This window comes from Asticcacaulis sp. MM231 (assembly GCF_964186625.1).
In the GTDB taxonomy this organism is placed as follows: Bacteria; Pseudomonadota; Alphaproteobacteria; order Caulobacterales; family Caulobacteraceae; genus Asticcacaulis.
The window spans coordinates 2742250-2799920 of record NZ_OZ075108.1 but is presented as its reverse complement, the minus strand read 5'-3'; the positions used below and the strand labels follow the sequence as shown (position 1 = coordinate 2799920).

41 protein-coding genes, 1 tRNA gene and 2 pseudogenes (2 of these 44 only partly in view) are annotated in these 57671 nt (G+C 60.1%); 27 read left to right on the top strand and 17 right to left on the bottom strand.

Annotated features, from left to right (window positions below; all coding sequences use genetic code 11):
* The 7 genes from ABQ278_RS13665 to ABQ278_RS13635 all read left to right on the top strand — a co-directional run.
* On the top strand, nucleotides 1-1126 hold the 3' portion of the coding sequence (locus tag ABQ278_RS13665) for a Do family serine endopeptidase (RefSeq protein WP_349320081.1). 305 nt of this gene lie to the left of the window's left edge; 1126 of the gene's 1431 nt are visible here — the last part of the coding sequence; its start codon lies beyond the left edge, outside the window; its stop codon occupies nucleotides 1124-1126.
* Nucleotides 1127-1198: 72 nt separating this feature from the next.
* Nucleotides 1199-3160 (top strand): peptidase M61, encoded by a 1962-nt coding sequence (locus ABQ278_RS13660; RefSeq protein ID WP_349320080.1) that lies wholly within the window; start codon nucleotides 1199-1201, stop codon nucleotides 3158-3160.
* Nucleotides 3161-3229: 69 nt separating this feature from the next.
* Nucleotides 3230-3457, top strand: a complete 228-nt coding sequence (locus tag ABQ278_RS13655) for a hypothetical protein (protein WP_349320079.1) — start codon at nucleotides 3230-3232, stop codon at nucleotides 3455-3457.
* Nucleotides 3458-3568: 111 nt separating this feature from the next.
* Nucleotides 3569-4855 (top strand): replication-associated recombination protein A, encoded by a 1287-nt coding sequence (locus ABQ278_RS13650; RefSeq protein ID WP_349322172.1) that lies wholly within the window; start codon nucleotides 3569-3571, stop codon nucleotides 4853-4855.
* 20 nt (nucleotides 4856-4875) lie between these two features.
* The gene (locus ABQ278_RS13645) at nucleotides 4876-5379 is read left to right on the top strand and encodes a DUF805 domain-containing protein (protein ID WP_349320078.1); all 504 of its coding nucleotides are present in this window, start codon (nucleotides 4876-4878) and stop codon (nucleotides 5377-5379) included.
* Between the two features lie 9 nt (nucleotides 5380-5388).
* The gene (locus ABQ278_RS13640; RefSeq protein WP_349320077.1) at nucleotides 5389-6207 is read left to right on the top strand and encodes an RluA family pseudouridine synthase; all 819 of its coding nucleotides are present in this window, start codon (nucleotides 5389-5391) and stop codon (nucleotides 6205-6207) included.
* Between the two features lie 194 nt (nucleotides 6208-6401).
* Nucleotides 6402-8174 (top strand): pilus assembly protein TadG-related protein, encoded by a 1773-nt coding sequence (locus ABQ278_RS13635; protein ID WP_349320076.1) that lies wholly within the window; start codon nucleotides 6402-6404, stop codon nucleotides 8172-8174.
* Between the two features lie 73 nt (nucleotides 8175-8247).
* Here ABQ278_RS13635 and ABQ278_RS13630 read toward each other — a convergent pair whose 3' ends face one another.
* Nucleotides 8248-9717 carry a pilus assembly protein TadG-related protein gene (locus tag ABQ278_RS13630; protein WP_349320075.1) on the bottom strand — a complete coding sequence of 490 codons (1470 nt, stop codon included), beginning with the start codon at nucleotides 9715-9717 and terminating at the stop codon, nucleotides 8248-8250.
* Between the two features lie 252 nt (nucleotides 9718-9969).
* Here ABQ278_RS13630 and ABQ278_RS13625 point away from each other — a divergent pair, with 252 nt between their 5' ends.
* On the top strand, nucleotides 9970-10380 hold the full coding sequence (locus ABQ278_RS13625; protein WP_349320074.1) for a DUF805 domain-containing protein: 411 nt from the start codon (nucleotides 9970-9972) through the stop codon (nucleotides 10378-10380).
* A 396-nt stretch (nucleotides 10381-10776) separates the two neighbouring features.
* Here ABQ278_RS13625 and lipB read toward each other — a convergent pair whose 3' ends face one another.
* On the bottom strand, nucleotides 10777-11592 hold the full coding sequence (lipB, locus tag ABQ278_RS13620; protein WP_349320073.1) for a lipoyl(octanoyl) transferase LipB: 816 nt from the start codon (nucleotides 11590-11592) through the stop codon (nucleotides 10777-10779).
* Nucleotides 11593-11636: 44 nt separating this feature from the next.
* On the opposite strand from lipB, the gene ABQ278_RS13615 reads away from it, so the two are divergent.
* The 4 genes from ABQ278_RS13615 to ABQ278_RS13600 all read left to right on the top strand — a co-directional run bounded on the left by ABQ278_RS13615 (nucleotide 11637) and on the right by ABQ278_RS13600 (nucleotide 16336).
* Nucleotides 11637-11936, top strand: coding sequence for a FliM/FliN family flagellar motor switch protein (locus tag ABQ278_RS13615; RefSeq protein ID WP_349322171.1), 300 nt, complete (start codon nucleotides 11637-11639; stop codon nucleotides 11934-11936).
* A 97-nt stretch (nucleotides 11937-12033) separates the two neighbouring features.
* Nucleotides 12034-12117, top strand: a tRNA-Leu gene (locus ABQ278_RS13610).
* A gap of 107 nt (nucleotides 12118-12224) precedes the next feature.
* Nucleotides 12225-13730, top strand: a complete 1506-nt coding sequence (gene mgtE / locus ABQ278_RS13605) for a magnesium transporter (RefSeq protein ID WP_349320072.1) — start codon at nucleotides 12225-12227, stop codon at nucleotides 13728-13730.
* A gap of 140 nt (nucleotides 13731-13870) precedes the next feature.
* Entirely contained in the window at nucleotides 13871-16336 is a 2466-nt protein-coding gene (locus tag ABQ278_RS13600) for a glycoside hydrolase family protein (RefSeq protein ID WP_349320071.1), read from the top strand.
* Nucleotide 16337: 1 nt separating this feature from the next.
* Here the strand turns inward: ABQ278_RS13600 and ABQ278_RS13595 are convergent, their stop codons facing one another.
* A complete protein-coding gene (locus ABQ278_RS13595; RefSeq protein ID WP_349320070.1) occupies nucleotides 16338-18167 on the bottom strand; it encodes a patatin-like phospholipase family protein in 1830 nt (609 codons plus the stop codon).
* Nucleotides 18168-18282: 115 nt separating this feature from the next.
* On the opposite strand from ABQ278_RS13595, the gene ABQ278_RS13590 reads away from it, so the two are divergent.
* Nucleotides 18283-18672 carry a DUF1489 family protein gene (locus ABQ278_RS13590; RefSeq protein WP_018083847.1) on the top strand — a complete coding sequence of 130 codons (390 nt, stop codon included), beginning with the start codon at nucleotides 18283-18285 and terminating at the stop codon, nucleotides 18670-18672.
* Here ABQ278_RS13590 and panC read toward each other — a convergent pair whose 3' ends face one another.
* Nucleotides 18673-19515: a pantoate--beta-alanine ligase gene (gene panC, locus ABQ278_RS13585; protein ID WP_349320069.1), complete on the bottom strand. Its 843-nt coding sequence runs from the start codon at nucleotides 19513-19515 to the stop codon at nucleotides 18673-18675.
* A gap of 68 nt (nucleotides 19516-19583) precedes the next feature.
* Here panC and ABQ278_RS13580 point away from each other — a divergent pair, with 68 nt between their 5' ends.
* From ABQ278_RS13580 to ABQ278_RS13565, 4 genes are all read left to right on the top strand, one after another.
* Nucleotides 19584-20207, top strand: coding sequence for an SPOR domain-containing protein (locus ABQ278_RS13580; RefSeq protein WP_349320068.1), 624 nt, complete (start codon nucleotides 19584-19586; stop codon nucleotides 20205-20207).
* 63 nt (nucleotides 20208-20270) lie between these two features.
* Nucleotides 20271-21536, top strand: a complete 1266-nt coding sequence (locus ABQ278_RS13575) for a hypothetical protein (RefSeq protein ID WP_349320067.1) — start codon at nucleotides 20271-20273, stop codon at nucleotides 21534-21536.
* A gap of 9 nt (nucleotides 21537-21545) precedes the next feature.
* Complete coding sequence (locus ABQ278_RS13570) at nucleotides 21546-23189, top strand: phosphatidylglycerol lysyltransferase domain-containing protein (RefSeq protein ID WP_349320066.1); 1644 nt, start codon at nucleotides 21546-21548, stop codon at nucleotides 23187-23189.
* A gap of 289 nt (nucleotides 23190-23478) precedes the next feature.
* Nucleotides 23479-25494, top strand: a complete 2016-nt coding sequence (locus tag ABQ278_RS13565; RefSeq protein ID WP_349320065.1) for a M3 family metallopeptidase — start codon at nucleotides 23479-23481, stop codon at nucleotides 25492-25494.
* Here ABQ278_RS13565 and ABQ278_RS13560 read toward each other — a convergent pair.
* A complete protein-coding gene (locus tag ABQ278_RS13560) occupies nucleotides 25484-25894 on the bottom strand; it encodes a response regulator (RefSeq protein WP_349320064.1) in 411 nt (136 codons plus the stop codon). The two genes, ABQ278_RS13565 and ABQ278_RS13560, sit on opposite strands and share 11 nt — an antisense overlap.
* A gap of 202 nt (nucleotides 25895-26096) precedes the next feature.
* On the opposite strand from ABQ278_RS13560, the gene ABQ278_RS13555 reads away from it, so the two are divergent.
* Nucleotides 26097-26831, top strand: coding sequence for a Crp/Fnr family transcriptional regulator (locus ABQ278_RS13555; RefSeq protein ID WP_349320063.1), 735 nt, complete (start codon nucleotides 26097-26099; stop codon nucleotides 26829-26831).
* A 148-nt stretch (nucleotides 26832-26979) separates the two neighbouring features.
* On the opposite strand, the gene ABQ278_RS13550 is transcribed toward ABQ278_RS13555, so the two are convergent.
* From ABQ278_RS13550 to ABQ278_RS13540, 3 genes and pseudogenes are all read right to left on the bottom strand, one after another.
* Nucleotides 26980-28281 carry an IS701 family transposase gene (locus ABQ278_RS13550; protein ID WP_349319980.1) on the bottom strand — a complete coding sequence of 434 codons (1302 nt, stop codon included), beginning with the start codon at nucleotides 28279-28281 and terminating at the stop codon, nucleotides 26980-26982.
* A gap of 58 nt (nucleotides 28282-28339) precedes the next feature.
* Nucleotides 28340-29446, bottom strand: coding sequence for an IS630 family transposase (locus ABQ278_RS13545; RefSeq protein ID WP_349320062.1), 1107 nt, complete (start codon nucleotides 29444-29446; stop codon nucleotides 28340-28342).
* Between the two features lie 77 nt (nucleotides 29447-29523).
* A pseudogene (locus ABQ278_RS13540) lies at nucleotides 29524-29670 on the bottom strand (MFS transporter); the annotation flags it as partial.
* A gap of 136 nt (nucleotides 29671-29806) precedes the next feature.
* On the opposite strand from ABQ278_RS13540, the gene ABQ278_RS13535 reads away from it, so the two are divergent.
* Both ABQ278_RS13535 and ABQ278_RS13530 read left to right on the top strand, forming a co-directional pair.
* Nucleotides 29807-30226, top strand: a complete 420-nt coding sequence (locus ABQ278_RS13535) for a response regulator (protein WP_349320061.1) — start codon at nucleotides 29807-29809, stop codon at nucleotides 30224-30226.
* A gap of 58 nt (nucleotides 30227-30284) precedes the next feature.
* Nucleotides 30285-30893 carry a hypothetical protein gene (locus ABQ278_RS13530; RefSeq protein ID WP_349320060.1) on the top strand — a complete coding sequence of 203 codons (609 nt, stop codon included), beginning with the start codon at nucleotides 30285-30287 and terminating at the stop codon, nucleotides 30891-30893.
* Here the strand turns inward: ABQ278_RS13530 and sfsA are convergent.
* Complete coding sequence (gene sfsA, locus ABQ278_RS13525) at nucleotides 30890-31552, bottom strand: DNA/RNA nuclease SfsA (protein ID WP_349320059.1); 663 nt, start codon at nucleotides 31550-31552, stop codon at nucleotides 30890-30892. The genes ABQ278_RS13530 and sfsA overlap by 4 nt on opposite strands.
* A gap of 67 nt (nucleotides 31553-31619) precedes the next feature.
* Between sfsA and ABQ278_RS13520 the strand changes: the two genes are divergently transcribed.
* Nucleotides 31620-32411: a molybdopterin-binding protein gene (locus ABQ278_RS13520; RefSeq protein ID WP_349320058.1), complete on the top strand. Its 792-nt coding sequence runs from the start codon at nucleotides 31620-31622 to the stop codon at nucleotides 32409-32411.
* A gap of 14 nt (nucleotides 32412-32425) precedes the next feature.
* Nucleotides 32426-33889 carry a M20/M25/M40 family metallo-hydrolase gene (locus ABQ278_RS13515; protein ID WP_349320057.1) on the top strand — a complete coding sequence of 488 codons (1464 nt, stop codon included), beginning with the start codon at nucleotides 32426-32428 and terminating at the stop codon, nucleotides 33887-33889.
* A 485-nt stretch (nucleotides 33890-34374) separates the two neighbouring features.
* On the opposite strand, the gene ABQ278_RS13510 is transcribed toward ABQ278_RS13515, so the two are convergent.
* A complete protein-coding gene (locus ABQ278_RS13510; RefSeq protein ID WP_349320056.1) occupies nucleotides 34375-36405 on the bottom strand; it encodes a tetratricopeptide repeat protein in 2031 nt (676 codons plus the stop codon).
* 331 nt (nucleotides 36406-36736) lie between these two features.
* Between ABQ278_RS13510 and ABQ278_RS13505 the strand changes: the two genes are divergently transcribed.
* The 3 genes from ABQ278_RS13505 (at nucleotide 36737) to ABQ278_RS13495 (ending at nucleotide 47466) form a co-directional block, all read left to right on the top strand.
* Nucleotides 36737-39670 carry a TonB-dependent receptor domain-containing protein gene (locus ABQ278_RS13505; RefSeq protein WP_349320055.1) on the top strand — a complete coding sequence of 978 codons (2934 nt, stop codon included), beginning with the start codon at nucleotides 36737-36739 and terminating at the stop codon, nucleotides 39668-39670.
* 159 nt (nucleotides 39671-39829) lie between these two features.
* Nucleotides 39830-40768: a UDP-glucuronic acid decarboxylase family protein gene (locus ABQ278_RS13500; RefSeq protein WP_349320054.1), complete on the top strand. Its 939-nt coding sequence runs from the start codon at nucleotides 39830-39832 to the stop codon at nucleotides 40766-40768.
* Nucleotides 40769-40959: 191 nt separating this feature from the next.
* Nucleotides 40960-47466, top strand: coding sequence for an ice nucleation protein (locus tag ABQ278_RS13495; RefSeq protein ID WP_349320053.1), 6507 nt, complete (start codon nucleotides 40960-40962; stop codon nucleotides 47464-47466).
* Nucleotides 47467-47629: 163 nt separating this feature from the next.
* Here ABQ278_RS13495 and ABQ278_RS13490 read toward each other — a convergent pair whose 3' ends face one another.
* The 5 genes and pseudogenes from ABQ278_RS13490 to ABQ278_RS13470 all read right to left on the bottom strand — a co-directional run bounded on the left by ABQ278_RS13490 (nucleotide 47630) and on the right by ABQ278_RS13470 (nucleotide 54622).
* The gene (locus ABQ278_RS13490) at nucleotides 47630-49279 is read right to left on the bottom strand and encodes a thiamine pyrophosphate-binding protein (protein ID WP_349320052.1); all 1650 of its coding nucleotides are present in this window, start codon (nucleotides 49277-49279) and stop codon (nucleotides 47630-47632) included.
* Complete coding sequence (locus ABQ278_RS13485) at nucleotides 49276-50493, bottom strand: CaiB/BaiF CoA-transferase family protein (protein WP_349320051.1); 1218 nt, start codon at nucleotides 50491-50493, stop codon at nucleotides 49276-49278. Before ABQ278_RS13485 ends, ABQ278_RS13490 begins: the two co-directional genes overlap by 4 nt.
* A gap of 124 nt (nucleotides 50494-50617) precedes the next feature.
* Entirely contained in the window at nucleotides 50618-51787 is a 1170-nt protein-coding gene (locus ABQ278_RS13480; protein ID WP_349320050.1) for an acyl-CoA dehydrogenase, read from the bottom strand.
* Nucleotides 51780-53316 (bottom strand): annotated as a pseudogene (locus tag ABQ278_RS13475) (aldehyde dehydrogenase family protein). Before ABQ278_RS13475 ends, ABQ278_RS13480 begins: the two are co-directional and overlap by 8 nt.
* A gap of 10 nt (nucleotides 53317-53326) precedes the next feature.
* On the bottom strand, nucleotides 53327-54622 hold the full coding sequence (locus ABQ278_RS13470) for an FAD-binding oxidoreductase (protein WP_349320049.1): 1296 nt from the start codon (nucleotides 54620-54622) through the stop codon (nucleotides 53327-53329).
* A 101-nt stretch (nucleotides 54623-54723) separates the two neighbouring features.
* Here ABQ278_RS13470 and ABQ278_RS13465 point away from each other — a divergent pair, with 101 nt between their 5' ends.
* Both ABQ278_RS13465 and ABQ278_RS13460 read left to right on the top strand, forming a co-directional pair.
* On the top strand, nucleotides 54724-55623 hold the full coding sequence (locus tag ABQ278_RS13465; protein WP_349320048.1) for a LysR family transcriptional regulator: 900 nt from the start codon (nucleotides 54724-54726) through the stop codon (nucleotides 55621-55623).
* Nucleotides 55624-55626: 3 nt separating this feature from the next.
* The gene (locus ABQ278_RS13460) at nucleotides 55627-56547 is read left to right on the top strand and encodes an ornithine cyclodeaminase family protein (protein WP_349320047.1); all 921 of its coding nucleotides are present in this window, start codon (nucleotides 55627-55629) and stop codon (nucleotides 56545-56547) included.
* A 35-nt stretch (nucleotides 56548-56582) separates the two neighbouring features.
* Here ABQ278_RS13460 and tdh read toward each other — a convergent pair whose 3' ends face one another.
* Nucleotides 56583-57617, bottom strand: a complete 1035-nt coding sequence (gene tdh / locus ABQ278_RS13455; protein WP_349322170.1) for an L-threonine 3-dehydrogenase — start codon at nucleotides 57615-57617, stop codon at nucleotides 56583-56585.
* A gap of 47 nt (nucleotides 57618-57664) precedes the next feature.
* A protein-coding gene (locus tag ABQ278_RS13450) for a glycine C-acetyltransferase (RefSeq protein ID WP_349320046.1) crosses the window boundary here: on the bottom strand, nucleotides 57665-57671 show its end. Its footprint extends 1181 nt past the window's final position; the window shows 7 of its 1188 coding nt (coding positions 1182-1188); its start codon lies off the right edge, out of view; the stop codon is at nucleotides 57665-57667.

Genomic DNA, 57671 nt, shown 5'->3' with positions numbered 1-57671 from the left:
CATCGTGCGCAAGGACGGCATCGTCGTCACCAACAACCACGTCATCGAGGGCGCAACCACCTTCATGGTCGTCACCAATGACCGCCGCGAATACCCCGCCAAACTCCTGCTTGCCGATCCGCGCACCGATCTGGCCGTGCTCCAGATCGACCAGAAGGGCGCCAGCTTCCCGACGCTCGAAATGGACGATGACCGCAATCTGGAGGTTGGCGATCTGGTGCTGGCCATCGGCAATCCGTTCGGCGTTGGCCAGACCGTCACCAACGGCATTATTTCCGCCCTCGACCGCACCGAGGTCGGCCCCGGCGGTGGTTCCTATATCCAGACCGACGCCGCCATCAATCCCGGTAATTCCGGCGGCGCGCTGGTCGATATGAATGGTCGCCTGATCGGGGTCAATTCGATGATCCTGTCAGGCTCGGGCTCGTCGTCCGGCGTCGGTTTCGCCATCCCCTCGGCCCTGGTCAAGCGGGTGGTCGAGAGCGCCGCCGGCGGCGCCACGCACCTGCAACGGCCCTGGCTCGGCGCCAAGGGTGACACGGTCACCAGCGACATCGCCAAGTCGCTCGGCATGGATCGCCCGGCCGGCGTTCTGGTATCGGATATCTATGCCGGCAGCCCGGCCGATCAGGCTGGCCTCAAGACGGGTGATGTCATCCTGACCATCGATGGGCAGCCAATAAATGATGCCGCCTCCCTGCGCTATCGTATCGACCTGATGTCGGTGGGCCAGACCGCCGTAGTCGACGGCATGCGCAACGGCAAGCCGGTGACGTTACGGATCAAGGCACAGGCGCCCTCAAACTCGCCGCCGCGCGATGAACGCACCATCGACGGCAAAAACCCCTTCGCCGGCGCCCATGTCGTCAACCTGTCGCCGGCTGTGGCCGAGGAGATCGGCGTCGATCCGTTCGATGCGCCGAAGGGCGTTATGGTGCTGTCGATCGACTCGGCGCGCACCTTTGCCGCCTCGGTCGGCCTGCGTCCCGGCGATATCGTCAAGTCGGTCAATGGCAAGGTGATCAGCACGACCGCCGATCTGGAAGCGGTGACCAAGGCTGGCGCGCGGCGCTGGCAGATCACCATCATGCGCCGCGGTCAGATCATCACTGCGACCTTTAGCTGATATCCGTGGCAACCACTTTACAGGCTGCGCGACCTGACCAATAGTACCGCCTTATATTTGAGGAGGCGCTGCATGTTGAAGGTATCCGTTCTGGCTTTGGTGATGGCCCTGATGGCGAGCGGCGCCAACGCACAAGCGCTGCCGGTTCCAGCGGCGGAGACGCCCGCCTTACCGGCGCCGCAGGATATCGACTATCCCGGCGTTATCCGTTTGCACGTCGATGCCACCGATCTGGATCGCCATATCATCGCCATGCGTGAGATTATTCCCGTCAGCAAGGCGGGGCGGCTGACTCTTCTGGTGCCGAAATGGCTGCCGGGCCACCATTCGCCGGGTGATAGCGACCTGACCAAGATCGCCGGACTGCATATCAGGGCGGGCGGCCCAAACGGACAACAGGAGCTGAAATGGCGGCGTGATGATGTCGATATGTACGCCTTCCACGTCGAGGTGCCGGAGGGTGTCAGCGAGGTAACGGCCGATTTCCAGTACCTGTCGCCGGTGCAGGAGAGGGACGGCGTCATCGTCCACACGCGCAACATGCTGACCCTGCAATGGGAGAACGAAAGCCTCTATCCTGCCGGCTACTACACGCGCCGCATCCCGATCCAGGTCAGCCTCACCCTTCCGAAGGACTGGCATTTCGCCACGGCGCTGGAGACGGACAGGCGCGAGGGCGATGTGGTCACCTTCAAGCCAATCTCCTACGACAACTTCGTAGATTCGCCCCTGATCGCCGGACGCTATTTCAAGCGCTACGACATGGCGCCCGGCGACAAGACGCCGGTATGGATGAACCTGGTGGCCGATGATCCCAAGGAACTCACCGTCTCGGATGATGTGCTGAAGATCCACCGCAAGGTTGTTCAGGAGGCCTATAAGCTTTTCGGGGGGCAGCACTATGATCATTACGACTGGCTGGTCGCGGTCTCCGATGAGATGGGCGGTATCGGGCTGGAGCATCACCGCTCGTCCGAGATCGGTATCGAACCGGGCTATTTCGCCAATGTCGCCGGCAAGGGCTTCGGTCGCAACATCATCGCGCATGAATATATCCATTCTTGGGATGGCAAGTATCGCAGGCCGGCGGGGCAATTCACCCCGACCTTCAACGAGCCGATGCGCAACGAGCTTTTGTGGGTCTATGAGGGCGGTACGACCTATTGGACCGACGTGCTGGAAAACCGCGCCGGCCTTTATAATTTTGAGCAGCGCCTGCAAATGCTGGCGGTGACGGCAGCGAGTTACGACATACTGCCGGCACGCCAGTGGCGCGATCTGCAGGACACGACCTACGATCCGATCATCTCAAACCGGGGGCCGAAATCATGGCCGACCTGGCAGCGCTCGGAGGACTATTATGCCGAAGGGGGATTGATCTGGCTCGATGCCGACACCCTGATCCGCGAAAAGACCGGCGGCAGGCGGTCGCTGGATGATTTCGCACGCGGTTTCTGGGGGGCGCATAACGGTTCCTACCTGCCGGCGCCCTATAGCTTCGAGGACGTGGTCAAGGCGCTGAACGATGTCTATCCGTATGACTGGGCAAGCTTCCTCAACACCCGTCTGAACCGCACAGGGACAGGCGCGCCACTGGATGGTCTGGCGCGGGCGGGTTACAAACTGGTCTATAACGACACGCCGTCTGACTTTATCAAGAGCAACGAGTCCAAGCGTGGCGGCGCAGCGCTGGGTTACAGCCTGGGCCTCAGCGTCGGCCGTGACGGCACCCTGCGCGATGTCCTGTGGGATGGGCCTGGCTTCAAGGCGGGGCTCACGGCGGGCATGAAGGTGATCGCGGTCAATGGCCGGGCCTTCGATGGCGGACGTCTGAAAGACGCCATCGTGGCGGCCCATGCGCCCGGCAACCGCGACAAGATCGAAATGATGGTGCAGGACGGCGAGTATTTTCGCAGCGTCAGCTTCGACTATCATGACGGCCTGCGCTATCCGCATCTGGAACGGATCGACGGCACGAAAGATCTGCTGAAGCCGATCTATGGGGCTGAGGACAAGCCCGTAAACAGAAAATAATTGGCGCAAGGTGTTAACGCGCGTTAACCTGTTGGTGCGGAGAATCATGTCTTCGCACCGGAGGTCAGGTTGCGTTTTTCAGCCCATGCAGGACAGGTCGAGAGCCGCGCCAGCGCCTATTGGCGTCAGCGCGTTCAGCCGGTCGAGCCTCTTGTGCGGCGGGCGGCGCGTGGTTCTGATGCCTGGCCGGATGCGCGGCAGGAGCCTGTGCATGGCCCGGCCGTCTATGTGACCCTGTCACCGGCCGCGCAGGCGCAGTTAGATCATCTGCGCCAAAGCCTCGCCGCGCGTCGATAAAATCGCAGTTTTGCCCTTTCAACTGCGGGCGCTCCGTTCTATATTTGTTTCATGTCCAAAGCCCCCCTGACTGACCTTTTCGGCACACCGGAGCCGACGCTGAAGAACACTATGCCGAAGATCGATGACGACCAGAAGCCGCTGGCCGACCGGCTGCGGCCGCAGGTGCTCGCCGATATCGTCGGGCAGGATCATCTGCTGGGGGAGGGCGGCGCCATCGCCCGCCTGATCGAGCGCGGCTTTCTGCCGAGCCTGATTCTGTGGGGACCGCCGGGCGTCGGCAAGACGACCATTGCGCGCCTGCTGGCAGAAGCCGCCGGTTACGAGTTCCAGCAGATTTCGGCGGTTTTTTCGGGCGTCGCCGATCTCAAGAAGGCGTTCGAGCAGGCGCAGTTCCGCCATGGCCAGGGCGCCCGCACCGTCCTGTTCGTAGATGAAATCCACCGCTTTAACCGCGCCCAGCAGGACAGTTTCCTGCCCTATGTCGAGGCGGGCGTCGTCACCCTGATCGGCGCCACGACCGAAAACCCGTCGTTTGAACTTAACGGCGCGTTGTTGTCACGCTGTCAGGTGTTCGTGCTGAAACGGCTCGATGATGCTGCGCTTGATGGCCTGATCGCCCGTGCCGAAGGTTTCCTGGTGCGCAAGCTGCCGCTAACGCCGGAAGCCTATGATACGCTGAAACTGCTCAGTGATGGCGATGGCCGCTATATCCTGAGCCTGATCGAGTTGCTTGATCATATGGGCTTTGACGCACCGATCGGTTCCGATGGCCTGCTGGCGCACCTGCAAAAGCGCCGGCCTAACCACGACAAGGACAAGGAGGGTCATTACAACCTCATTTCGGCCCTGCACAAGTCGGTGCGCGGCTCTGACCCCGATGCGGCGCTCTACTGGCTGGCGCGGATGCTCAATGGCGGCGACGATCCCCTGTTCATCGCCCGCCGCATGATCCGCATGGCGTCGGAAGATATCGGCAATGCCGACCCGATGTCGCTTTTGATGTGCCATGCCGCGCGTGACACCTATGAGGTTCTGGGCTCGCCGGAGGGTGAACTGGCGCTGGCGCAGGCGGTGGTGCACATGGCCTCGGCGCCGAAATCCAACAGCGTCTACACGGCCTTCAAGGCGGCTCAGAAGGCGGCGAAGGAAACCGGCCATCTCGATCCGCCGGCGGTGATCCTCAATGCGCCGACCAAGCTGATGAAGGGTATCGGCTATGGCGCGGGCTATATCTATGACCCCGACGATCCGGACGGTTTCTCCGGTCAGAACTATTTCCCGGACGGCATGAAACGCCCGAAGTTTTACGATCCCAAGGGCGATGGCCACGAGGGAAAGACCAAGCAACGGCTTGAATATCTCAGCGAACTAAGGCTTCTTAAGCAGAAGCGGTAATTTCATACGAGGGGGTAAGTATGGGGTCGTTTTTAATCTGGCATATCCTGATCATTGTCTTGGTTATGTTTGTGCCAGGGCTGGTGTCGTGCATCGTTGTTTTTAGGTTGCCGCTTCCGGAAGGGGCTAACCGTTTTGGCGCGCCGTCGCATCCGGCAGCATCCGGGCAGGCATTGGTACGCGGTTTCAAGCGCGCTTTTGTTTTTAATGGCAGGGCATCGCGTTCAGAATTCTGGTGGTTTTTGTTCTGGACGATGGCTTCGTATGTCATCATGAACGTGGCTTTCTGGAAAGCGATCGCGGCAGAAGGCGAGATTTCACGCGCGTTACTTATTCTGCCATTTGTTCCTTTGATTTTTTATTTACCCCTCCTGTCTGTTGCCATACGTCGCCTTCAGGACGCCAATCGCAGCGGATTATGGGTGTTGCTGGCCTTTGGCGGTTTTTCAGTTTTGGCGTTGCTCGTGCTTCTGGCGGAGCAGGCACGCGATGGCGTCATTGACGACGGTGATGCCTTTGGTTAGGCATCGCCCATGGTCAAGCAGTCCCCCCAACATCGTAAAGCCCTGGAAACCGGCCGGCGTCGTCCGCGTCAGGAAGCCGTAAGCACCAACCCGCGCAAATTGCCCAAGGCGATCACGCCCGAGGAGACGGCGTGGGTCAAGTCGATGATCGTCTATGAAGACGCCGATATCTTCGGTTTCAACAAGCCGTCGGGACTGTCGTCGCAAGGCGGGCGCGGCGGCGGTCATAATCTCGATGACATGATGTGGGCCTTCGCACGGCCCAACGGCAAGCGGCCCAACCTGATCCACCGCCTCGACCGCGATACGTCGGGCATCCTGCTGGTGGCCAAGACAGCGCCAGCCACCTCCTATCTCGGCAAGGCGATGATCCGCCGGGCTTTCGCCAAGACCTATCTGTGCGTCGTCTCCCATCCGCAAAACCTGCCAGACAAGGGCGTGATGGAGTTTCCCCTGCGCCGTGAGGAGCTTGGCCGCGAAGCCTATTCGCGTGTCTGCGAGGCCGATCATCCCGAGGCGCAGGCGGCCAAAACCGCTTTTGAAGTGCTGAGCCGCACCGACGAGGTGGCGTTGGTGCGCTGCATGCCGCATACCGGACGGATGCATCAGATCCGCGTTCATCTGGCGCATATGGGATCGCCGATCGCCGGCGATATCCGTTATGGCGGCGCCCTGAGCCTGGGTGGTATTGGCGTCAAGCGCCTCATGCTGCATGCCCTGCGCCTGACTTTTCCGCATCCGAACGGCAGCGGTGAGTTTACCCTGTCAGCGCCCCTGCATCAGGATGTGGTTGAGTTGTGCCAGGCGCTGGACCTAAGGGTGCTGTAATAGCAGTGAAACGTATTTTCATGCTTTATTTATCTTAATGACTATTAATTATAAATAGAAATTAATATTACCAATTTTCTCATTTCTGTTTACTGTTAAAATTACTGCCTTTTTAATCAGCGACTGATAATTTTCGGGTTTGTATTGTATAACCCCGGCGAAAAAATCGCTAATTAAGCCTCAAGGGCACCTGAATGACCGGTTTACGTGGTTTTCTGAAACGCTTTCTAACACAGACACGCGGCAATGTGACGGTTACCGTGGCCTTGGCCATTATTCCAATCGTCGCCGTGACCGGCGCGGGCGTGGAATTCGCCAATGTCCTTACGGCCAAGGCGCGGCTTCAGGATGCGGCCGATAGTGCCGCCATTGCTGCGGCGCTCAATTCCAATGGCAATCTAACGTCCCAGACGACGGCCGCCAAGAACGCCTTCTGCGATAACCTCTCCGATTCCGGCAGCGTCTCCAACACCTATTGTGGCAAGTCTGTGCGCGACGGGTTTGATACCGCGGCCGGCGAGTTGACCGTCACGACGGACAATAATATCCAGACCATGCACTATGCGGCCACCGCTACGGTGAAGACGCTGGTCGTTGGTAATATGTCCGAACTTCTGATGGGCCAGAAAACTGATATGGGCTCGGTCACCATCAGCGCCAAGGCGGATGCCGGTGTGACCATGAACGCCGCCGAGATCGTGTTCGTGCTCGATAACACCGGTTCGATGGGGCAAAAAACATCGGGCGCCACGGTCACCAAGATGGAAGCACTCAAGAGCAGCCTGGATGCGACGCTGGCCTCATTGCTCGATTCCAGCGGCAACAATATCGGCAAGACCAAGGTGGCGCTTGTGCCCTTTGATACCCAGGTAGCGCTTGATAACGTCGCCGGCATGGGCAGCTATACCGGCAATTTCGCAACCTCTTCCGATCCCTACACCTGCACGGGCCTGAGCTCTGAAAAATGTACGGTGCTGGTGGCCAATTACAGCGATATGTGCGGTTCCAGCAGCGCCTGCCTGGATAACAAGATCAACTATACCGGCACCTATACGAGCAATGGCAAGAGCTATTTTTCGGTTATGTCGACCTCGTATTACAAGACCAACAGCACCTACCGCAGCTATGGGCGCACCTATTATTACTACTACATCATGTACAAGATATCGACGTACAGGGTGAGCGGCACCAGCCTGACCTATTACAGCGGCTCCAGCAATGGCGATTATTACGGTAACGCGGCTTACTATTCGCCGCCATCGGGCTATAATTATCAGCAGTATACCGGCACGATCGCCTACACCTCGCAGGCTGCCGGCGGCTATAACAGCGGTTCGACTGTGGTGATCAAGGACAACACCACCATCACCGCCAACAGCGATCTGCTGGGCGTGACCAGTGGCGCCTGGACGGGCTGCGTGATCGATCGCGCGCAGTCCTACGATGTGACCTCGGATGCGCCGGTGGCGACGAACACCGATACCCTCTATCCGGCGTCGAAATGCGCCACCAATTCCCTGCTCCCGATCATGGATCTGACGACGGACGTCGCCGCGGTGCGTACCTACGCCACCAAGATGACGCCGGCCGGCAACACCAATGTCACCATAGGTATCCAGTGGGGTATGGAGGTTCTGTCGCCAACGGCCCCGTTTGCCGGCGGCGCTGCGTTTACGGACAAGACGATCAACAAGTATATGATCATCCTGACCGATGGTATGAATACGCAAAACCGCTGGACCACCAACAATACTGAGATCACGGCGCGGATGTCTCTGGCGTGCGAAAATGCCAAGAAACTGGGCATTACCGTCTTCACCGTGCGACTGGAATCAGGGGATTCGACCGCCCTCCAGAACTGCGCCTCGAATACGGGCTACTATTATAACCTGTCCAGTTCCAACCAGATCAGCGGCACGCTTGGCAGCATTATGAAGTCAATCAAGAAGATACGCCTGACCAACTAAGGCTGAGCTTCAAAAAGAAGAAAGGGCGCTCTTTACAGGGCGCCCTTTTCGATGGTGTCGGTCAGTTTGGGGATTAGCTGGTCAGCCTGACCTTGGTCAACTGGCCGCCGATGGTTTTGAAGGCCGCGATAAGGTCGGCTGAGCTTTTGGCATCGAAATAATGGGCGTTGTCGGTGGCGCAGCTTTGGAGATAACTGAGGGCCGTTGCGTCCTTCACACCAAAGCCAATGGTGTAGATCTCGATATTCTTCGCCCTGGCGTAGTCGCAGACCCTTTTTTGATCGGCATAGGTGACGGCAACCTGAGCCGTCGTTCCTGTGGCGACAGAGCCCGAGTTCGTTGTGTAGCCTGTATTGGCGCCATCGGTCATAAGCACGATGGTCTTGCGCGGAATCTTGTTCTTCGTGTCGTAAGCTGCCCCTTCTTTAAAGGGAGCCGGCGGAGACAACACATTAACACCCCAGATAAGTCCGCCCGGAGTATAGGTATTGCTTGTAACCTTTGTAACAAAGAGACTGTCAATGACAGAGGTGATTTTTGAACTGTCATTGGTAAGCGGCTGAATGGGCACCAGACAGGTGGAGGTTTGTTCAATATAACCCTTATAGGCCGTCGTAGGATCTGGCATCACCAGTGCGTATTGTGAGTTAACTTTTACCATCTGGTTATAGATGCAGCCATACCACTTATTTGTCGTCGTTGTTGTCGTAGCTTTTGTGCAGCTTTCATAAGGCGTGATGGCGACCGTTGTGCAGGTTTGCGCCTTGGTCCAGCAACCATAGGTCTCAGGAATACCATCAGTGTATCTTGTGCAGGTTCCCCACGTGCCGCCCGTACAGACTTGCTTAGTGCTGATGGTCGTGCATTTGGCGGGGTTGTTTGAGACCGTAGTGGTATCGTTCGGCACCGACATCCAGGTCTGGCCGCGGTTGCCGGTGCCGACATTGATGTGCTGGGCGTAGGGCACAACCGACACCTTTACATAGTCCTTGTTCGCCGGCGTCATAATCGAAGCGATCAGGCTTTTGGCGGCGGTTTTAAGCACCGCCAGCTTGGTCTGGGAGCCATCGAGAGGCTCGTTCATTGACCAGGTGTTATCCAGCACAAGGGCCACCTCCAGGGTGCCATCCGAGGCGCGGATAGAATTGCTGGTCACTGTGTAACCGAGGCGATCGAAATTCGGGTTCAGCAGACGTATGATGAAGGTGTTATAGGCGCCGGTCGCCGTGGCGGAGACGGCGCGGGTGGTGGCGTCATATTTGAACGACACCAGTTCCGCATCGATCTTGCCCTCATCGATGTTGGTCTTGAAGACCTTGTTTGCCAGGGCCTCAAGGTCCTTTTCATTCTGGAGCGATGAGATGGCAGCTGAAAGCACCGCTTCATCCAGAGCGTCACGCGTCGCGTTCTTTTTGACAGTGACAAGTGAGAAGTCAACGGCGCCGCCGATCGCGCACATCACGATCAGGAAGGTGAGGCCAAAGATAATGACCGTGTTGCCCTGGTTGTTTTTCAAGGCGGCGGCGAGGCGGTGAAATAACATGATGCGCTTCCCGTGATCTGAACAGGCGGCGCGTCGTGCCATGCGCAGGCACAGCCACACGGCCGGTTATAGTTAATGGTGAAACCGTTAAGGATTTGAAAACGATGTTACTAAAAGGCGCGGCCGTCGTTGAAGCGATCAAGAAGGACGTGCCTTATGTAACGGGCTGACAACTGGCAGACAGATTTTTGCTTTTATGCTGCCTCGCTATAGTATAGTTGACACCTAGTCTGTGACCCTAAGGAGCCGCGCATGAACCCCAAGATCGACTGGAGCGAACTGTTCTTTTCCTCCACCGGCCGGGCAGGGCAGGTGCCGTCGATCATCGCCGGCGCTATCCTGTTGCTGGCCCTGGCTGTTTACGAGTTGGTGGTGACGGGCGGTTTGCAGTTCCTCGGCTGGATCGTCTACCCGGTTTTCTTCTATTGCGGTGCCTGTGTGCTGTCGAAGCGTCTGCACGATCGCGGCCGTTCGGGCTGGTGGGCGGCAATCATCCTGTTGGCGATCGTCATGGTGTGGCCGGCGCCGACGGGTTTTTTCGATTTCATCGCGGTGGTGGTGCTGATCTGGGCTGTGATCGACCTGTGCGTCATGCCCGGTGAGCGCGGCGATAACCGCTACGGCCGCACGCTGTTCCGCCTGACGCCGCGCGAACAAAACTGACTGATATGCTGAGCGTGGCGACAACCGCTATGGCCGCACGCTGTTCCGCCTGACGCCGCGCGAACAAAACTAACTGATATGCTGAGCGCGGCGATAACCGCTACGGCCGCACGCTGTTTCGGCTGACGCTTTGCGAAGGCTGAAGGTTAGATGAGGTTTAAACACGGATAAGGCACGGATGTTGGCCTTCGGCCATCTACACGGATAAGGGCACGGATTTTATGGGCTACTTCTGGCGCATAGTTTACTGTTTGCCGACATAGTGTTGCAAGGCGAATGTCGGACGGCTTTGCCGTCAATCATGCTTCGTAACACGCTTTTCTCTCGAAAGTTTCTCTGAAATCCGTGCCTTATCCGTGTCGATGCGCTTGCGCATCATCCGTGCCTTATCCGTGGTTAAATCTTTTCTTCAACCGGGCCGAAGAGCGCCTCGAAGCTCAGCTTCAGCGCATAATCCACCTCGTCCATCGTCACCGGCAGGCCAAGGTCAAGCAGGCTGGTCACGCCGTGTTCGGTGATGCCGCACGGCACGATCCCGTCGAAATGCGACAGGTCGGGTTCGACATTCAGGCTGATGCCGTGGAAACTTACCCAACGGCGCAGCTTGATGCCAATGGCGGCTATTTTATCTTCTTTATATTTGCGCTCAAACGCCGCGGGGCTGCCTCGCAACGGCTCGGGCGGCCATTCGGCCTTGCCGTTTGATGTCGAGGCAAGCTCGCCATCAAACGGAGACGGCTCATAGCCCTTGTCCTTGCGCTCGACCCACACACCGACGCGGCCGTCGCGGATATGACCCTCAACGTTGAAGCGCCACAGGGTGTCGATGATCCAGTGCTCCAGCGCCTGCACAAAGGCGCGAACGTCCTTCTGGCGCTGGTTCAGATCAAGCATCACATAAACGACGCGCTGGCCGGGACCATGATAGGTATATTGCCCACCGCGACCGGCGTCGAAGACCTCGAAACGGTCCGGCGCGATCAGGTCCTCGCGTTTGGCCGAAACACCGGCGGTATAGAGCGGCGGGTGCTCGACGAGCCACACCATCTCGCGCGCTTCACCGGCATGGATGGCCGCAACTCGCGCCTCCATGAAGGCCAGCGCTTCCGGATAGGGCACGGGCGAGGGCACCACCACCCATTCCGGCGGAGCGCCCGTCTTTTTGGCGAAGGGCGGGGTGTTTTCGTCAGGATTTAACGTCTCGGAAAGCATGTCGCTTCAATGTGTCATAAGTTGTTAAGAGGCAAGGCCCTAATATAGGGGCTCCCTCGGTGTTGCGTGGGTTTAAGGGGCGTTTTTTCGTGTCAAATCAGGTGGGCGCTGTTCCCGTCGAAATTTCTGTACTTCTCGGGCGTTCGGTTCTGCCGATGGCGCAGCTTCTGCGCATGGGCCGTGGCGCCGTGATCCCGCTTGATGCCCACGAGCACGATGAAGTGTGGATTCTGGCCAACAACCATCCGGTTGCGCGCGGTGAAATCCAGATTTTCGAGGAAAAAATCTCGATCGTCGTGACCCGTCAGGCCAATGTTTACGACTTTATGGCCATCGGCACCTGACTTTTTCAGCTTATTTTTCGATACCCCCATATTTTTGCGAATAAGGGCTTCCCAAAGCGTTCAAGTGTTGCTATTTGCGCCCCTCTCCGGATGGCATGCGGTCATGGCGGAATTGGTAGACGCGCAGCGTTGAGGTCGCTGTGGGGCAACCCGTGGAAGTTCGAGTTTCTTGACCGCACCAGCCTTCGCTCTTAAGTAGAGCTAGACCAAGCCAATACCAGGGCAGGGTCGACGGAAGCCGGGGTTAAATTTTGAGGTGCGCTAAGCGTAGCAAGGGGAGCCTGAGCGATGAGCCAGAAGTCCGAAACCCCTCAAAAGCCCAATTCTTCTGAACCTGACATCATCACCGTGGCAGCGCCCGTCAAAGAGCGACGCGACACGCGTGACAATGACGAAATTGACGCCGAGCTGATCACGCCCGAGCAGATCGAAGACTTCGCGCTCAAGGACGATTACGCCCTTAATCCGCAATATATCTCGCTGGTCATCGACGCCGCCGATCGCGGCGACGGCCTGCGTCTGCGCGAACTGCTCGACGCGCTCCACTACGCCGATATCGCCGACCTTCTGGGTTTTCTGTCGGAAGATTACCGCGAAGAGGTCATCCCGTGGATTCCTTCCGACGCTCTGGCCGATATCCTGCCCGAACTCGACGATGACATCCGCGAGGAAGTCATTGAGAGCATGCACACGGCTGATATCGCCGAGGTGCTGCAGGAGCTCGATTCCGACGACGCCGCGGCGGTCTTTGAAGACCTTGAGGAAGACCAGCAGAAGGCGGTTCTGGCCGCCATGCCGGAATCCGAGCGCGAGGCCATCGTCACCTCGCTGGCCTATGAGGAAGAAACCGCCGGCCGGTTGATGCAGCGCGAAGTCATGGCGGCGCCGGCCTTCTGGACCGTGGGCCACACCATCGATCATATGCGCGAAAATGGCGACGACCTGCCGGAACTGTTTTTCGACATCTATGTTATTGACCCGAGCCACAAGCCGGTGGGGGCCGTGCCGGTGTCGGTGCTGATGCGCACCAAGCGCGATCTGCCGCTGTCGCAGCTCATGGAGCCGATCACCGAAATCACGGTCGATCAGGATCAGGAAGAAGTCGCCTACGTCTTTGAAAAATATCACCTGATCTCGGCGCCTGTGGTGGATGAATTGGGCCGTCTGGTCGGGCAGATCACGGTCGATGATATCGTGAACATCATCCAGGCGGAAAACCGCGAAGATATTCTCGCGCTGGGTGGTGTGTCCGATATCGAAGGCCGGGATACCGGCATCATGGGCATGGTCAAGTCGCGCCTGCCGTGGCTGTTGATCAATCTCGCCACTGCCTTCGCCTCGGTGACCGTGATCAACGCCTTCCAGGGCGAAATCGTCAAGATGGTCGTGCTGGCCAGCCTGATGCCGGTGGTGGCCTCCATCGGCGGCAATTTCGGCACCCAGGCCCTGACCGTTTCGGTGCGGGCGCTTTCGGCACGCGAACTGACGGCCGCCAACGCCACGCGCACCTTGTGGCGTGAGGTCGTCTCCGGCTGGCTGGTGGGCGCGTGCGTAGCGGCGGGACTGGCGGCGGTGACCTTCATCTTCTGGCATGACGCCAAACTGGCCGGCGTGATCGCCGGTGCCATTCTGATCAACTTCACCATGGCGGCTCTGGCCGGCACGCTGATCCCCATGGGAGCCTCGAAGCTGGGCATAGATCCGGCCGGCGCGTCGCCCATATTTGTGACCCTCGTCACCGATTTCTGCGGCTTTTTCAGTTTCTTAGGCCTGGCCGCGATTATACTCTTGTAAATCTTAAACGGTCTGTGGTTTGCTAGACTTAAGCATAAGAGCCCGAACTGTCTTGTTTTGGGGCAATCGGGTGTAATATGCCTGTCTTTTGCGGGCTTTGGGGCCAGTTTCAGGGCCAAGTTCAGGGGCTGTGATTACGGATGAGAGCGCGTCAAAAAGTTTCCCGCGCGGGGGTTGAACTCATCAAGAGTTTTGAGGGGTTACGCACACTGGCTGCCCGCCTGCCGGACGGACGGTGGACGCTTGGCTATGGTCATACCTTTTCCGCCCGCGAAGGCGCCCGTGTTACGCAGGAAGACGCCGACGCGCTGCTGCGCTTTGATCTGTTGCCGGTGGTGGATGCCATCAACAATCTCGTGCTTGTGCCGCTCAATCAGAACCAGTTCGATTCCCTGGTCTCATTTGCTTTCAATATCGGCACCGAAAATTTTGCCGCGTCGAGCGTGCTGAAGCGCATCAACGAAGGCCGGATGAGCGAAGCCGCCCTGGCCATGGATAGCTGGCGTTCGGCCGAATTCAACGGTCAGACCTATGTTCTGGCGCCGCTGATCCGCCGCCGTGCCGCCGAAAAAGACCTGTTCCTGACTCCGGAAGATATCAGTCATCAGGCCGCAGCCCTGGGTCGGCCTGTTGAGGACGCCTTGGTTGAAGCGCCGATCGCTCCGCCGGTCGAGATGCCCGTTGCGCCTCCCGCAGCCCCCGATCCGGCGCTCTACCACAATCCTTACGCCACCCCGGCCGCACCGGTGGCGTCACCAACGCAACGCCAGATTATCGATCTCGGTTCGCCTTACAGTGCGCCGGTTGAGAAGCCAGCAGAGAAGTCCTCAGAGAAGCCGACCATCGTGCGCATGGCCGATGTGTCACCCTACGCGCCGGAAGCGCCGGTTGAGCCGGCGATGAGCGCCGAGATTCAGGCCGCTATCGCACGGGCTCAGGAAGAACAGCGCCAGCGTGAAGAGGCCGCCCGAGCGGCTCAGGCGGCTCAAGTTCAGGCCCAAGCTCAAGCTCAAGCTCAAGCCATGGCGCAAGCCGTCGCCGCCGCCCGCGCGGTCGAAGAGGCGCGCCAGCGCGAGGAAACGCGTCTGCGCGAAGAAGCCCTTATTCTGGATGCGCAGCGCATGGAAGCCGCCCGCGCCGAACAGGCCCGCCAGGAAGCCGCGCGTCGTGAGCAGGCGCGTCTGGATCAGTGGCGCGCCGCCGAGGCCCGTATCGAACAGGCACGCCTTGAGCAGGAACAGTTCGAAGCTGCGCGTCAGGAGTTGGCGCGTCAGGAAGCCGCCCGTCAGGAACTGGAACGCGCCGAATGGGCGCGTGAGCAGGCGCGTTTGGAGCAGGCTCGTTTAGATCAGGCCCGCCTGGAGCAGGTCAGGCTGGAACAAGCTCGTCAGCAGGAACTGAAGTGGGAGCAGGAACGCCTTGAGCGCGTCCGGATTGAGCAGGAGCTTGCCGAACAGGCCCGTATCGAAGCCGCCCGACTTGAAGCTGCCAGACTGGAGCAAGAGCGCGTGGAACGTGAGCGTCTTGAGCGCGCCCATGCCGAACAGGCCCAGCTTGAACAGGAACGGATCGCGCGCGAGCGTACCGATCAGGTCCGGCTTGAGCAGGAAAGGCGCGAACAGGAAGAACGCGATCGCCAGACAAGCGCCGAAGCGCCGGAGCCGATCGTGGCCGATGAGGCTGAAAGAGCACGCAAGGCCGAAGCCGCCGCGGCGCTGATGCGTCTTTATTCGCCCTATGGCGGCGGCAATCTCGGTCGTCCGCTGACGCCCAATCTCTTCCCGGCCAAGCCTGCCAGCCAGCCCGACACTGTGACATCAACGCCGGTTTCCACGCCCGCGCCTGAGCCGGTTGAGCCCGCGCCCGAATTCACCCAGCACAGCGTCATTTCGCCGTCGCAGGTTGAATCGGCGCCGTTTGAAGTGGCTTCGCGCGCCGAAGATCTGACGCCGGAAACAGATTTACGGCCTGTGTTCGCGCCCGTGCCATCGGCCGCCACCATGCCGCCGCCGGTCATCACGGCGCTCAATCCCTACGCCAAGCCCGTGGCGACGCCTGACACCGCCAGCGAGACAGTGGTTGAGGTGCCGCGTCCGGCGCCGGTCAATCTGTCGGCGCCGTCCAATGCGCCTATCGCGGCCGAAGTTGGCGGCCTGAACTGGCGTGACCAGCTCCAGCGTCCTCTGCCGCAGGATTATCAGGCGCCGGCTTCACAAGTGGCGGCCGAACCTGAACAGCCTTTCCTGCGCGCCGGCCCTTCGTCCAATTTCCAGACTACCGAAACCTATGAGGACGACGATCATGCGTGGATGATGAATGGCGATCGTATCGCCCTGTCATCCGAAGAGCATCAAGGCGAGGAAAAAACCTGGTGGCAAATGATCGCCGAGACCATGTGGCTGATTATTTTCAGCGGCGTTGGTCTGGGGTGCCTGGGCTTCGCCACCGGTGCGTGGTGGCAGGCGACGCACGATCAGGTGGTTGTCCGCGCCGGTCTGGTTGATACCTACACCACCGTTTCCATCATCATGGCGGCGGCGGGCATTCTTTTCGTATCGATCTCGGTCTGGCTGATCCTGAAACGCCTCGGCGGTCTCAAAGATTAGATTATTTCCGGGTCTTCTGGTTCGGTGGCGCGTTCGTCGTGGCGATATAGCTGTCATCGGGCGTGAAGGCCGGAATGTTCGGATGGACGCTGTGGCCGAGCTTGCGCAGGGTCGTGACCGGTGAATTGAGCTGAGACAGCGTCGCCACCGTGGTCTGGTAACCGGATTCCACCGCCTTGTCGTAAGCCTTCCAGTCGCGAATCTCGACGCCTTCGGGCTCTGGTATGATCAGCAGATCCGTGGCCGCGCGCGACATCGCCAGATCAGCCGCGGTGGTGATGGTGGCAGACCGCATCATGACAGAGACAATCGGCGGGCCGCGCCGCCAGTCGCCACGCGCGAACCACGCGCCGAGATTTTTCGGCACGTGCAGCGCTCTTGGATCAAGCCCGCGCGCCCGCGTCACGTCTACACCGATAACGGTGCCGAGATGGGTATTGCGCATCATGGTGGCGGGGAAGGAGCGCATCACCGCGCCATCGACCAGCACCTCGCCATCCTCCACCACGGGCGGCAAGACGCCCGGCAAGGAAATCGACGCACGCAGGGCCTGACGCAAAAGTCCGGTCTTGTGCACCTTGAGCGCGCCGGTGGTCAGGTTAGATGACAGGCAGAAATAGGGGATCGGCATGTCCTCGATCTGGACCTCGCCGAAGTGTTTCTCCAGCCGCTTGTCGACCTTGGCGCCGGAGACCATCGAAATGAACGGCATGACGATATCGTCAAGTGGTGACGAGTTGACGAAGGCGTCCCGGATGCGTGTATCGATCTCGGCCTCATCCCAGCCCAGCGCCAGGCTGGCGGCGAGGATCGCGCCCATGGAGGAACCGCAGACGAAATCGACCGGGATGTGCGCTTCACGAAGCGCCTGAATGGCGCCGATTTCTGAAAAGGCACGGGCGCCGCCGCCTGAGAAGACCACGCCGACGCTATGGCCGGCGACGATGCGGGCGATGCGGGCGGCGTCACTGACATCATGGTGATGGACGTGGAACCAGCGCGTCGGCTTGATCACATCGAGCCAGGCCCTGGTGCGGCCCGGGGTATGCGCCTTGGCGACGCCTTCGGGATATAGCAGGACGAGATCGGGCGCGCGATGCAGCAGGGATTTTTCCCAGGCGCAGGCGGTGGGATTGGGTTTCTGGCTGGCGTCGGCCAACAAAAAAACATGATCGACCTGACGCGCGCTCAAAAGCCGCCAGTGGCTTTCATGACATTCAGCGACGTGCAGCACATAGTCGTTGTCCGCCTCGATCTGGGTAAAGGCCTCTGGTGCGGTGCCGTGAAAATCCTTGTCGAGTATAGCGACGCGATAGCCGAGCGCCCGAATTTGCACGGCGATGCGCTCGATCAGTGGGCGTATGGGCTGTTCGCTCAGGGCATAGAAGGCGAAGACATTGGGTGTGACATTGGGTGTTTCGCGCTTGGCGCGCTCAATCATCTTGCGCGCCAGGGCGAGCGTCAGTTCCGGCTTTGATTCCATGGCATCGAAGAATTCTTCGCGCGGCATGGCCAGCAGGTCGGAATCGCGCAGGGCGATGACGGTCGAGGTATGGTGGGTGCCGGCGATCAGCGACATTTCGCCGACCGGCTCACCGGGGCGGATAATGCCGATCAGCGACAGTTCGTCGTGATCCTCATCGTGGCGGAAGGCGCCGAGGCGTCCTGACCGCAGCAGGTAGAGGTGATCCGATTCGTCGCCGGCGCTGAAAAGGCGCGAGCCGCCGGGCAGGGAGATCAGGCTGGCGCTTTGCCCCAGCGTGGTGCCGAAAAGGCTCTCAAGGGCAGCCTGCAGGGATGGGTGTGGTTTTTTATGATGTTCACTGGACATATCGACGACGCGGTATCATTTCCTCAGCACAATTCTAGTGTTGCACTAGATGTGCGCCTGATTTGCTTCTAAAACTTTAAGCCTGTTTTTTAACCCTGTTAAGGTCTGTTCCGCGTTGAGTGACATTCATCTGGTAAAATTATGCGTTGGCGCCGACAGTCTGGACGATCTGCTGGGCTGGGAGAAGGCGCGCGGTGCGGTGTCCTATATCCACACCCGCAACCGCCCGACACGCTGGGAGGAACTGCTCGATGGCGGATCGTTGTACTGGGTCATCAAGGGCGTCATCCTATGCCGGCGCGAGATCGTGTCGTTCGATGAAGAGGCAGATCACTGGCGCGTGGGCTTGAGCACAAAGAACATTCTCACCGAAGCGCAGCCGCGCCGTGCCTTTCAGGGCTGGCGCTATCTCAAGCCGGAGGACGCGCCGCGCGATATCATCGAGGGCGAAACCGACCTGCCGCCGGATATGATGAAAGCGCTGAAAGAGGCGGGCGTTTGGTAATCAGGCCGCGATATTATCAATCAGTCGCGTCTTGCCGAGCCACAGGGCGGCGAGCAGGCGGCGGGACCTGGTATCCGGCGTGATATCGGCCAAAGTTTCAGCGTCACGCAGGGCGATGTAGTCGATCTGCCCGAAGCCCACGCGCGTGAGTTCGGCCTTGGCGTCTTCGATGCTGCCGCCGTCGCGGATGGCCTCCAGCGCCTGATGCAGTTTCGGTGCGATGGCGCGCTCTTTGGGCGTCAGGTAGGCGTTGCGCGAGGAGAGGGCCAGGCCATCGCTTTCGCGGATGGTCGGCAGGCCCACAATATCGATGCCCATGTCGAAGTCGCGCACCATGGCGCGCACGACGGCCAGTTGCTGGAAATCCTTTTCACCGAAGACGGCCACATCGGGGCGGACCTGATGGAACAGCTTCGACACCACGGTGGCGACGCCGGAAAAGAACTGCGGGCGGAAATCGGTTTCCAGTCCGAGCGCCGGCCCCTTCATCTCGATACGGCTGGCGAAGTTCTCGGGGTAAAGCCCATCGACCGTTGGTAGATAGACGAGATCGCAGCCGACGCTTTGCAGGCGGGCGACATCGCCGGCCTCATCACGCGGATAGCGGTCGAGATCCTCGGTGGGGGCAAATTGCAGTGGGTTGACGAAGATCGAGACCACCACCTTGTCGCACAGGGATTTGGCATGGCGCACCAGGGCCAGATGGCCGTCATGCAGGGCGCCCATGGTCGGCACGAAGCCGATCGTGGCCCCGCCCGAGCGCATTCCGGATATAGCCTCGCGTAAGGCTGGCAGGGTGCGAACGCGGGTTGTCTCGAAGCTCATCGGGGCGGTATCCGGCATGATCAACTGTCCGTTATTAACCATATTTCCTAACCCTCTTTAAGCGGGTTTGGCGCATAGTCGGCCTTATGACTGATCCATCCCCCATTCGTAAAGCTTTCATTTTGTGCGCTGCGGTGGTGTCCGCCGCCGCATTAACGGCTTGTGACAGCCAAAACCTGAAAGAATCTCTGGCGCGCATCAAGGCAGTGCCGGTCGACGCCAGCGGCCAGCCGTCGGATCACGCGGAGGCGAAAAGCCTTAACCGCGAGGATGTCGAGCTGGTGGTCAAGACTGCCAAGGATCTGACCGTCGGCGAGGAAGGCCTGCTCCGTGACGCCAAGGGGCCACTGGTCAATCCCAAAATCACCATTGCCATTGTCGACCCACTGAAAATACCCCCGGCTGTGAACGCCCCTCTGGAGACCGGCATCACTGCGACACCGCCCGCTGTTGTAGCGGCGTCGAGCGCTGGCCGGCTGATTCAGATCGGTTCGTTCGCATCGGCTGACGCGGCGCAGAACGCCTGGAAGGGGTTGCAGGCACGTTATCCCGGCATTGAGCAATACCGCCCCACCTATCAGAGCATCACCACCGCTGCCGGCAAGCCGATGGTGCGCCTGCGCGTCGGGCCCGTTACCGATGACAATCAGGCGCAGTCGCTGTGCCGTCAACTCGACATCCGCGACGCCTGGTGCGCCAAGGCGGGTTAGCCTGCGCTTGTCCGTAGCCGCGAACTGTGGTGAATTGGCTTCAGGTTAACCGGGGCTGTTTTCATGAAATTTTATTTCGGCGTCATGGCGGCGTTGTGCAGCCTGACCATAGGCTCGGCCGTCTGGGCTTCCGAGGCCGGCAAGGGCATGCCGCTCACGGCGCCGGGCGTGCCGCATACGCTAATCGATCTAAACGCTGATCAGCCGGACGTCGATGACGTCACTGCGCGAAAAAATATCAAAGAAGCGCTTCAAAAGGCCCAGATACAGGCGAAGGTCGTGGCGGCTCAAGGTGGGGATCTGGATGCACAGGTCTGGCTTGGAGAACACTATTCCCTCAACAGCTCCTTCCGTGATGGGGTCGAAGGACTGCGCTGGCTGATGGTGGCGGCGCAGCGCGGCGACGCGGCCTCGCAAGCGCGGCTGGCGCAAGTCTATGACGGCAATCACGGCGTGGTGCGCAACCGGGTGCAGGCCTTGCAATGGTATGACAAGGCCGCCGCTTCTGGCAATGCTGACGCACGCGCAGAACTTTGCCTGACCTACGTGCACGGCAAAGATCGTCCGCGGGATATCGCCAGGGCCAAAGGTCTGTGCCAACTTGCCGGTAATGACGCGCGCGGCCATGCTTACTACGCCATGGGTCTGATGCACGAGCAGGGCTTAGGCCTTCCTGTTGATCTTGCGACGGCGCGCGCCTATTATGACGTGGCGTCCGAACGCGGTCTGGCCGACGCCACGGATCGTCTGGGCGTTTTGGCTGAAACGCCGGACGAGGCCACGGCCCTGTTTCGCAAGGCCATGACCGGTGGGTCTCTCGCGGGTGCTGAGCATATGGCACATGCTTATGAGGTCAGCGGCGATCTGGTGGCGGCAGCGCGCCTTTACCGTTATGCAGCCACGCGTGGATCGGCCAGCGCCAGCGACTGGCTCTCCACACATCCGGCCGAATTGCTGGCCTTACCGCCTATGCTGAACCTGAGTGACGCCGGGCGTGATTTCGCCATCGTCCGCATCCCGGCGCATGATGACCTGCCGACCATCGAGACGAACTTCAGGGACTATTTCTCGCAGGCCTCCGATTACTATCCGGAGCGGGCGGTGGAGGAAGAGATCGAGGGAGAGTCGGATATCGTTTGCCATATTTCGCCACAGCGCAAGGTGACGGACTGCCTGCCGGTGGCCGAGACGCCTGTGGGTTATGGCTTCAATGCGGCCATCTTGCGTTTCCTTGATCAGGAGATTGAGGTAAGGCAAGGAACAGATCAGTCGGGCCTGCCATTGGTCGGCAGGGATTTCGAGATTATTTTCAAATGGCAGATGGAATAATCGCCTGATATGACCGCCAAGTCCGATATACGCTATATCCTGTTTGATTCCGCCGCGCGCCTCATCCCCATGATCTTCGCGGTGGTGATGTTCACCGCCGGCGCCCTGCTGCTGATTTCAGTCCTGACGCCGATCGATCCGGCCGTCATGCCGATTGTCGAGCGCAGTTTGCCGCTCGGCCTGGTCGAATTCTCGCATGCCATCGGCACTGTGATTGGTGTGCTGATGATCTTTCTGGCGCGCGGCCTGTGGGAACGCATCGACACCGCGTGGTATATAGCTCTGTTTCTGCTGTGCGGCGGCGCGGTCTTCTCGCTGACCCGCGAACTGGCCCTGATCAACGCGGTCATGCTGATCATCTGCGCCCTGCTGCTGATACCGTGCAAAAGCGCCTTTAATCGACGCTCCAACCTGCTCACCCTGTCGATCAATCCCTTCTGGGGCGTTCTGAGCCTGGCGACGCTCAGCTTCATCGTCTGGGTCGGTTTTTACGCCTATGACAATGTGCCCTATGCCCATTTCCTGTGGGTCGATGTCTCCTACCATGCCAACACTTCACGCTTCCTGCGCGGCATCGTCATCATGGGCGTCACCATCGCCCTGATTGCTCTGTACCGTCTGTTCGGCATTGCGCGCATGTTGCCGCCTATGCCGCAGGCCGAAGATATCGAACAACTGAAGGCGGTCGTCGAAGAGGCCTCAAACCCGCAGGCCTGGCTGGCCCTTTTGCGTGACAAGCATATCCTGTGGAATGGCGATCGCACCGCCTTCCTGATGTACGGTGTCTCCGGCAAGCAGTGGGTCGTGATGGGCGAACCTGTGGGGTCGGTCGCCGAGGCGACGGCGCTGTGCTGGGAACTGAAAGAAATGGCCTCGCTGGCCAACGCGCGCATGAGCTTTTATCAGGTCAGTCCGTCGATGCTGCCACTGATGCTGGATCTTGGCCTGTGGCCCTACAAGATTGGTGAAGAGGCCCTGGTCCACGTGCAGAGCTTTGATCTCGCCGGCAAGAAGGGTTATGGTTTCCGACAGACACTCAAGCGTTTCGACGGGCTGGGCGCCACCTTTGAAGTCATTTCGGTCGAGGATGTCGAGCCGCATCTTGCCCGCTTGAAAGAGGTGTCCGATGCCTGGCTCAAAACCAAATCGGCCAAGGAAAAGAGCTATTCGCTCGGTTCTTTCAAGGCGGACTACATGCGCCTGACGCCGGTGGCGGTGGTGAAGCTCGATGGCCGTATCATGGCCTTCGCCAATCTATGGCCGACGCAGGACAAGGCGCTGCTGACGCTCGACCTGATGCGCTACGATCCGGAATCACCCGCCAGCATCATGGAATATCTCTTCCTCAAGCTTATCCAGTTCAGCCGCGAGCGGGGCTATGGCACCTTCAGCCTCGGCATGGCGCCGCTGGCGGGCCTGGAAGCCAAACCCTTAAGCAGCGCCTGGCACAAGCTGGCAACTCTCATCTATCAGTTTGGCGGTGACTTCTACAATTTCGAGGGCCTGCGTGCCTATAAGGAAAAGTTCAAACCCGACTGGCAGCCGCGCTATTTCGCCGTTCCCGGTCAGGAAACAGCCTTGGTGCCGGCCCTGATGGCGGTGGTGGCGCTGGGTTCCAAGGCGCCGCGCGCGAAGGACGAAGCCGAGACCTGAGCCGGGGTGTCTGCGTGAGGCAGCGAGGCGCACGGTTTCGACATCATGTAGTCGCGTGTGATCGGCAGGGTATCGAGCTTTTTGCTGAGCTGGATCTGGAACCCCATCAGATCGCCATAGCGGAAACCGAGTTCGCAGTAGCACAGGGAAACAGATGCGGTAACCTTTGGAGATTAGGCGCTTCACACCATAAGAATCCCTCTGTGGAAATAGGGAACAGGCAAAAGGATTGCGCGTTTTAAATAATGACGTTATCCCTTATGCGCACAACCATTCCGAGGGGTTCATCATGTCGTTTTTCGCGCGCCTGACCTTCACCGCCGCACTTCTGGCCAGTACGGCCCTGTCTGTTCAGGCCGCCCCCACCATGCTGGATCAGGACGTCAACGCCTATCTGAAAGCTTTCCCCGATACGGAGACAACGGCGGCGGCCATTACGGCACGCTGCGCGTCGACTCTGGCCCTCAGCACTAAGGCTAAGACGGCGCTGGAGATGCGTAAAGGACCGGCGACCCTTAGTGAGGATTTCGCCGGTTTCGACACCCTTTTGCTGGTGCTCGGCGACGGCAGCAACGAGATGTATCTCTTTTCCGAAACCAGCCCTGTGAAAGAGGTACGTGACGCGGCGCAGGCCTGCATCCCGAAGCTCTCGGACTTGGCGACGGCGGTCAGCCTGTCACGCCCCATCTATGATCGTCTCGCTGCCATCCCGACCAAGGGGCTTGACGAAAAGACCAGTTTCACCCTGCAGAAGATGCTGACCAACTATCGCCTGTCCGGCGTCGACAAGGATGACGCCACCCGCGCCCGCGTTACCGAGTTGCAAAAGCAAATCACCGAAACTGGTCTGAAGTTCGGCGAGAATATCCGCAATGACAAGGGCGACATCGCCTTCAAGCCGGAAGAACTGGCCGGTGTTCCGCAGGACTTCATCGACGCCCATAAGCCGGGCGCGGACGGTCTTGTCCACCTGACGCTCAACTATCCGGACGTTTTCCCGATTCTGGATTTTGCAACCTTGCGCGAAACCCGCAAGAAAATGGGAATCGCTTTTTCCAATCGCGCCTATCCGGCCAACGAAAGCGTGCTGAAAAGCCTGCTGGAACAGCGCTATGCCCTGGCGCAGACCCTGGGTTACCCGAACTACGCCGCGCAGGTGACCATCGACAAGATGATCGGTTCGCCGGAACGCGCCGCCAAATTCCTCGATGAGGTCAATGTCGCCGCCAAGCCGGGCGCCGACGCCGACTATGCCGAACTGCTGACCTTCGCCAGGACGGTCGATCCCTCGATCACCGAATTGCAGCGCTGGGACAGCTCCTATATGCAGAACCTTCTGCGCAAGCAAAAGTATGATGTCAGCGCCGAGGAGGTTCGTCAGTATTTCACGCTCGATAAGTCACGAGACGGCATCTTCAGGTTGGTGCATGACCTGTTCGGCGCCGATATCCGGCCATGGAATACGCCGGTGTGGGACAAGAGCGTCACAGCGTGGGAGCTTTATGACGGCGACAAGCTGGTGGGGCGTTTCTATCTTGATATGAGCCCGCGCGATGGCAAGTATAACCATGCGGCGCAGTTCCCGATCCGCACCGGCATCGAAGGCCGGCAGATACCTGTGGGCGCGCTCATTTGCAACTTCCCCGCCACCGGCCCGATGGATCACGAGGATGTCACGACCTTCCTGCATGAGTTCGGCCATCTGATCCACGCCATGTATTCCGGCCATACCCAATATGGCGTCCAGTCCATGGGCAACCTGCAATGGGATTTCATCGAGGCGCCGTCACAATTGCTCGAGGAATGGACGTGGAACTACGACACGCTGAAAACCTTCGCCGCCAACGACAAGGGCGACGTCATCCCCGAGGCGCTGGTGAAGAAGATGAACGCCGGTCGCCGTTTTGGTGAGGCCGGAAGCTGGAAGGGGCAGTTGGCCTATGCGGCGGTGTCGCTCAACTTCTACAACCGCAAGCCGGATTTCGATCTGAAGACGATGTTTGACGAGCAAACCCAGCGTTATTCTCTTTATCCAGCGATTCCAGGCACCCATTCGTATGCGAGCTTCGGTCATCTCGATGGTTATTCGGCGATCTATTACACCTATGTCTGGTCGAAGGCGATCGCGCTCGATCTCTTCACGCGCTTTGAGGCCGCGGGTATCCGCGATCAAAAGACAGCCGTGGCCTATCGCAAGCTGGTGCTGGAGCCGGGTGGTTCGGAAGACGCCAATGTGCTGATCCAGGATTTCCTCGGACGCCCTCTAAGTCTGGAAGCCTTCAAGACCGAACTGGCTAAGAAGTAGGACGTTCGGCAGCAATCTCAGTGAGGCGGGCGTTCAGGACGTCAAAGTAAACCGGCTTGAGCAGGAAATGATGAAAACCGGCGCTATCGGCGCGGTGCCGGTAATCGTCATGTTGCCAGCCCGTCTGGGCGATGCAGAGCGTTTTTTGCAAGTCCGGCAAAGCGCGCAGTTCGCGGCACAGATCAAAGCCGCTCATGCCGGGCAGTTCGATATCGATCAGGGCGACATCCGGTGCGTAGGCCTCAGCCGTCATCAACGCCTGTCCCGGTGTGTGAGCGATCAGGTAGTCATGCCCCATGGCTTCGATCATCAGGCCGGTGGCTTGCGCGGCGGCATGATTGTCCTCCACGATCAGGATGCGCAAGGCGCCGGCAGGCGCGCTGGTGTCAGTGGAGGTCACGGGAATTCCTTATATTTCAGCAGCATAAAAAGACACGTCATTTTTATGGAGCGCTATCCGGGGCACATTGATGCCTTATGCACCTGATCCTAAACCTGAAGACCGTCGTATGCGTGGCAGGGCGTTGTGTTCACGAGTAACACTTTACGTGACCGCAGTCTGTTCACTAGTGCACACTCCTAGTCACATTGCCGGATTAATAATGCCCGCACCAACCAAAGCCCAACTGGCCCAAAACGCGCTCCTGTCGGTTCTCCGGGAAGAGGATCGCATCCGGCTGGAGCCGCATATGCTGGCGCTGGAAACAAAGGCTGATGATGTGCTCATTCGTGCCGGCGAGGATGTTCTGGACACATGGTTTCCCTGTGGCGGCGCGCTGGCGGCCTTTTGGCTGAGCGACGAGAGCGGAGATGCCATCGATGTCGGCTATGTCGGCCGTGAAGGCGCGATTGGCGGCATCGTGTCCAACGGTCATGTGCCGGCCTATTCGACGACGGTGGTGCGCATACCGGGGCTTTTCCTGCGCATCAAAACCTCGGCGCTGGAGCAGCTCAAGATCGAATCCTTAAGTCTGCGCCACTGGTTCGCGCGCTATTCTGATTGCCTTCTGGCGCAGGTGTTCCAGACCTCGGCCTGCAACGCCACCCACACGATCCGGCAGCGCGTTGCCAAGCTGATCCTGGCTGGTCTGGCGCGCACTGGCGAAAGAGAATTCCCTATGACGCAGGAGCAATTGGCCAATATGCTGGGCGTCGGGCGCACCTTCATCAGCCGGGTTATCGGCGACATGCGCCGTGACGGCATCATCGCCTCACGGCGCGGCACTTTGGTGATCAAGGATGAGCACGCCCTGCGCGCGCTGTCGTGCTCCTGCACCCGCCATATCGAAAACCATTTCGATGCGGTGCTGCACGGCATCTATCCGCCCCCGGCCTGAAAACAGACCTAGACCTCGTCCTTACCGGACGCGAAGATACAGGCCAGGGGGATCAGGGCGGCGCCGAAAATCCCGGCGAAATTGAAGGTGAGCGAGGTGCTAGCACTACTTTGGCATATTATTCTTGGCGGGCTCGGCGAGGCGTTTGTCACAGTGGGGACAGCGCCTTGGTGGCGGTCGCATGAAGAGGTCGAGAATGGCCTGGCGGATGGCGGGCATTGTCGGCTGAGGCGGTGGCCCCCCAACTCTTTTTTTTTCGTCCCGCTGCTTTGAGGCGGCGGGATTGGAGAAATGCAAAAGCGATCATCGCCATTAGACAATGTCGGTGCAAACCGGTCCATGACCTGCCTTCGAAGTGATCAAGCCCAAGCTCTTCCTTGAGTTGCTGATGTGCCTGTTCGCAGATCCACCTTGCCTTGATAGCCGCGGCTAGCATCTTGAGGGGGGCGTCGGCAGGCAGGTTTGACAGGTAGTATTTCTGTTCTCCGGTTGAACGCCTTTCCCCGACCAGCCAGACCTCCTCCTCGCCAGGCATGGCTTGGACACGACCGTCGCTCATACGATGCCTGTGGCCATCTGCGACCCGAACGCGGCAAGCGGCAAACTGGCAGTTCAGCTTGCCTTTGGTTCCGCGCCGCCAACTTACTTTCTTCCATTTCCCATCAGCCAACATCTTTTCGGCAGAGACAGCAACATCGTCAGGGACATGGTATTTGCGCCGCCTTCCGGTTGCCGCTTCCGGGAAGATTAGGCCGACGTCTGCCTGATACACATTCTGACGCCGTGATATGCCGACGGCCCACAACAGGTCGCGCTTGCTCAGGGCCTCGCGGAACGGCCCGCTTGACCCATAGCCAGCATCGGCCAGCACGCACCCGAACCGGGCCCCAGAGGCTATAACACGATCAATTTCCTCAATGGCGATCTCCGGCTTTGTCAGGGCAACCTGGCATTCTTGCGGGACCCGAGCCCGGTTCATCCGCGCGACATCATTCGTCCAACTCTCGGGCAAGAACAGGCGCAGGCCCACCATCACAGGCACTTCGCGCGATGCCAGCGTCACCGAAACAAGCGACTGGCAGTTGGACGTCTTGCCAAGCGAGGAAGCATATTGCGCCGCCACGCCAACCGAATGGCTGCCCTTTTTCGGCAGCGCCGTGTCATCGATGACAAGATAACCGGCATCATCCCCCACCAGACGGTCGGCCTCCTTCAGGAGAACGGCTTCAAGCGGTCCACTTTCCCAAACGCCGTCAGAGACAAAATGATGGAGTTGGTCATAGCCAAACTCGCCATCGCGGGCGGCCATCGGCTGGACACTCTTGCGGTCACCCGGGCCAATCAGGCCTGCAATATAGGCAGGGCACAGCCGCATCCGGGTCTTATGCCGCAAGGCCACCAGGAAGGGCGTCAACCAATCTTCCAAATCTACGCGCCAATGTTCCGACATCGCCAGTCTCCTTAAAGCTGGCTCTCTATGAATCACGCAATGTCAGCCGGGGGAATCCTCAAAATTCATTTTCTGCCAAAGTAGTGCTAGTGTTGTGACTTAACGCCTGTCGCCCCCTGGCGACCTTTTCAAGAATGTCTGTAGCGGATTTGGTCCAAACGAAGGGCTTTGGATCGGCGTTGTGATGATCGAGATAGTCTTGAATTGCGCCTTCGAGTTCGGCGACACTCTTGAACACGCCGCAGCGGATGCGATCGCCTGTTATCAAGCCGAAAAAGCGTTCGACCTGATTGAGCCAGGACGCCGAAGTGGGGGTGAAATGCATGTGGAAGCGAGGATGTTTGGCCAGCCATGCTTTGACCGCCGGATGCTTATGGGTGGCATAGTTGTCGGCGATCAGGTGCAGGTCGAAGCCCTTGGGCGTGCTGCGGTCGATGAGTCGAAGGAATTTGAGCCATTCCTGGTGCCGATGACGTTTCATGCATTCGCCGATCACCCTGCCGGTGGCGACATCGAGGGCGGCGAACAGTGTCGTCGTGCCATGCCGCTTATAGTCGTGGGTCATCGTTCCCGCCCGCCCCTTCTTCATTGGCAGGCCCGGTTGGGTGCGGTCCAGCGCCTGGATCTGTGACTTCTCATCGACCGAGAACACCAGTGCCCGGTCCGGCGGATCAAGATAGAGACCGACGACGTCCGTCACCTTCTCGACGAACTGCTTGTCGTTCGACAGTTTGAACGTCTTGGTCAAATGGGGCTTGAGCCCATGCGCGCTCCAAATGCGCTGTACGCTGGTGTGGCTCAGACCCACCGCCTTGGCAAGCGTGCGCGCGCTCCATTGCGTGGCAGCCGGTGGCTTCTGTCGCAGCGTCATCTCGACCACACGCGCAATGACTTCGGCGCTCAACGGCGTCTTACGGCCAGGCCGGGTCGCGTCGCGCCCAAGCCCATCGACACCCTGCTCAAGATAACGATCGCGCCAGCGGTAGGCCGTCTTCTTGGTCTTGCCCAGCGTCCGCACAATCGACGCCAAACTCGCCGCGTCCGCCCACATCAGCACGATCCGCGCACGCCAAACAAGCTTCTGCGGCGTGTTCCGGTCCGCCACCCAACCTTCCAACCGCACCCGAGCCTCAGGCGACAGCAACAGCCTTTTGTCCATGTCCATCGACACAGACTCGCATATTTGCAAGATCAAGGGAATCCATCCGTTGATTCCGCAACACTAGTATAGCGCACGCCGGTCGGGTCGCTGGACGGAAAGAAAGCGGTCGGAAAAATCAGCATCGCCGCCGTGGCGTAGACGTAAAAATCGAAGAAGCCGATGCTCGTGTCGATCAGGCTGGCGATCAGGACGTGGGCCGGCGAGTTGAGCGGCTTATGAGCGGTCAAAAAGGAAGCAGGGGCCGTGTGACGGGGGCTAGCGCATTTTGCGTCGAAACGGAACCCTGCAGTTAACCTAATAATCACACATAATCATGATAATAGCCGACAGTATGTCACAATTGACGAAGTAGTGGAGCGCCGCGTGTCCCGCCATGTATTGATTCTTGAAGACAGTCGCACCCAGGCGACGATTATCAGTAAGATGTTTCAGCGCGTAGGTTATGAAACAACCTGTGTGGTCACATCCGATGAAGCACAGGAACAGTTGAAGGTTGGCGCCTTCGACCTGTTGTTGCTCGATGTCTTTGTTGAAAGCCATAATACGCTTGATGACCTGCAAGGTTACCGCGATCTGGCGCCGCATGTGCCGGTGGCGATCATGACGGCTGGCCAGCTCGATAACCCCGACGCCAGCGCCGAATCCCTCAACAAGGCCCGTCGCGCCCGCGTCAACTTCCTGCTGCCAAAGCCTTTCTATTTTGATGACGTCAAGCAGATTTGTGGCGATGTCGATACCTATTGGAGTCACATCGACGCCTCCAAACAGGCCGTTGCATCCTGACCCACATCACGGCACCAAGGGTAGCTTGCCTGACGTTGCTGACAACCTGAAGACAGATATGAACGCGACCAGCCCGTCCGATCCCACGACCGTTAACGCGGCGCTGGATAGTCGTTTGCTCGACCTGATGCGGCAATCGCAAGGGGTTGTGACGCAGACGCGTGATTTTTTCAGCAAGCTTGATGCCCAGCGCACGGCGGAATTTCGCGTGATCGCCGGTTTTCTCGAAAAGGCCCGGGCCGAGCTGCGCGATTTGCGCCCGCATGAAATATCGGAAAAAGGGCTGCCCTCTGCCGACGCGGAGCTGGAGGCCATCACGCGCGACACCGAGGTTGCCACGAACGCTATCATGACCTCGGCCGAAACCATCATGGGCATGAACGCCGGCGATCCCGACCTCAAGGCGGCGATCGACGACGAAGTGATGAAGATGTTCGAATCCTGTGCCTTTCAGGATATCACCGGCCAGCGCGTCAGCAAGATCATCAAGGTGCTGAAGCAGGTCGAGGAGCGGCTGAACGGGCTGTCGCAAACCCTGGGCATAGGCGAATCGGCTGAGCACGCGTTGACGGCGGAAGAGATCCGCCGCCGCGACCTGTTGCTCAATGGTCCAGCAATTGGTGGCCCCGAAACCGATCAGAGCGCTATCGACGCTCTGTTCGACTAAAGCACTTTAAGTGCTTTCTCAAAGCGCAGGCCGTCTTCCGAAAAAGCAAACCCCACAGCGATGAACTCAACGCCGGCACTGCGCGCGGCGTCATAGGCGCGTCCGAAAGCCTGATCGCAATCGCGGGCAATATTGAAGGTGGTGCAATCCTCGCGCTGGACGCAGAAGACGACAACGGCGCGATAGCCGGTCTGCACAATGTCGATCAGGTCATAGAGATGCTTGGCGCCGCGTTCCGTCACACAATCGGGAAATTCGGCGTGACCGGCGCGGCGCGACAGGTGGACATTCTTGATCTCGATATAGGCGTCAGGCAGGAACGAATGGCCGCTGGCATAGATATCGATGCGGGAGTTGTGGCCGTATTTTTTCTCCGGCTGCAGAGCCGTATAGCCCGTAAGCTCTGGCAACCTTTGTGCGGCTATGGCCTTGTAAATCGCCCGATTGGGCCACTGCGTATTGACGCCGACCCAGACACCATTCTCGCTCAAAGCCTCCAGGCGATATTGCAGCTTCTTCTTCGGATCATTGAGCTGCGTTACCAGGGCGGGCGTGCCGGCGTTAAGCAGGCCTAGCATCTTGCCGGGATTGGGGCAGTGTGCTGTAATGATTTCGCCGGTATCGAGTTCGATATCCACAAAGAATTGCTTGTATCGCATCACAAGCCGCCCTCTGATGAGGCCGCTCATGCGTATAAGCTGATTATCTGCCACCGGAGTGTCATCCATGCCGAACAATCCCACAGCCGCCATCATCGTTATTGGCGACGAAATCCTGTCGGGGCGTACCATCGACTCAAACGTCAACACAATCGCCAAATTCCTGGGCGCCCTGGGCATCGATCTTCTGGAAGTGCGGATGATCCGCGATGATGAGGCCCAGGTGGTCAGCACGGTCAATGCCCTGCGCAACACCTATGAGTACGTCTTCACCACCGGCGGCATCGGCCCCACACACGACGATATCACAGCCGACTGCATGGCCAAGGCGTTTGGCGTCGATATCAGCGAACATCCCGCGGCGCTCAAGGCGCTGACCGATCGCGCGCTCAAAATGGGCTGGGCGCTCAACGACAACAGCCGCCGCATGGCGCGCATTCCGCATGGCGCCGAACTGATCAGCAACCCGGTGTCGGCGGCGCCCGGTTTCCAGATCGGCAATGTGTTCGTCATGGCCGGCGTGCCCAAGATCATGGAAGCCATGCTGGAAGACGTTGTGCATCGCCTGCGCACCGGCAATACGGTCCTGTCACGCACCATCAAGCTGTCCTATGTCGGGGAAAGCTCGGCCGCCGATGCGCTGCGTGAGATCAACGGGCGCTATACCGATCTGTCGCTCGGCAGCTATCCTTACGGCCTGTCGCTTGATGGCGCATTCGGCACCCAGCTTGTGGTGCGCGGCCAGGATGCCGAGCGCGTCGATGCTGCCGTAAACGAGCTGAAAGCCGCTCTAGTCTCTGTCGTCGAACAGGGCAAGGCGCGTAATCCGCTTGCCAGTTTTGAAGAAATAACCGCCTAGATCTGAGGACCCTTATGAAGCTTATCGCCACCGGCCTTGCCACCGTGCTCGCCCTGACCGCCTTTCACACTGATGCCGCGCCCAAGAAGGCGCCTGTTTCTGCTTCTGGGGCTGTGGCGGCGCCCGTGCCGGTTGAGGATCAGGCCGCGGCCCTGCGCGATGCGGCCCTGACAGCCAATGGCGCTTACGATTTCCTCTCCGAGCTGACGACGCGCTTCGGTCCGCGTCCGGCCGGCAGCGACTCGGAAAAGCGCGCGGCCGAATGGTCGGCGATGCGCCTGAAGGAGCTCGGCTTCCAGAACGTCCATATCGAAAGCTTCCCGCTGCACGTCTGGGCGCGCGGTGGCCCCGAAACCATCGCCATCACGGGCGAATTTGCGCAGCCGCTGGTCGGTGTATCGCTGGGCGGCTCGACCGCCGGCGAGGTCGAAGGCGAGGCTGTGATGTTCGACACCTATCAGGAGTTTCTCGATTCCAAGGCCGACGTCACTGGCAAGATCGTCGTCATTCTGCAGCCGATGGCCAAGGCCAGCAATGGTTCGGGCTATGGCCGCATGTCGGGCACGGTGCGCGGCAAGGGGCAACTTGAAGCGCAAAAGCGTGGCGCGGTGGGCTATGTCATGCGCTCGCTGAGCACTGACAACAACCGCTTCGCCCACGCTGGCGCGAGCGCCTGGACCGACGGCAAGGGCATCCCCGCCATGGCCATCAGCGCGCCCGACGCTTCGCAACTGAGCCGCATCAAGGTGCTGCAAAAGGCGGGCAAGGGCGGTCCGGTGCGCATCAGCATGAAGACCACAGGCCAGTTCCTGGGTCTGAAAACCTCGCAGAATGTCGTCGCCGATTTGGTCGGTTCGGAACATCCGGAGCAGGTGATTGTGGTCGGCGGCCACCTCGATAGCTGGGATCTCGGCACGGGCGCCATTGATGACGGCGCGGGCGTCGCCATCACCATGGCCGCCGCCAAGGTCATGATGGACCAGGGCGTGAAGCCCAAGCGCACCATCCGCGTTGTCTTCTGGGGTTCGGAAGAGGTGTCGCAACCGGCGGGTGACACCACCGAAACCGGCGGCGGCGCTTTCCGTGAAGCCCACAAGTCGGAGCTGTCCAACTATGTCGCGCACGCCGAATCCGATTTTGGCGCCGACAAGCTCAACAATTTCGCGCTGTTGCCGACGGATGATACCGGCTTCGTCACCAAGCTGAGCAATCTGCTCTACCCGCTCGGTATCTATTACGACGCCAAGGCCACGCCCAATGGCGGTGAGGATTCCGGCGCCATGAACGGCTTCGTACCGGCCTTTGATCTCAATCAGGATGGTTACCGCTATTTCGATACGCACCATACCGCCAATGATACGTTCGACCGCATAGATCCGCAGCAACTGAACCAGAACGTCGCCGCATATACCGCCACCTTGTGGCTCATGGCCAATACCGACGTCCGCTTCAAGCTGCCGCCCAAAGAGGCTCACTAAGCCCGTGCCCTCCTTCAATCCTCTGATTGAGGGAGGGCACAGTTTTTTTGCGCTGCGATGCGCATTTAAGCGACCGACGTCAAAAGTCACTCGACAGGAGCCGTATGCCCCCGTTATAAGCCGGGCTGGTTATGCGGGCGTGGCGAAATGGTAGACGCTACAGACTTAGACCAAATTGAGTGCCATCGGGGAAATCCGATGCGTAGAACTGCTCAAATTCGGGGAAGCCTTTTACTGGTAATCCCGAGCCAAGCCGACGAAAGTCGGAAGGTGTAGAGACTAGACGGGCAGCACCTAAACCCCATCAGGGCATGGTGAAGGGATAGTCCAGACCACGAACGCCTGTGCGGCGGCGAAAGCCGAAGTGGTAAGAAAATCTGTCGGGGGCAACCCCATGCCGGTTCGAGTTCCGGCCGCCCGCACCACACCTTTTCCGCCCGTAGAATCGCATCCATGAACATCAGCTTAGGCGATGGGCAGTTCTTTTAGTCCGGCTTTTTCCACAGGCGGTTATCGTAGGGCACCGGGCGGTAGGCATGGCGCTGGGCCAGACGCTCCTGCCAGAAGCCGCGATAATCCTTGATCGCCTGCACCTCGATGCCCTCGTGGTCGTATTTCAGGCCCATCTCGAAATAGGTATCGAGATTGCTGAGATCGGGCTGGGGCAGTTTGTCATCGAGACAGTCCTGCCACATACCGGCGTAGAGGTCTTCCAGGTGCTTCACCAGCTTGGTGGTATCGAACAGGGTGCTGGTCATGCGGTTGGCCAGAAGCTGCTCGCGGTAAGCCGCAAGATCACCATTGCCGCGGCCGAGCGCCACGGCCTGATCGATATAGTCCTCGACCGTGGTGCACACCAGATCGTCGGGCAGGCCGGCGGCCTTGACCAGTGATCCGCAGACGCGCGAGGCAAAGGTGCGGCCCGAAAGTGTCAACACCGGCACGCCCATCCACAGGGCGTCCGAGCAGGTGGTGTGGGCGCCGTAGGGGGTGGTGTCGAGGAACAGATCGGCAAGCTGGTAACGCGCCAGATGGTGGGCATTGGCCATCTTGGCGGCGAAGATGATGCGTTCGGGATCGATGCCCTTGGCCTTGGCGTAGTCCTTCAGGCGGCCGTGCGAAGTTTCGGCGCCAGAGAGCAGCCACAACACGCTGTCGGGCACGCGGGCGAGGATTTCCAGCCAGCGATCGAAGGTGAATTTGGTGATCTTGTGCGTGCCGTTGAAACAGCAATAGACGAAGGCCTTTTCCGGCAGCCCCACCTCGGCGCGCGTCGGCACGGTATCTGCCACGATGCGCAGACGGTTGTTCGGCTGGTAGCAGGGCAGGCGGGTGACGGCTTCGGAGTAATAGATTTCGTCGCCGGCGGGGATCACCCAGTCATCGGCCACGATATAGTTGTGGTAGGGGCTGCCGAGTGAGCCGGGGAAGCCCAGCCAGTTGACGATCACCGGCGCAGGGCGCAGGGCCAGCAGCTTGACGCGGCCGTCGCGGGTGTAGCCGTTGACATCGATCAGGATCTGGATGCCGTCGTCGGCGATACGGCGGGCGGCGGTGACATCGTCCATGCCGGTGATGTCGATGAAATGATCCGAGGTTTCTTTATAGTGGTTGTGGATCGCATCATTGGTCGCGATGCCGCAATAATAGCTGTAGACCTCGACCTTACTCCGGTCATGCAGGCCCATGACCTCATACATCAGGTGACCGATGGCGTGTTCGCGCAGGTCAGACGACAGGTAGCCGATGCGGATTTTCTGTTGGGTGTTAGCGGTCTTCTTGCCATTGCGGGCTGCCCAGTGCTTGGTGATGATCTCGCCGACCGGTTCACCGACATCCTTGAGATTGTAGTGATAGCTGACCGCTAACTGGAACATCGGGTCGTCGGTATAGGCGTCGATCGACAGGGGGGATATGCCAGAGAGCAGATTGTCGCGCGTCATGTTCTCGAACGGCAGCACGATCGGCCAGGCGCACTGGCGCTGGCGCAGGGCGATGAAGTGCTGCATGGCCTCGCGCTGGTGCGGATCAAGTTCCAGGCTGATGCGCAGGGCGGTTTCGGCGGCCTCGTCCTGATGAGCGCCTTCGAGCACGCGCGCCGACTGATTGAGCGCCATGGTCTTGTGCTTGAGCGCCGAGCCGTTGAGCTGGTTCAGGCGGCTGGCGAGGTTGTTCCAGGTGATGACGGCCTGAGCGTTATCGCCCAGTCCTTCATAGATGCGGCCGAGATTGATATAGACGCTGTGGAAATCGGGGGCGATCTCGACCACGCGCTCCATGACCTCGCGGGCGCGGTGCAGGTCGCGCGCATCGGTGAGGATGACGCCGAGATTGAACAGCAGCGCGTAGAGCAGGGGGTGGTCGGGATTGTTGGCTACGAACTGATCGTAAAGCGCGATGGCCGACATTTCCTGCCCGGAGCTTTTCAAGGCTTCGGCCGTTTGAATGAGTTCCATCACGCTCATGGCTTGGCCTCCGCTGGTCTCCGCAGGCTTGATCTGTGCTGTGTCCGGCATGGTGTCCCCGATTCGTTACTCACCAGAGCTTAAACGCGGTTAACCTTTTGTCAAAGTGGCGCGGCGAACCGATACATAACAAGTGCTGAGTCATTATTATTAAGTCAAAGATGGCTTCAATTTTGAAACATTATTACGTAATAGAAATGAAATCGTGTGTCTGTGAAATATTCGATGACAATTATGCGACAGTTTGAGCGACAGTATATTGTATCCGCAAGGATCGTATAATTTATAATTGAACTGTGCGCGTTAGTGGTTCTCATAGAGTGACGCAAAAGCTTCATCCTTCTGCCGCCTCCCCACGCCACTTCTTGCATAGGTTATAGTTATGAGTATGACACGCAACTCACTCCTGCTGGGCGCCGCCTGCACGGCCCTTCTGACAGCAATGAGCCCTGCCGCCATGGCGCAGGACACCCCCACAACCGATGCGTCCCCCGCAGAAACGACCGTGGTCGTCACCGGCACGCGCATCAAGCGTCCGAACCTGAAAAGCAACAGCCCGATCACCACGGTCGACGCTACAGAGATCAAGGCGCAGGGCGCGACGACTATTGAAACCGTGCTGAACAACATGCCGCAGGTCACGGCAGATGCCAGTCAGGGCGTATCCAACGGATCGGATGGCACGGCACAGGTCAATCTGCGCAATCTGGGCTCCAACCGCAACCTGGTCATGATCGATGGCCAGCGTGCCCTGCCAGGTGAAGCATCAGACCTGAATTTTATTCCGTCTGCCATGGTTGAACGTGTCGATGTGGTCACGGGCGGCGCTTCCGCCGTTTACGGTTCAGATGCCATTTCAGGCGTTGTCAACTTCATCCTGAAGAAGAACCTGACGGGCATCCATCTTGATGCGCAATACGGTTTTTCCGACCACACTAACGACAATGACAGCCTGCGTGACCTGCAATCGTCATATGGTTTCGAGACTGCGCCGAAACACGTAACTGATGGCAGCACCTACACGATCAACCTTTCGGGCGGCAAGACCTTCGCGGATGGCCGCGGCAATATCTCCGGCTTCATCGGTTACCGTAAAGCCGAACCGGTTACCCAGGACAGCCGTGACTACTCCGCCTGCGCTCTCTCCGGCACCACCAGCTTCGCCTGTAGCGGGTCTTCCAACAGCGCCTATGGCAAGTTCACTTCGTCGGACCCGTCGAGCCCAAGTTACCTGACGCCGCTGGCTGATAATCCGGACGGTTCGAAAACTTTTGTGCCTTATGATTCCTCGACCATGGCCTACAACACTAACCCGCTGAACTACATCCAGCGCTCCGACAAGCGCCTGAGCGCCGGCGTGTTCGGCCATTACAAGTTCAACGAGGCCGTCGAGGTTTACGGCACCTTCATCGCCATGAAGGACCGCAGCCTGTCGCAGGTGGCGCCTTCCGCCATCTGGCAGGGCACCGACTTCACCATCAACTGCGACAATCCGTTGATGAGCGATGCGCAGAAGACCTCGCTATGTGGCTCTACAACCTCGACGGCTGACACCACCGCGCAGATCGGCTACCGCTTCGCCAGCCTGCCGCGCATTGGTGATATTCGCCATGAAGACTATCGCGGCACCATAGGCATGCGCGGACAGATCAATGACAATATTAGCTACGATATCAACTATCTGCAATCGGTCGTCTTCTATCACAATGACTATTACAACGACATCAACCAGTCCAAGGTTGTCAACGCCCTCCAGGTCGTCGATGTCAACGGCGTCGCCACCTGTAAGTCGGTGGTGGATGGCACGGATCCGGACTGCGTGCCGGTTGATATCTTCTCGACTGCGGGGCCGTCGGCCGAAGCCCTGGCCTACCTTTCGGATGTCAGTTCGACGCGCAACACCCTGCGTGAACGTAATCTGAGCGGCTCGCTGAATATCGATTTCGGCGCCTACGGCCTGAAATCGCCTTGGGCCAGTGATGGTGTCGCTTCGGTCTTCGGTGCCGAAAGCCGTGTCGATACACTGAACTATGTCGTCAACCAGGTGGCGTTGGACAATGGCGGCACCAATTCCGATGGCCGTGTATCGACCAACGAAATCTATACAGAATTCAACGTGCCGGTCATCCAGGATAAGCCCTGGGTTAAGGATCTGACGCTTGATTTCGGTCTGCGCGGTTCAGCCTACAAGGCGTCGTCCAGCACATCGGACTCGCCGCTCAAGCACACCACGACCTGGAAGATCGACGGCCAGTATGCGCCCAACAGCGACATCCGCTTCCGAGCCAGCTACAACAAGGCGGTGCGTGCGCCCAGCATCAGCGAACTGTTCACGGCTCAGGCCCTGGGTAACGTGACCGCCAACGATCCGTGCGGTTCCGAGATGACGGCCACCCTGGCTCAATGCGAACTGACCGGCGTGACGGCCGCGCAATATGGCAGCATCATCCTCGACTGCCCCAGCCAGCAATGTACGCAGCAATATGGCGGCAACCCCAATCTGAATCCGGAAACGGCCAAAACCTATACCTTCGGCTTCGTCTATACGCCGGCCAGGGTGCGCGCTCTGAACCTCAGCGTCGATTACTACAATATCCATGTCGACGATTATATCTCGACCGTCGATCCGACCCTGATCCTCAACCAGTGCCTGACCACCGGCAACAGCTTTTATTGCAACCTGATCCACCGCAATTCGAAAACCGGTATTCTCTACGGCACAGATGGCTATGTCATCTCAACTAACGTCAACACCGGCTATCTTCAAACCAGCGGTGTCGACGTCAGCGCCAATTACGCGCTGGATATCGAGAGCCTGTTCAACAAGAACCTAGGTCGCGTGAACTTCACCTTCATGGGGACCCGTCTGCTGGAACAGGTCACCGAGCCTCTGCCGGGTCTTGGCACCTATGACTGCAAGGGGTTGTTCGGTCCCACCTGCGGCAATCCGAATCCGGAATGGCGCCATACCCTGCGCGCCACGTGGGCCATGCCATGGGCGGATGCCAACCTGTCGGTTAACTGGCGCTATTTCGGCGCGGTCAAGCTGTCGAGCAACACCGACAATGCTTACCTTGCCGGAACCACCAGCACACTCAACAGCGAGATCAAGGCCTATAACTATATTGATCTTTCCGGCAGCTACAAATTCGCCGGCCGTTATAGCGTCCGGGCCAGTATCAACAACCTGTTTGACAAGGATCCACCGGTTCTGGCGTCGAACGTGCTCACCGGCACGGCCAATGGCAACACCTATGCCAGCGCCTATGATACGCTTGGTCGCACGATTATGGTGGGCATCACCGCCGATTTCTAAAAGTTACAGTTTGTGTGCAACTTGCAGCAACCGCGTTTTCACGCGGTTGCTGTTTTTTATGGTGCGTGTCGATGCTGAATTAAGTTCGGCAAATGTGGCGAACTCGTGGCAAAGCGCCAGACAGGAAAATACGGCGCATAGGTAAGCCGAGGGGATAGCATGAAGAAGATTTTGGTAACGGGCGGCGCGGGGTTTCTCGGTTCGCACCTGTGTGAGCGCCTGCTGGCGCGTGGTGACGATGTGGTGTGTGTCGATAACTTCTTCACCGGCCAGCGCAAGAATGTCGCTCACCTGATGAGCAATCCCTATTTCGAGGTGATGCGTCACGACATCACCTTCCCACTCTATGTCGAGGTTGATGAGATCTACAACCTGGCCTGTCCGGCATCGCCGGTGCATTACCAGTTCGACCCGGTCCAGACGACCAAGACGAGTGTTCTCGGCGCGATCAACATGCTGGGCCTGGCCCGTCGTACAAAGGCCAAGATCCTTCAGGCCTCGACCAGCGAAATCTACGGCGACCCGGAAGTCCATCCGCAAACCGAGGATTACTGGGGCCGCGTCAACGTGCAAGGACCGCGCGCCTGTTATGATGAGGGCAAGCGCTGCGCCGAGACCTTGTTTTTCGATTATAACCGCCAGCATAACCTGCGTATTAAGGTCATGCGCATCTTCAACACCTATGGCCCGCGCATGCACCCGAATGACGGGCGCGTGGTGTCCAACTTCATCGTGCAGGCCCTGCGCGGTGAGCCTATCACGCTTTACGGCACGGGCGACCAGACGCGCAGTTTCTGTTATGTCGATGATCTGATCGAGGGCATGGTCAAGCTCATGGACAGCCCGGATGAGGTCACCGGCCCGATTAATATCGGTAATCCGGTCGAGTTTACCATGAAGGAACTGGCCGAAAAGGTTATCCGGCTGACAGGGGCGGGCAGCGAGTTGGTTCATAAACCCTTGCCGCAGGACGATCCCCGTCAGCGTCAGCCCAATATCTCACTGGCACGGGAAAAGCTCGGCTGGCAACCCAACGTCATGCTGGACGAGGGTTTGGCACATACCATCGCCTATTTCAAGAGCGAGCTGAACCTCTGAGCCTGTTACAGTTTGGGTGCTCTTGGGTTGTATTTTGTGACGCTACGGCAAAGTTAATCAAAAGTTTACTTTAAAGATTAATAAACTGCTTAATTCAAGTGGTTGGGAAATGTAGGGGTTGAGTTGTGTCATCTATCAGCGGGCTGTCTGCAGCACAAATTTCGAAGCTTAGCAACGCGTTCATTCAGAACATGTCGACCAGTCAACTGGCCGAACTGAAAACGACTCAGATCAGCGCGCTGTCAACCTCCGGGGTTGCGGTCCTCTCGACCACCCAGATTGGCGCTCTCAGTACAACCCAGCTCAAGTCGCTTACGACCACCCAGGTCAAGGCGCTTACCACCGATCAGATTACCTTCCTGGCGACCGGTGCGGTCGCCTTTACCAGTTCTCAGCTCTCGGTTTTGCTGACCGCCCAGTTGGAGGCCTTCTCCAGCACCGCGATCGCCGCGCTCGACACCACCCAGCTCTCCGGTCTTACCGCTTCTGAAATCAGCAACCTGACCACCACGCAGTTCGCGGCACTGACCTCGGATCAGGTTGGCAAGTTCTCGACCTCGCAAATTCGCGGCCTGACCACGGCTGAAGTCGGCGCCCTGACCACGACCCAGCTTTCCGGCCTGACGACGGCGCAGCTCGGCGCGTTCGGTGCTACTGCTATCGGTGCCTTGACCTCGACCTCGCTGCTGGCCCTGAGTTCGACACAGGTGCAGGGTTTCAGCACCGTCGCCATTGCCGCCCTGAGCACGACGCAGTTCAATGATGTCTCGACAACGCTGATCGGCGAGCTGACGGCTACCCAGCTCAAATCGGTCTCGACCACCAACCTCAACAGCCTGTCGAGCGCCGAAATTGGCGCGCTCGCCACCACGGTGATCTCGGCCTTGACCGCTACGCAGATTGGTGGCCTCAACGCCACTTCAATCGGCGCCCTGACCACGACGCAGGCCACCACGCTTTCGACCTCGCAGTTGGTCGCCATCGGCACGGCCGCGCTGGCTGGCCTTACGACGACTGACGCCGCAGCGCTTACGACGACGCAACTCGGCTCGCTCACCGCCGTTCAGGCGGGCGCTCTGGCCACCGATCAACTAGGCGCGCTCAGCACCACCCAGCTCAACGGTCTGACCGCCGTCTCAATCGCCGCCCTCAAGAGCACCCAGGCGACCGGCCTGACCACCACGCAGCTTTCCGGCCTCGACACCGTGCGCCTGCAGGCGCTCAACACCACGCTCCTGACCGCGCTGGACAGCACGCAGGTTGGTTCGTTCACGAGCACGCAGGTCGCGCTGCTCAAGACGACCCAGCTTAACGCCTTGAATGGTACGGCCTTCCTTGATCTGACCACGACCGATGTCGGCGCCCTGACGACCCTGCAACTGGCGGGCCTCAACTCGACTCAGGTCGAGCGCCTGACTGAAACCCAGATCGGTGCGCTTGATGCCGCTCAGATCGGTTCGATCGCTGCCACCAATATCTCGACCTTCTCCACGGCGGATATTGACGCCCTGACGACGACACAGATCGCGGGCATCACTTCGGCACAAGTGTCGCGTCTGACCAACGTGCAATTGGGTAGTTTCAACTCGACGCAGTTCACCGCCCTGACCACGACCGCGCTGGGCGGCCTGACCGGCGCGCAACTGTCCAGCATCGCCACCGACTCGCTGGCGGCACTTTCCACCGATCAGCTCAACGCCCTCAATAACGTCGCGGTCGCCGCCATCACCTCGACTCAGGTGGCCAACCTGACGACGACGCAAATCGCCGGCCTCAATGAAACGAAGATCGGCGCGCTCAGTACCACGGCCATCGGTGGCCTGACCACAACCGAAGTCGATAACCTGACCACCACCCAGATCGGCAAGCTCAGCTCGGCGCAGGTGACGGCGCTCGGTGCCACCAATCTGGCGGAACTGTCCACTACGAATCTGGCCTTGCTGACCGTTGCGCAGGTCGGTGGCGTCACCTCCGCGCAGATCGGCGCGCTGACCTCAACCCAGACAGCGGCCCTGAGCTCGACACAATTGAACGCCCTGACCACGGTCGCCGTCAAGGCGCTCAGCGCGGGTCAGGCGGGTGCCATCACCTCGACCGGCCTGTCGGGCCTGGCTGTAACCCGCATCGGCGCGCTGACTTCGGCCGCTGTCAATGCCCTGACGACTACGGCCCTGACCGGTCTGTCAGCGACCCAGGCGCTCGGCCTGAGTGCCACGCAGGTAGGGGGCTTCTCGACCACGCAAATCGCCTCCCTCTCGACCGATCAGCTCAACAAGCTGACCACGGTGGCGGTTGCCGGCCTCAATGCGACCTTGGCGGAAGCCCTGACCACCACGCAGATGGCGGGTCTGGCGACGACGGTTCTGTCGGCCTTGACTACCGGTGCGATCGCGGCCCTGGATGAAACCCAGATCGCCACGCTCAGTACGGCTCAGATGCAGTCGCTCAAGACGGCGCAGCTCAACGCCCTGACCTCGACGGCGATTGGTGGGCTGACGACGACGGAACTCGACAGTCTGACCTCGACCCAGGTCGCCGGTCTCTCGACCGCGCAGATTGCCAATCTTAACACCACCAACATCGCCAATCTTGAAACCACGCAACTGGTGGGTCTGACGGCCGCGCAACTCGGCGCCTTCGCCACCGATCAACTCGGTGCGCTGACTACGACGCAACTTAACAGCCTGACGAGCGCCACCATCACTGCCCTCAAGACGACCCAGGCGACTGGCCTGACGACCACACAGATTTCTGGCCTCGACACCACCCGTTTGCAATCTCTGAACACAGCGCTTCTGGCGGCGCTCGACAGCACGCAGATCGGCTCGTTGACCTCGACCCAGATGGTTGATCTCAAGGCCACGCAACTGAACGCGCTGAACGTTACGGCTTTTACCGATCTGAACACGACCGATGTCGGGGTGCTGACAACCTCGCAACTGAGCGGCCTGAATGCGACCCAGGTCGAGCGCCTGACCTCGACTCAGGTCGGAACCCTGACCTCGACCCAGCTTGGCGCCCTGACCGCCGCCACGATCTCGACCTTCTCGACCGATGACATTACGGCGCTTTCCACGACACAACTGGCCGGTGTTACTTCGGCGCAGGTCGGCAAGCTGACCACGACCCAGCTCTCTAACCTGACTTCAACGCAGTTCAGCGCCATCACCTCGACAGCGCTCAGCGGTCTGACCGCCGCGCAGGTCGGCGGTATCGCCACGACGTCACTGGCCGCGCTTGGCACAGATCAGCTCAACGCCCTGAGCGCCGTCGCCCTGTCCGGCATCACCTCGGCTCAAGCGGGCGCCTTGACCACAACCCAGATCACGGGCCTGACCGAAACCAAGCTGGCCGCCCTGACGACGACCGCGATCGGTGGCCTGACGACAACCGAAGCTGGCACGCTCAGCTCGACGCAGCTCGGTAAGCTGAGCTCGGCCCAGATCACCGCGCTCGGCGCCAACAACCTGGCGCAACTGTCCACGACGAACCTCGCCCTGCTGACCTCGGCCCAGGTCGGCGGCGTGACCTCCGGCCAGATCGGTGCCCTGACCTCGACCCAGACGGCGGCCCTGACTTCGACGCAACTGAACGCTCTGACCACTGTGGCCATCAAGGCCCTCAGCGCCGATCAGGCGGCCGCGATCACCTCGACCAACCTGTCTGGCCTGGCTGTGACACGTATCGGTTCGCTAACGACCTCGGCTGTGACGGCCCTGACGACGACGGCCCTCACGGGCCTGACCTCCACCCAGGCGCTTGGTCTGACGTCATCACAGGTCAATGGCCTGACCACGACTCAGGTTGCCTCGCTCTCGACCGATCAGATCAACAAGCTGACGACGCTGGCGGTCTCGGGTCTGAACACTACGCTCGCCGAGGCCCTGACCACCACGCAGGTGAGCGGTCTGGCCACAACGATCCTGTCGTCACTGACCACCGGCGCAATTGCCGCGCTTGACCAGACGCAAATCGCCACGCTCAGCACAGCGCAAATGCAGGCTCTAAAGACGGCGCAGCTCAATGCGCTGACCTCGACGGCCATCGGCGGGCTGACGACGACCGAACTGGACAGCCTGACCTCGACCCAGGTCGCCGGTCTCTCGACCACCCAGATCGCCAATCTCAACACCACCAACATCACCAATCTGGAAACGACCCAACTGGCAGGCCTGACAGGCGCCCAACTGGGCAGCTTTGCCACCGACCAGCTCTCTGCTCTAACGACGACGCAACTGAACAGCATCACGGCGCTGGCGCTTGGGGCGCTCAAGAGCACGCAATCGACCGGCCTGACGACGACGCAGCTTTCGGGCCTCGATACCACCCGCCTGCAGGCGCTGAACACGACGCTTCTGACGGCTCTGGACGCTACGCAGGTCGATAGCCTGACCTCAACTCAGGTGGGTCTGCTCAAGACGACGCAACTCAATGCGATCAATGCGACATCCTTCAGCGGCCTGACCACGACCGACGTCAGCGCCCTGACGACTTTGCAACTGGCGGGCCTGAACTCGACCCAGGTCGAGCGTCTGACATCGACCCAGGTAGGTGGGCTAAGTTCCGATCAACTCGGCGCCCTGACAGCGGCCACGATCTCGACCTTCTCCACGGACGATATAGACGCTCTTTCCACGACCCAACTAGCCGGCGTCACCTCGGCGCAGGTCGGCAAGCTGACCACGATCCAGCTATCGGCCCTCAACTCGACCCAGTTTGGCGCCATTACCTCGACCGCTCTGGCCGGCCTGACCTCGCTTCAGGTCGGTGGCATTGCCACCAATTCGCTGGCGGCGCTCACCACCGATCAGCTTAACAGCCTGGCCGCAACGGCCCTGGCCGGCATCACCTCGACGCAGGTCGCCAACCTGACCACCACGCAGATCTCGGGGCTGACCGAAACCAAGCTGGCGGCACTTTCGACAGGTGCGCTCGGTGGTCTGACCACGACCGATATTGGTCTGCTCAGCACGACACAGCTTAGCAAGCTGAGCGCCGTGCAGGTGGGGGCGCTCGGCGCCACCAACTTCGCGGAACTGACCACCACCAAGATCAACGCTCTGACCGCCACCCAACTGGCCGGTGTCAGTTCGCAGGAACTGGCAGCCCTGACCTCGACCCAGGTCGGCGCCCTGACCTCGACCTCGCTCAACGCCCTGACGACGCTGGCGCTCAAGTCGCTGACGGCCGATCAGGCCGGCGCCATCACCTCGACCGGCCTGTCAGGGCTGGCCGTGACGCGCATCAGTTCGCTGACGACAGCAGCGGTCAACGCCCTGACGACGACGGCCCTGACCGGACTGACCTCGACCCAGGCGCTCGGCCTGACTTCATCGCAGGTTGGCGCCCTGACGACGACTCAGATCAGTTCGCTCTCGACCGACCAGATCAACAAGCTGACCGCCGCCGCCGTGGCCGGATTGAACGCCACCCTGGCAGAATCCCTGACCACCACGCAGGTTGGCGGACTGGCCACCACGCTGCTCTCGGCCCTGACCACAGGTGCTATCGCCGCGCTGGATGAGACCCAGATCGCTACGCTCAGCACAGCGCAGGTCCAGTCGCTGAAGGTACCGCAGTTGAACGCCCTGACCGCGACGGCCGTCGCCGGCCTGACCACCACGGAAGTTGGCGGCCTGACCACGGCGCAACTCACCGGCCTGACGGCGACACAAGCGGGCAACCTGACCTCGACCCAGCTTGGTGTCCTGCTCTCGACCCAGCTTGGCGCTCTGACCACGGCCAGCATCGCGGTGCTTGATGCTACCGACATTGGCGCCATCGACTCGACGCAACTGGCGGGTCTTGGCGCGCTCCAGATCGGCGCTCTCAACGCCACGGCCTTCGCCGGCCTGAGCACCACCAAGCTCGGCGCCCTGACCACCGCTCAGGTGGCAGGTATCACGTCTTCGGACCTTGTGGCCCTGACCACGACGCAACTGAGCAGTCTCGGTTCGACCCAAATCGGCGCCATCTCGACGCGGACGCTTTCGGCTCTCACCGAAACAACCTTCGGCGGTTTGTCGACGACGCAACTTGGCGGCCTGACCCAGACCCAACTCTCCACCCTTACTGAAACGGCGCTGAATGGTCTGACGACGACGCAGCTGGCCAATCTTACTACGACGCAACTCGGTGGCATGAAGGCGAGCCAACTGGCCTCCCTGACCTCCGATCAGCTTGCAGGCCTGACCTCGACCCAACTCGGCTCGCTGAGCACGACGGTCATCGCCGGCCTGAACGCCACTCAGGCCAACAGTCTGACCACGACCCAGTTCTCGGGTATCACCGACACCCAGTTGCCGGGCCTTAGCACCACGGTCTTTGGCTCGCTCTCCACCAGCGTGATCGATGCCCTGACGACGGCGCAGATCGGCCTGATTACGGCCACCGAACTGAAATCGATGAGCACGGCGCAACTGGCGGCGGCTGATCAAACGCAACTGTCGGCCATCAGCACCACAGCCATCGCCGGACTGAGCGCAACGCAGATCGGCAGTCTCTCGACCACCCAACTGACGCTGCTATCGACGTCGCAGATCGGCGCCCTGACCACTTCGGCGATCACCGGCCTGACGACCGATCAAATCCCGTCGCTCTCGACGACGCAGATCACCGGCATCACGGCAATCCAGCTTTCGGCCTTCTCGGACGCTCAACTGGAATCCCTGACCGACGCGCAGCAACTCGCGCTCTAAACAAGGGTGCAGCCACAATAAAAAGCCGGTGGAAGCTATCTTCCACCGGCTTTTTTATGTCTGAATTTCCAAATTGCACAGTAATTTGCCAAGGCCGCCATAGAGCGTTTCTTGGCCGCGCGAGCTTATGCGAGGAGCCATGCGGGCCTTTAACTAAAAAGACTTATTTACCGTCTGAGATCTGATCCAGCGTCTTGGCAGGGGTGATGGCTTGCGGATCGATGTAGCAGTGGATGATGGCGGGCTTGCCGGAGGCCTTCGCCCGCTTAAAGGCGGGCGCGAACTCCGCCGTGGTGCGAACGGTTTCGCCGTGACCACCGAAGGCCTCGGCATAGGCTTTGAAATCCGGATTTTTCAGATCGGTGCCGACGACACGGTGCGGATAGTTGCGCTCCTGATGCATGCGGATGGTGCCATACATGCCGTTGTCGATAACCAGGATAATGACCGGGATATCGTACTGCACGGCGGTGGCAAACTCATTGCCGTGCATCAGGAAGCAGCCGTCGCCCGCGAAAACAACGACCGTCTTGTCGGGGCACTGGCGCTTTGCCATGACACCCGCCGGCACGCTGTAGCCGACGCTGCCCGACGTGGGGGCGATCTGTGTGCGCGGCTGGTTATGGCGCCAGTAGCGGTGCAGCCAGATGGCGTAGTTGCCGGCGCCGTTACAGGTGATGGTGTCGGCCGGGAGATTTCCCCGCAGCCACACCATGACCTCGCCATACTGGAAATCGCCGGGGATCGGTGCCGGCGTGGTGGTCCACATCAGGAAATCCATATGGGCGTTCTGCGTCTCTTCCAGCCAGGGCTTGCTGACCGGCGCCTTGAGATCGGCCAGCGACCTAGCAAACGTATCCGGCGCGCAGACAATACCAAGCGCCGGTTGGTAAACCTTGCCGATTTCGCCAGCGTCCGGGAAAATATGAACCAGGGTTTGCTGCGGCGTCGGCAGGTCGATCAGGGTGTAGCTCGACGACGGCACTTCAGCCATGCGTGCGCCCAGCAGGATCAGCAGATCGGCGTCCCTGACGCGCTGCGCCAGCTTGGGGTTGGGGCCGAAGCCGAGATCGCCGGCATAGGACGGGTGGTCAGCCGGAAAGAGCGCCGAACGGCGAAACTCAGTGGCGACCGGAAGGGCGAAGGCTTCGGCAAAATTGGCAATCGCCTGACAGCCGTCTAGGCTCCAGTTGCTGCCGCCCAGAATGACCAGCGGCTTTTTTGCCTTGGCAAGCAGGGCTTCAAACTGTTGTAAGGCCCCGAGCGACAGTTCGGGTTTGGTAAGGCTAAGCCCCGGCGCGTCGGCCACGTCTTCCCTGTCCGTCAGCACGTCTTCCGGCAGGGAGATGACCACCGGGCCGGGGCGGCCCTGCATGGCGACGCGGAAGGCCCGGGCGACGATTTCGGGGATGCGTTTGGCGTCGGTGATCTCGACCACCCACTTGGCCGTGCTGCCGAAAAAGGCCTGATAATCCATTTCCTGAAAGGCGCCGCGGCCGAGCATGGCGCGTTCGACCTGGCCGATAAACAGGATCATCGGCGTTGAGTCATGCTGCGCAATATGAACGCCGTGCGCCGCGTTGGTGGCGCCGGGGCCGCGCGTCACAAAACAGACGCCGGGGCGGGCGGTTAGCTTGCCATAGGCTTCGGCCATGATGGCGGCGCCGCCTTCGTGACGGCAGATCAGCACGTCGATATCGGCGTCGTGCATGGCGTCGAGCGCCGCCAGATAGCTTTCTCCCGGCACGCAGGTGACGCGCTCGACACCCTGTTTGACGAGTTGATCGACTAATATTTGTCCGCCGGTTCTCATATCTTCTCCTCCCCTGCTTTAGCGGGGGAGGGGGACCCCGAAGGGGTGGAGGGGGCACTCCACACCGCTTTTCCATTTCCTAACATGGGTGATGGTCCATCGGCCACCATGCGTTCGCCGTTGATAACGATGGGCGACGCGACGCCTGAGATCTTAGATCCATCGGCGGCGGTCAATTCGAGCCGCATACCGCGATGGATAATCTGTGGATCGCTGAACACGTCCTCGATACGGTTGATCGGTCCGGCGGGAACACCGGCGGCCTCGAACACCGCCAGCCATTCGGCGCGGGTCTTTTGCATCAGGTAAGGTTGCACGGCGGATTGCAAATCCGTGCGGCGGGCGACACGCAGGGCATTGGTGGCGTAGTCCGGATGGGCAGCGATATCGTTAGCACGAAGCGCGGCACAGAATTTCTGAAACTGGCCGTCATTGCCGACCGCGACGATGATATGGCCATCCGACACCTGAAACACCTGATAGGGCGCGATATTGGGGTGGGCATTGCCGAGCCGAGATGGAGACTTACCGGAAACGAGATAGTTGCTGGCCTGGTTGGCAAGGATCGAGGTGGCGGTATCGAACAGCGACATGTCGATATGGCAGCCTTCACCACGTGTTTCGCGGCCATGGACGGCGGCCAGGATAGCGGTGGCGGTATAGACGCCGGTGAAGATATCGACCACGGCGACGCCGACCTTTTGCGGTTCGCGCTCGGGTTCGCCGGTGATGTCCATCAGGCCGCTCATGCCCTGAATGATATAGTCATAGCCGGCGCGGGCGGCATAGGGGCCGGTCTGGCCGAAGCCGGTGATCGAAGCGTAGATCAGGCGCGGATTGACGGCTTTGAGACTGTCGTAATCCAGACCGTATTTCTTCAGGCCACCGACCTTGAAGTTCTCGATCAGGATATCGGCCTCGGCGGCCAGCGCACGAATGGCGGCCTGCCCTTCCGGCGTTTCAAAGGCGATAGCGACCGAGGACTTGCCGCGATTGGTGGCGTGGAAATAGGCTGCGCCCCATGAATTGCCGGCGGCGTCTGTCACGAATGGAGGCCCCCAGGTGCGGGTGTCGTCGCCGACCTCCGGGCGTTCGATCTTGATGACTTCGGCGCCGACATCGGCCAGCAATTGCCCGCACCACGGGCCAGCGAGGATGCGAGCGAGTTCAAGGACTTTGAGGCCGGCCAAAGGCTTGGCGTGAGGTTTGGTCACAATCTCTCCTCCCCATGCAATGGGGAGGTGTCAGCGAGCGTAGCGAGATGACGGAGGGGCGCCCCTCCGGCGCTGCGCGCCACCTCCCCATCACGATGGGGAGGAGAGATAAGCGCCGCTTCCATCAATAAAACGCCTGCAACCCGGTCTGCGCACGGCCCAGAATCAGCGCGTGGACGTCGTGCGTGCCTTCATAGGTATTGACCGACTCCAGGTTCTGAGCGTGGCGCATGACGTGGTATTCCTCATGGATGCCATTGCCGCCGTGCATGTCACGCGCCTGACGGGCGATATCGAGCGCTTTGCCGCAATTGTTGCGCTTGATCAGCGAGATCATTTCCGGCTGCATCTGGCCGGCATCGAACAACTGCCCGACGCGCAGAGCGGCTTGCAGGCCCAGCGTAATCTCGGTCTGCATATCGGCCAGCTTCTTCTGGAAGAGTTGCATCTGCGCCAGAGGCTTGCCGAATTGCTTGCGATCGAGGCCATACTGGCGCGCACGGTGCCAGCAATCCTCGGCGGCACCCATGGCGCCCCAGGCGATGCCGTAGCGGGCGCGATTGAGGCAGCCAAACGGCCCCTTGAGGCCCGCCACGTTGGGCAGCAGGGCGTCTTCACCGACTTCGACGCCATCCATGACGATCTCGCCGGTGATGGACGCACGCAGAGACAGCTTGCCGTGGATCTTCGGCGCGGAAAGTCCCTTCATGCCCTTTTCCAGCACAAAGCCGCGGATGACGCCATCAAGCTTGGCCCACACCACGAAGACATCGGCGATCGGCGAGTTGGAAATCCACATCTTGGCGCCGGTCAGGCGATAGCCGCCATCAATTGTTTCGGCACGGGTGGTCATGGCGCCCGGATCTGAACCCGCGTCGGGTTCGGTCAGGCCGAAGCAGCCAACCCATTCGCCGGAAGCCAGCTTGGGCAGATACTTCATACGCTGCTCTTCAGTGCCGTAGGCATAGATCGGATACATAACCAATGACGACTGAACGCTCATCATCGAGCGGTAGCCCGAATCGACGCGCTCGACTTCACGCGCCACCAGACCATAGGCGACGTAAGTTGCACCGGCGCCGCCATATTGTTCCGGCAAGGTCGCGCCGAGGAGCCCCAGTTCGCCCATCTCGTTGAAGATGTGGCGGTCGGTATATTCCTCGCCATAGGCTTTGAGCACGCGCGGCATCAGCGAGCCTTGCGCATAGTCGTGCGCCGCCTCCATGATCATCCGTTCGTCGTCGGTAAGTTGCTCGGTGAGCAGAAAGGAATCATTCCACACAAAATCAGACATCAAACACCACGCCCTGAGCCAGCGGCAGCGAACTGCCAAAATTGATGGTGTTGGTGGTACGGCGCATATAGGCGCGCCAGGCGTCGGAGCCCGATTTCACGGCCGCCGCCGGTTTCCTTTTCGCCACCGAAGGCGCCGCCGATTTCAGCGCCGGAGGTGCCGATATTGACATTGGCGATGCCGCAATCCGAACCGGCCGCCGACATGAAGAGTTCGGCTTCGCGGATATCGTTGGTGAAGATCGAGGAGGACAGACCGGCGCCGACATCGTTCTGCATGGCGATGGCATCTTTCACATTGGAATAGCGCAGGATGTAGAGGATCGGTGCGAAGGTTTCGCGCAGCACCGGGCCTTCGTGTTTGCTCATTTCGACGATGGCCGGGCGAACGTAATAGCTGTTGTCGCCGCTGACCGTGACGCGCTCACCGCCCGTGACCACGCCGCCCGCCGCTTTCGCTTCATTCAGGGCCTTTTCAAAACCATCGAAGGCCAGTTTGTCGATCAGCGGGCCGACGAGCACGCCGTCTTCCATGGGGTTGCCGATCTTGACCGAGGCATAGGCCTTCTTCAGGCGCGGAACGAGCGTATCATAGACGCTGTCGTGGACGAACAGGCGGCGCAGGGTGGTGCAGCGCTGACCGGCGGTGCCCATGGCCGAGAAGGCGACGCCGCGCAGGGTCAGGTCGAGGTCGGCGGTGGGGGAGACGATGGCGGCGTTGTTGCCGCCGAGTTCCAGGATCGAGCGGGCGAAGCGGGCGGCCAGCTTGGGGCCGACGGCTCGGCCCATGGCGGTCGAGCCCGTGGCGGAAATCAGCGCGACCTTTTCGTGATCGACCAGCACTTCGCCGATCTCGCGAGCGCCGATGATCAGGGCTGACAGGCCGGCCGGGGCGTCGTAGCCTTCATCGACATAGCGCTTGAGGGCGCGCTCGAACAGCGCGTGGGTGGCCAGGCCGGTGAGCGGCGACTTTTCCGAAGGCTTCCAGACGATTGAGTCACCGCAAACGAGCGCCAGGGCCGCATTCCATGCCCAGACGGCGACGGGGAAGTTGAAGGCCGAGATGATGCCGACGACGCCAAGCGGCTGCCAGGTTTCCATCATGCGGTGGCTGCTACGCTCTGTGGCGATGGTGAGGCCGTAAAGCTGGCGGCTGAGACCAACGGCGAAATCGCAGATGTCGATCATTTCCTGTACTTCGCCGAGGCCTTCCGAGGTGACCTTGCCGACTTCGATGGAAACGAGCTTGCCGAGTTCGGCCTTGTGGGCGCGCAGTTCTTCACCGAAGAGACGGACCAGTTCGCCGCGCTTCGGGGCGGGGATGACGCGCCAGTCGAGGAACGCCTTGTGTGCCGCATCGATGGCCTTCGTGGCGTCGGCGGTCGAGGTCTCGACAACCTTGGCGATGATGTCGCCCGTGACCGGCGAGGTGACGGCCAGGGTGCCACCGGTATAGGTTTTGGGGTCGACGCCGAGGGTTGTCAGAAGCGAAGAGACATCTTCTGCAAAGCGTGTGGTTTCGGTGATCATTTTCGGTTCCTTAGAAACGTGAGTTTGTGAGGTGGACTGCCTGAGCGCCGACCTCGTAAAATACTTCTTTGAGCGCGCGCATCTTCGCCTCAGCGGGCGTGGTGACGGGCAGGGGCAGATCGTCTTCGCTTTTCTCGCCAGCGATCAGTTCGGCAAGGGTGCGGCCCATGACCGTGCCCGGCGCGATGCCGCGGCCATTATAACCGCTGATTCCGATGACGTTTGGCGCAAATTTATGGAAACGTGGCAGGTTGTCATCGGTCATGCCGATCTGGCCGTACCATTCCGCTTCGAATTTGACATTGCCCAGTTGCGGGAAAATCTTGTGCACGGCGCGCAGAGCCCAGCCGCGATGGATGCCATGGCCCACACCGTTCAGCGCGCCGACGCTGCCGAAGATCAGGCGGCCATGCACATCCATGCGGAAGGACGACAGCACTTCCTTGGTATCCCATACGCCTTCATAGCCGGGCAGGAGAGTGGCGCGCACATTATGGCTCAGGGGTTCGGTGGCGAAATTAAAGTAGGGCAGGTGAACCTGTTCGCGGCGGATGATCTCCCACGGGCCTTGCGTATAGGCGTCGGTGGCCATGATCACCCAGTCGGCGGTGACCGAGCCTTGCGGAGTTTTTACCCGCCACTGTGCGCCATGAGGCGTTACGTCCAGCGCGGGCGAGCCGGTATAAAGCGTAGCGCCTTCCGTCTGCGCCGCCTTGGCCAGTCCGCGCACATAGGCTAGCGGCTGGATGGTGCCGGCGCGCAGATCGAGCAGGGCGCCGCTGTAGGCGCGGGAGCCAACCTTTTGCGCGGTCTCTTCAGCCGATAACAGTCGCACCGGCGCACCACGCGCCTGCCATTGCTTTTCACGCTGTTGCAGTTCTTCGAGACCCGCTTGCCCCACGCCGCAATGCAGGGTGCCGTGTTTTTGTAACTGGCATTCGATGCCGTAGGTGTCGACGATATCGAACACGGCCGAAGGGGCATCGCCGAGCAGTTTCAGCAGGCGGTCACCATGAACTTCGCCGAGCACGTTTGGCAGTTCATCGGGCATGACCCACATGCCGGCATTGACCAGTCCGACATTACGACCGGCACCGCCGAAGCCGATGTCCTGCGCTTCCAGAACGACCGAGGCCATGCCCTTTTTCGCCAGATGCAGCGCCGCTGAATTGCCCGTATAGCCCCCGCCGATGATGCAGACCTGCGTCCGCACATCGCCGGTCAGCACGGTCGTTGCCGGTGCGGCGGGCGCGGTGGTTTCCCAGAGGCCGTGTGTTTTTGTATCGGCGCTGATAGTCTTGGGCATGTCATTCCGTATCTGTATGGACAACGGACTTATACGCGCTAATATGCCACTGATCCATTGCCATTTCGGCATTACATCATTCTCAAATGGAATGACTCCTGATGCTTGCCCCGCGCCGTTTTTTGCCGCCAACCAGCCATTTGCAGGCTTTTGAGGCCGCCGCACGCACCGGCAGCATCACGGCGGCGGCGCGCGAACTGGCCCTAACGCAAAGCGCGGTCAGTCGCCAGATCAAGGCGCTGGAAGACCAGCTTGAGGTCGAACTGTTTATCCGTGAGCGGCAAACGATTCGTCTTACCCCCGGTGGGGAGGCCTATGCGCGAGAAGTGCGCGATGCGCTCAAGAAAATCAGCACGGCTTCGCTCAATCTGCGCGCCAATCCCTTTGGCGGTACGCTCAATCTCGCCGTCCTGCCGACCTTCGGTGCGCGCTGGCTGGCGCCGCGACTGCCGGCTTTCTTGAGCCAGCATCCGGGCACCACGCTCAACCTGATTACGCGCCTCAGCCTTTTCGATTTCCGTCAGGAAGCGATAGATGCCGCCATCCACCACGGTACCGGTGACTGGCCCGGCGCGCAGACGCAGATCCTGCGCGAAGAATATGTCGTGCCGGCGTGCAGTCCGGCGCTGCTGGAGCGCTACCGTTTCGAGACGCCGGCGGATATCCGCAAGGCGCCCTTGCTGCACATCACCACCCGTCCAGACGCCTGGGAGCGTTGGCTGCGCCAGAACGATGCGCCGGCCGAGCACGTGCAAGGGATGCTGTTCGACCAGTTCGCCACCATGGCGCAGATGGCGCGGGCCGGACTGGGTGTGGCGCTCTTGCCGGATTTCCTTATCGAAGAGGAACTTCGCACCGGTCAGCTTGTGCGGGCGCTCGACCTACCGATGAAAAACGCCGAAGCCTATTATCTCGCCTGGCCGGAAGACCGCGCCGACCATCCGCCGCTGGTCGCCTTCCGCGACTGGCTACTGACCGAAACCGCCATCGATAACGGATAAAAGATGCAAAACCTGACCGCGCACGACCTCATCGAACGTCTGCCCTATGCCTTGCTCACCCAGCAACTGCCGAAATTGCTGCAGGGCGAGACGACCTCGCCGCAGCGCCATGTCCACACGGTGCAGAACAACGGTGAACCGGACGCTACCTTGCTGATGATGCCGGCGTGGAGCCAGGGCGTAGGGGGCGTCAAGATTGTCAACGTGACGCCCGGCAATGCGCGCCGCAATCTGCCGGCGGTGACGGCAAGTTATCTGTTGTTCGATGCGGTGACCGGCGAACACATGGCCCTGCTCGATGGCGGCGAACTGACGGCGCGGCGCACGGCTGCGGTGGCGGCGATCGCGGCGGACCGGTTGGCTGCGGACGGCGCCAGACATCTGCTGCTGGTCGGCTCGGGACGGATCGCTTCAGAACTGGCCTTCGCCTACCGCGCGGTGCGCGAGATCGAAACGGTTCAGGTTTTCAGCCCGACGACGGCCAATGCCGAAAAGCTGGTCTCGGCGCTTAAGGCGGGTGGCTTTCACGCCGAGGTGTGCCACGATCTGGCGGTGGGGGTTGCGAAAGCCGATATCATCGCCTGCGCCACGCTTTCCCAGGAGCCGCTGATCAAGGGGGAATGTCTGCACGCAGGCCAGCATGTGGCGCTGATCGGCGGCTATCTGAAAGACATGCGCGAGGCCGATGACGCCGCCATGACACGCGCCGACATCTGGGTCGATACCTATGCGGCCATGAGCGAAGCCGGCGACCTGACCCAGCCTATAGCGGCAGGCTTGCTGCACCATGAGATGATCAGGGGCACCCTGTCGGATCTGTGCACCAGTGGACCGATTGAAGGTCTTGCAGACAAGATCACGCTGTTTAAAAGCGTCGGTGATGCCGCACAGGATCTGGCGGCCGCATCACTGGCTGTAGGGTAGACGGTTTATCTACAGATTGCACCGAAGAAGATGATCTAGGCATCGCTCCAATCGAGCACGATCTTGCCCGATTGACCGGCCCGCATGATATCGAAGCCCTGCTGGAACTCCGACGCCGGCAGCCGATGCGTGATGATCCGTTCCAGCGGGAAGCCCGCCTCGATCAGACCCAGCATCTTGCGCCAGGTCTCGAACATCTCGCGACCATAAACGCCACGCACGGTCAGGGCCTTCATGATGATGTCGTTCCAGTTCACCGTGCTCTCGCCAGCGGGAATGCCGAGCAGGGTCAAGGCGCCGCCCATGCGCAGGTGTTCGATGGCCTGCGGAATAGCGGGCTTGGCGCCGCTCATCTCCATGCAGACATCGTAGCCGTTGGCGATGCCGAGTTCATGCCTGACATCGTGCAAATCTTCCTTTGATACATCCACCGTGCGGATATCGGCAACCTTCGCCGCCAGGTCGAGACGATAGGGATTGATGTCCGTGAGCGTCACGCTGCGCGCGCCGATGAAGCGCGCCACAGCGGCCGCCATGATGCCGATGGGGCCAGCGCCCGTCACCAGCACATTGGCGCCGACCATATCGGTTTGCTGCACGGTATGGACAGCGTTACCAAACGGATCGAGCACCGCGCCCAGTTCGTTGCTAACGCGCTCCGGCAGGGGCACAACATTGAAGGCCGGCAGGGCCAGATATTGCGCAAAAGCGCCGGGGCGATTAACGCCGATGCCTTGCGTTTCCGGATCGAGATGGAAGTGGCCGGCGCGGGCGGCATCGCTATCCATATTGATAACGTGGCCCTCGCCGGAGACGCGCTGTCCGACCTTTAACGGACGGCTAACTCGCGCGCCGATGGCGACAATCTCGCCGGCAAATTCATGGCCAACCACCATCGGCACCGGAATGGTTTTTTGCGCCCATTGATCCCAGTTATAGATATGGACATCGGTGCCGCAGATGGCGGTGTGGGCAATGCGGATCAGCACGTCGTCCGGACCGCAATCGGGCACCGGCGCGGTGGTCTGCCAGATGCCGGGCTCGGCCTTGAGCTTGGCCAGCGCGGTCATGGTAGCGGGCAAGGTCTTGGCAGTGATGACAGGGCGCAGATCGTCCATCAGATC

Bases quoted from the DNA above. Each gene is read 5' to 3' on its own strand.
- ABQ278_RS13660 (WP_349320080.1), top strand. From the start codon at position 1,199: ATGTTGAAGGTATCCGTTCTGGCTTTGGTGATGGCCCTGATGGCGAGC.
- ABQ278_RS13650 (WP_349322172.1), top strand. From the start codon at position 3,569: ATGCCGAAGATCGATGACGACCAGAAGCCGCTGGCCGACCGGCTGCGG.
- ABQ278_RS13645 (WP_349320078.1), top strand. From the start codon at position 4,876: ATGGGGTCGTTTTTAATCTGGCATATCCTGATCATTGTCTTGGTTATG.
- ABQ278_RS13640 (WP_349320077.1), top strand. From the start codon at position 5,389: ATGGTCAAGCAGTCCCCCCAACATCGTAAAGCCCTGGAAACCGGCCGG.
- ABQ278_RS13635 (WP_349320076.1), top strand. From the start codon at position 6,402: ATGACCGGTTTACGTGGTTTTCTGAAACGCTTTCTAACACAGACACGC.
- ABQ278_RS13630 (WP_349320075.1), bottom strand. From the start codon at position 9,717: ATGTTATTTCACCGCCTCGCCGCCGCCTTGAAAAACAACCAGGGCAAC.
- ABQ278_RS13625 (WP_349320074.1), top strand. From the start codon at position 9,970: ATGAACCCCAAGATCGACTGGAGCGAACTGTTCTTTTCCTCCACCGGC.
- lipB (WP_349320073.1), bottom strand. From the start codon at position 11,592: ATGCTTTCCGAGACGTTAAATCCTGACGAAAACACCCCGCCCTTCGCC.
- mgtE (WP_349320072.1), top strand. From the start codon at position 12,225: ATGAGCCAGAAGTCCGAAACCCCTCAAAAGCCCAATTCTTCTGAACCT.
- ABQ278_RS13600 (WP_349320071.1), top strand. From the start codon at position 13,871: ATGAGAGCGCGTCAAAAAGTTTCCCGCGCGGGGGTTGAACTCATCAAG.
- ABQ278_RS13595 (WP_349320070.1), bottom strand. From the start codon at position 18,167: ATGTCCAGTGAACATCATAAAAAACCACACCCATCCCTGCAGGCTGCC.
- panC (WP_349320069.1), bottom strand. From the start codon at position 19,515: ATGCCGGATACCGCCCCGATGAGCTTCGAGACAACCCGCGTTCGCACC.
- ABQ278_RS13580 (WP_349320068.1), top strand. From the start codon at position 19,584: ATGACTGATCCATCCCCCATTCGTAAAGCTTTCATTTTGTGCGCTGCG.
- ABQ278_RS13575 (WP_349320067.1), top strand. From the start codon at position 20,271: ATGAAATTTTATTTCGGCGTCATGGCGGCGTTGTGCAGCCTGACCATA.
- ABQ278_RS13570 (WP_349320066.1), top strand. From the start codon at position 21,546: ATGACCGCCAAGTCCGATATACGCTATATCCTGTTTGATTCCGCCGCG.
- ABQ278_RS13565 (WP_349320065.1), top strand. From the start codon at position 23,479: ATGTCGTTTTTCGCGCGCCTGACCTTCACCGCCGCACTTCTGGCCAGT.
- ABQ278_RS13555 (WP_349320063.1), top strand. From the start codon at position 26,097: ATGCCCGCACCAACCAAAGCCCAACTGGCCCAAAACGCGCTCCTGTCG.
- ABQ278_RS13550 (WP_349319980.1), bottom strand. From the start codon at position 28,281: ATGTCGGAACATTGGCGCGTAGATTTGGAAGATTGGTTGACGCCCTTC.
- ABQ278_RS13545 (WP_349320062.1), bottom strand. From the start codon at position 29,446: ATGGACATGGACAAAAGGCTGTTGCTGTCGCCTGAGGCTCGGGTGCGG.
- ABQ278_RS13530 (WP_349320060.1), top strand. From the start codon at position 30,285: ATGAACGCGACCAGCCCGTCCGATCCCACGACCGTTAACGCGGCGCTG.
- sfsA (WP_349320059.1), bottom strand. From the start codon at position 31,552: ATGCGATACAAGCAATTCTTTGTGGATATCGAACTCGATACCGGCGAA.
- ABQ278_RS13520 (WP_349320058.1), top strand. From the start codon at position 31,620: ATGCCGAACAATCCCACAGCCGCCATCATCGTTATTGGCGACGAAATC.
- ABQ278_RS13515 (WP_349320057.1), top strand. From the start codon at position 32,426: ATGAAGCTTATCGCCACCGGCCTTGCCACCGTGCTCGCCCTGACCGCC.
- ABQ278_RS13510 (WP_349320056.1), bottom strand. From the start codon at position 36,405: ATGCCGGACACAGCACAGATCAAGCCTGCGGAGACCAGCGGAGGCCAA.
- ABQ278_RS13505 (WP_349320055.1), top strand. From the start codon at position 36,737: ATGAGTATGACACGCAACTCACTCCTGCTGGGCGCCGCCTGCACGGCC.
- ABQ278_RS13500 (WP_349320054.1), top strand. From the start codon at position 39,830: ATGAAGAAGATTTTGGTAACGGGCGGCGCGGGGTTTCTCGGTTCGCAC.
- ABQ278_RS13495 (WP_349320053.1), top strand. From the start codon at position 40,960: ATGTCGACCAGTCAACTGGCCGAACTGAAAACGACTCAGATCAGCGCG.
- ABQ278_RS13490 (WP_349320052.1), bottom strand. From the start codon at position 49,279: ATGAGAACCGGCGGACAAATATTAGTCGATCAACTCGTCAAACAGGGT.
- ABQ278_RS13480 (WP_349320050.1), bottom strand. From the start codon at position 51,787: ATGTCTGATTTTGTGTGGAATGATTCCTTTCTGCTCACCGAGCAACTT.
- ABQ278_RS13470 (WP_349320049.1), bottom strand. From the start codon at position 54,622: ATGCCCAAGACTATCAGCGCCGATACAAAAACACACGGCCTCTGGGAA.
- ABQ278_RS13465 (WP_349320048.1), top strand. From the start codon at position 54,724: ATGCTTGCCCCGCGCCGTTTTTTGCCGCCAACCAGCCATTTGCAGGCT.
- ABQ278_RS13460 (WP_349320047.1), top strand. From the start codon at position 55,627: ATGCAAAACCTGACCGCGCACGACCTCATCGAACGTCTGCCCTATGCC.
- tdh (WP_349322170.1), bottom strand. From the start codon at position 57,617: ATGACCGCGCTGGCCAAGCTCAAGGCCGAGCCCGGCATCTGGCAGACC.